Consider the following 56,769-nt stretch of genomic DNA (forward strand, 5'->3'; position numbering starts at 1 on the left):
GGAGTCAGCAAGCGGCTCGGCAAGCGACTCGGCGTAGGCCCCACACAAGAGGGCTCAGTAAGAGGGCTCAGCGGCCGACGTCGGCGAGTTTGGCTCTGAGCTGCAGTACGGACTTGGTGTGGATCTGGCTGACCCTGCTCTCCGTGACTCCGAGGACGTTGCCGATCTCGGCGAGCGTGAGGCCCTCGTAGTAGTAGAGGGTGACCACGGTCTTCTCGCGTTCGGGCAGGGTGTTGATGGCGCGGGCGAGCAGCCGCCGGAGTTCGCGGTCCTCGGCGATCTCGACGGGGTTCTCGGCGGCGGTGTCCTCAAGGGTGTCCATCAGGCTGAGCCGTTCGCCGCCCTCGCCGCCGACGTGCAGCAGCTCTTCGAGGGCCACCACGTTCGCCAGGGACAGCTGGCTGAACACGCCGTGCAGCTCCTCCAGGGCGATGCCCATCTCCTCGGCGACCTCCGCCTCGGTCGGCGTCCGGCGCAGTTGCGCTTCGAGGGTGGCGTAGGCGCGCTCGACGGCGCGGGCCTTCTGGCGTACTGAACGGGGGATCCAGTCCAGGGCGCGCAGTTCGTCGATCATGGCGCCGCGGATGCGCGTGATGGCGTAGGTCTCGAATTTGATGGAGCGTTCGGGGTCGAACTTCTCGATGGCGTCGATCAGTCCGAATACTCCGGAGGAGACGAAGTCGGCCTGTTCGACGTTGGGTGGCAGGCCGACGCTGACGCGGCCGGCGACGTACTTGACGAGCGGCGAGTAGTGCAGGATCAGCTGTTCCCGCAGCCGCCCGTCGCCGGATGCCTTGTAGGAGCGCCACAGCTCGTCGAGTGAGGTGGGTGGGGCGGGGCGCACGCTGCCGCGTGCGGCGGGTGGTACTGCCGCACGGTCAGACCCGGAGGTGTGCTGGGGCATTCGTCGCCTTGAGCCGTTCTGCCGAGACGCGGGTGGGTGGATGTGTGGGGGATGAATTGGGTGTGAGCGTAGCGTGACCGGAGTGTTGCGGTCCGCGAGGACGGCGAGTTCGGGCGTGCGCAGATACGTTCCGCTGCCCGCACCTCAGGGTTACCTCGTACGGCGTGTCGACGCGTGTGTGCGATGCCGGGCGTGCGCCGGTGGCGAGCCATGGGGGTGGACGCGGCGACGGGGCGGGCGGGATGCCGTGTGCCCGTTGCGCACTATCGCTGTCGCGCCGTGGGCCGGACATGGGTACCGAAGCATGGCAAACCTGGATTCTGCGGTCATTCCCCTCACCCTTTCACCCGTTCGCTCCAGGTCAAGTACCGCCTCGCCGGGAACCGTCGGTCGTCTCGGCGCGTCGCGCCAACTCCCAGCCTCCACCGCACCTTTGAACGAATCCGAGGGACTGCAGCTCGAAGAGTTTGTTGTGGGCGAGGTCGCGGGAGGTGCCGGCTTCCCGCGCGAGATGACCGGTGTCCGCGCTTCCGCGCGCGGGCAGTGCCTCCAGTACGCGGGTTGCGACCGGGTCGAGGAGGTCGCGGAGGTGGGTCGGCCCGTGCCGCTCGGGTGCGAGGTCGCCGATGCTGCCGACGAGTTCGATGACCTCGTCGGCGTCGGTGACCAGCGCGGCCTCGCCGCGCAGGAGTTGGTGCACTCCGGCGGACAGGCCGCTGGTGACGGGGCCGGGCATGCCCATCGTGAAGCGCCCGAGGGCGAGCGCCCGGCGGGCGGTGACGAGCGAGCCGCTGCGGAGTTCGGCCTCCACGACGACGGTGCCCCGGGTGAGGGCGGCGATCACGCGGTTGCGCTGGACGAAGCGGCTGCGGGTGGGATGGTCGCCGGGGGGTAACTCGGCGATGACCAGGCCCTGTTCGGTGATGCGGTCGATCAACTCGGTGTGGCCGCGCGGGTAGGCGTAGTCGACACCGCAGGCGAGTACGGCGATGGTGGCGCCGTTGGCGGCCAAAGCGCCGCGGTGTGCCGCGCCGTCGACGCCGTACGCGGCTCCGGAGGTGACGGCCCAGCCGCGCTCCGCGAGTCCGGCGCTGAGGGTGGTGGCGAGGTGGGCGCCGTATTCGGTGCAGGCCCGAGCGCCGACGACGGCGACGGAGCGCAGGGCCCAGAGCCGGAGGTGGGCCCTGCCGCGCACCCAGAGGCCGATGGGGCGGGCGTCGCCGAGGTCGTCGAGCTGGCTGGGCCACTCCTCGTCGCCGGGGCAGAGGAACCGGCCGCCGAGTGCGGCGACGGCGGCGAGGTCTTCGGCGGGGCGGGCGCGGGCGGCGCGCATTCTCAGGCCGTCGAGCTTGGTCCGGCCGGCGCCCGGGGGCGGGGCCGCGTCGTCGTCGGTGAGGGCGTGCAGCAGGGCGACCGGGCCCATGTCGTTCAGCCAGCGGCCGGCGGTTTCGTCGCCCGGTTCGAGGATCCGGGTGAGGGCGGCGCGGGCACTGCGGTGCGGTTCGTAGGGCGGATGGGGTGGTTCTCCTCCCATGAGGTGGGCCTGTGCATCTCCCATGAGGTGGGTGTGTACATCGTGGTTCCGGTCGGGTGGGGTGCGGGTGGTGTTGCTGCCTGTGCGAGGTGCGGTGTCAGGGGCGAGGCGGGGTGCGGCAAAGCCCCATTCGTCGAGTCCGGTCATGGGTCCGTCAGTCCTGGTTCCGGGGGCCTGGTGGGTGGGTGGTTGCGGTTTCGTGGGCGGTCCTGTCGGAGGTACCGCTGCCCACCGTGGTCAGGGCGCCGCGTCGTACGCCGGTGCGGAGTTCCAGGGCCCAGTTGACGTCTTCGCCGGTGGGGCGGTCGCGGCCGGCCAGGTCGGCGGCGGTCCAGGCGACGCGGAGGACGCGGTCGAGTCCGCGGGCGGTGAGGAGGCCGCATTCGAGGTCGCGTTCCGCCTGGGCGAGGGCGCCGGGGTCGGCCTGCCAGCGGGTGCGGAGCTCATGGCCGGGCACCTCGCTGTTGGTGTGCCAGGGGGTGCCGGCGAGGCGGGCCGCGGCGCGTTCCCGGGCGGCCCGTACGCGGTCGGCCACGGTCGCACTGGATTCGGCGCCCCGGCCCAGTGCGATGAGCTCGGAGCGGGCGACCGGTTCCACGGCGATGCGCAGGTCGACCCGGTCCATCAGGGGGCCGGAGAGGCGTGCGCGGTAGCGGCGGATGGAGGAGGGGCGGCATTCGCAGCCGCCGCTGAGGGTGCCGTGCCGTCCGCAGGGGCAGGGGTTGGCGGCGAGGGCCAGGAGGAAGCGGGCGGGCATGCGGATCATGCCGGCGGCCCGGGCGACGACGACATGGCCGGATTCCAGGGGTTGGCGCAGTGCGTCGAGGACGCTGGGGCTGCATTCGGCGGCCTCGTCCACGAAGAGGACTCCGTGGTGGGCGAGGGATACCGCGCCGGGGCGGGGCAGTCCGGTGCCGCCGCCGACGAGGGAGGCCATGGTCGCGGAGTGGTGCGGGGCGCAGTAGGGCGGGCGGTCGACCAGCGGCTGTCCTGGCGGCAGGGTGCCGGCGACGGAGTGGACGGCGGTGACCTCCAGCGACTCCTTGGGGGTGAGGGGTGGCAGCAGGCCCGGGAGGCGTTCGGCGAGCATGGTTTTGCCCGCGCCGGGCGGGCCCTTGAAGAAGATGTGGTGCCGTCCGGCGGCGGCCACCTCAAGGGCGCGGCGGGCGGTGTGCTGGCCTGCGACATCGGCGAGGTCGGGGACGTGGCCGCCGCGCGGCAGGCCGGCGCCGGTGCCGGGGACGACCAGGCCGGCCAGCAGCGGGTCGGGGCGGCCCTCCTGCGGGGCGTCTTCCTCTTCGGGTACCGGTTCGTCGGCGAGGACGGCGATGAGCTGGCGCAGGCTGCGGACGCCGAGGACGGAGATGCCGGGGACGAGGGAGGCCTCGGCGACGGTGCGTTCGGGGACGACGACCTGGCGGTATCCGGCGTCGGCGGCGGCCAGTACGGCCGGGAGCACGCCGCGCACCGGCCGGACCCGGCCGTCCAGGCCCAGTTCGCCGATCATCATGAGGTCGGTGAGTTCGCGGGGGTCGAGGCGCTCGGCGGCGCCCAGGACGGCGCAGGCGACGGCCAGGTCGAACCCGCTGCCGCCCTTGGGGACGGAGGCCGGGCTGAGGCCGACGGTGAGCTTCTTCTGTGGCCATTCGGCGCCGGAGTTCACCACGGCGGCGCGCACCCGGTCCCGGGATTCGATGAGGCTCTTGTCGGGGAGTCCGACGAGGGTGAAGGCGGCGACGCCGGGTTCGAGGTCGGCCTGGACCTCGACGACGACGCCTTCGACGCCGACCAGGGCGACCGAGCACGTACGGGCGAATCCCATTCAGGCCACCCCTCGCACATGCTCGACGGACGGGGCGCCGCGGGTGGGCAGGACGACTCCGACGACGTCGATCCGGACGCCGCCGGGCGGTGGGCCGCCGTGGCGTTCCAGCCAGCGTTCCGCCAGGGTGCGGAGCCGGGCGGTCTTCTCGGGGCGGACGGCGGCCATGGGGTGTTCGTATCGGCCGGCGAGGCGGGGTGCGGCAAAGCCCCATTCGTCGAGTCCGGTCATGGGTCCGTCAGTCCTGGTTCCGGGGGCCTGGTGGGTGGGTGGTTGCGGTTTCGTGGGCGGTCCTGTCGGAGGTACCGCTGCCCACCGTGGTCAGGGCGCCGCGTCGTACGCCGGTGCGGAGTTCCAGGGCCCAGTTGACGTCTTCGCCGGTGGGGCGGTCGCGGCCGGCCAGGTCGGCGGCGGTCCAGGCGACGCGGAGGACGCGGTCGAGTCCGCGGGCGGTGAGGAGGCCGCATTCGAGGTCGCGTTCCGCCTGGGCGAGGGCGCCGGGGTCGGCCTGCCAGCGGGTGCGGAGCTCATGGCCGGGCACCTCGCTGTTGGTGTGCCAGGGGGTGCCGGCGAGGCGGGCCGCGGCGCGTTCCCGGGCGGCCCGTACGCGGTCGGCCACGGTCGCACTGGATTCGGCGCCCCGGCCCAGTGCGATGAGCTCGGAGCGGGCGACCGGTTCCACGGCGATGCGCAGGTCGACCCGGTCCATCAGGGGGCCGGAGAGGCGTGCGCGGTAGCGGCGGATGGAGGAGGGGCGGCATTCGCAGCCGCCGCTGAGGGTGCCGTGCCGTCCGCAGGGGCAGGGGTTGGCGGCGAGGGCCAGGAGGAAGCGGGCGGGCATGCGGATCATGCCGGCGGCCCGGGCGACGACGACATGGCCGGATTCCAGGGGTTGGCGCAGTGCGTCGAGGACGCTGGGGCTGCATTCGGCGGCCTCGTCCACGAAGAGGACTCCGTGGTGGGCGAGGGATACCGCGCCGGGGCGGGGCAGTCCGGTGCCGCCGCCGACGAGGGAGGCCATGGTCGCGGAGTGGTGCGGGGCGCAGTAGGGCGGGCGGTCGACCAGCGGCTGTCCTGGCGGCAGGGTGCCGGCGACGGAGTGGACGGCGGTGACCTCCAGCGACTCCTTGGGGGTGAGGGGTGGCAGCAGGCCCGGGAGGCGTTCGGCGAGCATGGTTTTGCCCGCGCCGGGCGGGCCCTTGAAGAAGATGTGGTGCCGTCCGGCGGCGGCCACCTCAAGGGCGCGGCGGGCGGTGTGCTGGCCTGCGACATCGGCGAGGTCGGGGACGTGGCCGCCGCGCGGCAGGCCGGCGCCGGTGCCGGGGACGACCAGGCCGGCCAGCAGCGGGTCGGGGCGGCCCTCCTGCGGGGCGTCTTCCTCTTCGGGTACCGGTTCGTCGGCGAGGACGGCGATGAGCTGGCGCAGGCTGCGGACGCCGAGGACGGAGATGCCGGGGACGAGGGAGGCCTCGGCGACGGTGCGTTCGGGGACGACGACCTGGCGGTATCCGGCGTCGGCGGCGGCCAGTACGGCCGGGAGCACGCCGCGCACCGGCCGGACCCGGCCGTCCAGGCCCAGTTCGCCGATCATCATGAGGTCGGTGAGTTCGCGGGGGTCGAGGCGCTCGGCGGCGCCCAGGACGGCGCAGGCGACGGCCAGGTCGAACCCGCTGCCGCCCTTGGGGACGGAGGCCGGGCTGAGGCCGACGGTGAGCTTCTTCTGTGGCCATTCGGCGCCGGAGTTCACCACGGCGGCGCGCACCCGGTCCCGGGATTCGATGAGGCTCTTGTCGGGGAGTCCGACGAGGGTGAAGGCGGCGACGCCGGGTTCGAGGTCGGCCTGGACCTCGACGACGACGCCTTCGACGCCGACCAGGGCGACCGAGCACGTACGGGCGAATCCCATTCAGGCCACCCCTCGCACATGCTCGACGGACGGGGCGCCGCGGGTGGGCAGGACGACTCCGACGACGTCGATCCGGACGCCGCCGGGCGGTGGGCCGCCGTGGCGTTCCAGCCAGCGTTCCGCCAGGGTGCGGAGCCGGGCGGTCTTCTCGGGGCGGACGGCGGCCATGGGGTGTTCGTATCGGCCGGCGCGGCGGGTTTTGACCTCGCAGATCACCAGGGCGTCGCCGTCGGCGGCGACGAGGTCGATCTCGCCCTCCCGGCAGCGCCAGTTGCGGGCCAGGATGCGCATGCCGGCGCCGGTGAGATACCGGGCGGCCAGGTCTTCGCCGTAGCGGCCGAGGGCGCGGCGCCGGACGTCGGTACGTGAGGGTGCGGTCGTTGCCGGGGGACGCCGCCGCCTTCGAGTGGTCCCGGAGCGGGGCGGCGGTGCCGTCGCCTTGGGTTTCGCGGGTGCCGTCCTGGGTTTTGCGGCTGCCGTACTGGGCTTCGCGGGTGCCGGAAGTGTCCGCGGTGTCGCGGGGGTTGCGCGTGGCGCGCGGGGCGGGCGGGTCGCGGGCGGGGGCTGGGTGTCGGGTCCGGCAGCGGGCCGGGCGTGCGTGGCGTTCATCGGTACCACCTCCGGTACCGACTGTGACGCCCCCGCCGAGAACTATTGGATCTTGGTGGATAACCGGCTGGTTGTGGATAACTCGCTCACCCGGTCGGGTGAAGACACCCGCGCTCCCCCGCCCGCACTCCCCCGCCCCACGCGGCCGCTCCGCGAGCGCCGGGCGGCGCCCGCGGCAAGCGCGCCGATCAGCTGCCCGGAAGCTCCAGATCGCTCTTGTTGAGCTCTTCGATGTTCACGTCCTTGAATGTGAGGACGCGTACCTGCTTGACGAATCGAGCCGGCCGGTACATGTCCCAGACCCAGGCGTCCGCCATCGAGACTTCGAAGAAGACCTCGCCCTGGACGGAGTGCACCTGCATCTCGTAGTCATTGGTGAGGTAGAAGCGACGCTCGGTCTCGATCACATATTTGAACAGCCCGACGACGTCGCGGTACTCCCGGTAGAGCTTCAGCTCCATCTCGGTCTCGTACTTTTCGAGGTCCTCGGCGCTCATGGCAGATCCCCTTCAGCCGTGCGTCCCCCTATTGTGCGTCAGGCCCGCTCGGTCTCCAGGAGCACCGGCGCACTCGGGGGCCCTTCGTCGAGCAGTGCGCGCAGCAGCTCGGCGAGTCTGGTCGGGTACACCGTCTCATGCGAGGCGGACAGTTCCTCCGAAGTCCACCACTTCAGTCCCGAGACGCTGCGTCGTTCCAGGGCCGTCTGCCCTCCCGTGTGGGTGGCAGTCCGGTCCGTTCTCGCCAGGTAGTACCACTCGTCCTGTTCCCAGCGTCGACCGTCGAAGGGGAAGGCGCAGCGCCGCTTCCACAGGACGGGGCCGAGGACGACGTCGGTGATGCCGGTCTCCTCGGCGAGTTCCCGGCGGGCGGCCTCCTCGTGGGTCTCGTCGCCTTCCAGGCCGCCACCGGGGGTGAACCACCAGGTGTCGGTCGGGTCGTCCGGTTCGAAGCCGTGGAGGAGCAGGATCCGGTCGTCGGGGTCGAGGAGGATGACGCGGGAGACCTGGCGGACGGCGACGGCCGGCTCGTCCGCTGTCCTCAGCCCTTCGTCCGGGTTCAGCCGCTCAGGCACGTTTGCGCCCCGTGCGCCGGGCGATCGGGCCGTAGGCCGCGCCGCCGAGGATGAGGACCGCGCCGGCCACCACGACGAGCGTGATGGGCTGGATGGGGCCGGGCTGGGAGGTACCGCCGGGGAGGGCCGAGAAGGCGGCCGGGCGCGGCATCACGCCGACGCTGCCGAGCGGCCAGGCGCGGGCGTCGACCCGGGCGGCGACCGCGCCGCGCGGCACCGAGCCGTGGTCGCCGTCGGTGAGGTGGACGCGGGAGTCGAGGGAGTCGCTGCGGTGGTCGCCGAGCAGGAAGAGCTGGCCGGTGGGCACCTTGGCCTTGAAGCCGACGGGCGAGGCGGGCCCGCTGCCCTGCAGATACGGTTCCTCGATGGGGGTGCCGTTGACGGTCAGCCGGCCCTGCTTGGTGCAGCAGGCGACCCGGTCGCCGCCGATGCCGACGACGCGCTTGACCATCGGCAGGTCGCCCCACGCGGAGTCCTTGAAGACGACGATGTCGCCGCGGCGTATCTCGGAGCCGTTCACCTTCTCGGCGATGACCCGGGCCCCGGCCGCGATCGTCGGTGACATCGAATCGGTCGGCACCGTATAGGGGCGGTAGATCAGGGCCGCCCATACGAAGCCGCCGAGGAACAGCACACAGCCGGCGGCCACCGCGAGACCGGACAGCACACTGCCCGCCGTCCGGCTGCGGCCGTCGGTCCTGCGTTCCGTACTGCTGCTCATCCCAGCGCTCCCACCCCGCAGGCCCGGCCCGCGTCGAAGATCCGGGACGGCACCTTACCTGGGGTTACGCTCTGCGGTCAGCACCTGGGGCCGGGCCTGCGGTCCCGTTCCACGGACACCCCCGCCCCCACCCAGCCAACCACCCCGAAGGGCCCCGTCCCAGGAGAAGCCCCCACCAGCCGCCGCAAAACGTCGCACGAGAAGCCTGCGGAAGCCCCCGCGAGAACCCCCGAAACGCCGACTGCCCGGGCATCGCCCGGGCAGTCACCATCGGATGGCACCTAGGCACCGTCCAGCCACACCGTACGCTCTACTCCCGCTCGCCCTCCGGGCCACGCGCGGCGCCCGGCTCCACGGCCGCGGCCTGCTTCCGCCGCCGCCACAGCACCAGCGGTACCGCACCGGCCAGCCCGAGGGCCGCCGGAGCCGCCGCCATGGCCTTGTCGAGGCCGGGCTGGTCGAAGGTGTCCGGGACCGGCAGGGTCGCCCACCGGTTGACCGGCCAGGCGATGGTGAAGGCCCGGCCGACGACCTCGTCCTCCGAGACCGTGCCGTGCCCCTTGAGGTTCTGGTGGTAGCGGGAGTCGAGGGAGTCGTCGCGGTGGTCGCCCATCACCCAGATACGGCCCTTGGGCACGTGGATCGGGCCGAACGCGCGGTCACCGCACGGGGTGGCGCCGGGGAAGATGTACGAGCTTTCCTTCAGCGCCTTGCCGTTGACCTTGACCGGGCCGCTGCCGTGGCACTCGACGGTGTCGCCGCCGACCGCGATGACCCGCTTGATCAGGTCCTTCTCCTCGGCCGAGGGCATCAGGCCGATGAAGCTGAGGACCTTCTGCACGGGGTTGGGCTCGGGGGTCGGCGTTTCGTTCAGCCAGCCGCCCGGGTCGTGGAAGACCACGACCTCACCGCGCTGCGGTTTCGCGCCGAACCACGGGGTCAGCTTGTCGACCAGCACCCGGTCCCCGCGCTGCAGGGTGTCCTGCATCGAGTCGGACGGGATAGAGAACGCCTGGACCAGGAACGTCTTGATCAGCAGCGCGAGGAGCAGGGCGATCCCGATCAGAATCGGCAGCTCTTTCCAGAAGGCGCGCGGCTTCTTGCCCTTCTTCATGCTGCCGCCGGTCTCCTCACCCACTGAACCGTCCGTCGCACCGGAGCCGCCGGCCGGATCTGATGCGCCGGCACCGTCCGGTTTGTCCAGGGTCACCGGGCCCTGGGACCGCGTCCGTGCCGCGGCCGGTGACGGTGGCCGGGCCGGCTCTGACTCCGCTCGTGACTGTGCTGGTGACTGGGGCACGGAACTCGCCGCCGGCTGCGGGGTCTCACCGCGTCCTGCCGGCTCTTCGGGCTCTCCGGTTCCGGACCGCGCGCCGACCGCCAAGTCCCCCACGTCTGCTCCTCACTCCACGCACTCGCCCGCCCGTCAACCGGTGCAGGCCCACCACTCCCATAACGAGCGGGAGTTCCGCAGGGGTCGGGAGTACGGTCAAACTCTCGGGTGACAGCCTATGCGGCACACCCGCCGCGGACGCCTTGGCGCCCGGCGCGTCGCGCACCGTCCCGAACGTGTCGGGTTCTTCGAGGCGCCGCCAGTGACTGAAGGGCCAGGCGATCACCACTGCCCGGCCCACGACGTTGTCCTCCGAGACCGTGCCACGGTACGGCTCGTCCAGGTGGAAGCGCGAATCGGCGGAGTCCGAACGGTGGTCGCCCATCACGAAGATCCGCCCGGTGGGGACGTTGACGGTGAACTTGATCTGGGACGGCGGATTGCCCGGATGGATGTACGGCTCGGTGAGCGGGCTGCCGTTGACCGTGACCCGGCCCTGCTTGTCACAGCATTTGACGGTGTCGCCGCCGACCGCCACGACCCGCTTGATCAGGTCCTGCTCGTCGGCCGACGGCAGCAGCCCGATGAAGGTCATGGCGTCCTTGACCGGCTGGAAGGCGCCCCCGTCGTCCGTCGGCTGGTGCTGCTCGCCCTTGAGCCAGCCTCCGGGGTCCTTGAAGACCACGACGTCGCCGCGTTCCGGCTTGGAGCCGAACCAGGGGGTGAGCTTGTCGACCAGCACCCGGTCGCCGATCCTGATCGTCTGCTCCATGGAGCCGGACGGGATGACGAAGGCCTGGACGAGGAACGTCTTCAGTACGAGGGCGATGGCCAGCGCCACGCCCACCAGGATGGGGATCTCCTTCAGGTAGGAGCGCTGCCTGCGGCGTTTGATGCGCTTGGCCTGGCGGCGCCGTTCGGCCCGCCCGCCGGTCGCCGGCCGCCGCGGCGTGGCACCTCCGCGGGCTCCGCCCGCCGGGGCCTCCCCGGGCGCCGCGGCGTCGCCGTACGCGCCGTCGCCGTACGCGCCGCTGCCCCCGTCGTGCGCGCCGCCCCTCCCGCGCCCGGTCTCGTTGCCGCCCGAGCGCCCGTGCCGGGGGCGTCCGCGGCTACCCATGGGGGCCTGCCGGGGCCGGTATCCGGGCGAAGGAACCCGGTGTGTCGATCGTGCGCCAGCGGCTCACCGGCCAGGTGATCAGGTCCGCCCGGCCGATGACCTCGTCGACCGGGACCGTGCCGCCGCCCGGTTCGCCGAGGTGGTCGCGGGAATCGCTGGACCGTGCGCGGTGATCCCCCATGACCCAGAGCTTCCCTTCCGGCACCACGATGTCGAACTCCACCGAGGACGGCGCGTCCCCCGGGTGGAGGTAGCCCTCGTCGACGGGCTCACCGTTCACTTCGATCCGCCCCCGTTTGTCGCAGCAGGTCACATGGTCACCGCCGATGCCGATCACGCGCTTGACGTAGTCGGTGTCGGCGGGCCGGGCCAGGCCCAGCGCCGCTCCGGCGCCGCGCAGCAGACCCGTGACGGGATTCTCCCCCTGCTCCCTGTGAACGAACGAGCCGGTGCCGTCGAACACCACCACGTCGCCCCGCGCGGGCTCACTGCCGAAACGGTACGCCAGCTTGTTGACCAGCACCCGGTCCCCGATCTGGAGGGTGTTCTCCATGGACGAGCTGGGGATCAGGAACGGTTGCGCGACGAAGGCGCTCAGCAGCAGGACGAAGGCCAGACAGAGCGCGAGCAGGGTCACCGGCCGGTGGCGCAGCCCGGCGAGGCGGGCGGTGAAACGCGCGGAGCGCGACCCCTGCTCCGGCCCCGCGTCGGGGGTGGGAGAGGGGTCGCGCTCCGTGAGATGTGCGTCGGTGTCCATCGGGCCCTGAGCCTATCCGGCCGGATCCGGACACCCGGCGCGAGAGGGGCTTTGCGTTGCCGGGGCGCAAAAATTCGCGCTCCGGGGCGGCGCGGCTCAGCTCTCGCGCTTCTCCTTGATCTTGGCGGCCTTGCCGCGCAGCTCGCGGAGGTAGTACAGCTTGGCGCGACGGACGTCACCGCGGGTCACGACCTCGATCTTCTCGACGATCGGGGTGTGCACCGGGAAGGTGCGCTCGACGCCGACGGAGAAGCTGACCTTGCGGACCGTGAAGGTCTCGCGGACGCCCGAGCCCTGACGGCGGATGACGACGCCCTTGAACTGCTGCACACGGGAGCGGTTGCCCTCGATGACGCGGACGTGGACGTTGATCGTGTCACCGGGGCGGAAGGCCGGGATGTCGCTGCGCAGCGACGCGTTGTCGACGGAGTCGAGAAGGTGCATGACCCACTGCTTTCTTCGCTGATGCCACAGGTCATCAACGGAATATCGATAAAGGATGCTCGGATGCTGTTCCGTCGGGCGGGCGTCGTTCCCCCTGTGGCAGGGGCGCGCGCCGGACGCACACAACAGCGGCCTATTCTTCCACGGCCCCGCTCGTCCGCCCAAATCGGCCGTCCTCGCCGAGCGCCCAGCCCAGGGCGGCGAGGATCGCGCGGTCGTGTTTGTCGAACGCGGCGGGGTCGGCGCGCTCGATCAGATCGGGGCGGTTGCGGACGGTGCGGCGGAATGCCTGGTCCCGCCGCCACCGGGCGATCTTGCCGTGGTGGCCGCTGAGCAGCACCTCGGGGATCGTCCGGTCGCGCCACTCGGGGGGCTTGGTGTAGACGGGCCCCTCCAGGAGGTCGGCCATCGGGCCGGGGGCGAAGGAGTCGTCCTGGTGGGAGGCGGCGTTGCCGAGGACGCCGGGCAGCAGCCGGGCCACCGCCTCGACCATGACCAGGACCGGGGCCTCGCCGCCGGCCAGGACGTAGTCGCCGATGGACACCTCGCGGACGTCGACCCGGTCGCCGTATTCCTCGATGACGCGGCGGTCGATGCCTTCGTAGCGGGCGGGGGTGAAGACCAGCCAGGGCTTGGTGGAGAGCTCCACGGCGAGCTGCTGGGTGAACGGCACGCCGCTGGGGGTGGGGACGACGATGACCGGCTCGCCCTCGCCGGAGGCCAGGACGGCGTCCAGCGCCTCGCCCCAGGGTTCCGGCTTCATGACCATGCCGGGGCCGCCGCCGTAGGGGGTGTCGTCGACGGTGTGGTGCTTGTCGTGCGTCCACTGCCGCAGGTCGTGGAGGCGCACGTCGAGCTGGCCGCGGGCGCGCGCCTTGCCGACCAGGGAGACGTTCAGCGGTTCGAGGTATTCGGGGAAGATCGTGATGACGTCGAGCCGCATCAGCTGTCCTCGCGGCCCGAGGCGATCTCGGCCTGGCTGTCGTCGAGGAGGCCGGCCGGCGGTTCGATGACGGCGCGCTGCTCCTCCAGGTCGATCTCCGGGACGATCTCGGCGACGAACGGGATCAGGACCTCGCTGCCGTCGGGGCGTTCGACGACCAGCAGGTCCTGGTAGGGCAGGTGGGAGATCTCGGAGATCCGCCCGACGGTGGTGCCGTCGCGGGTGACCACGTCGAGATCGATCAGCTGGTGGTCGTAGAACTCCTCCGGGTCCTCGGGGACCTCGTCGGGGTCGACCTCGGCGATCAGGAGGGTGTTGCGCAGCGCCTCGGCGGCGGTGCGGTCGGTGACGCCTTCGAAGCGCAGCAGCAGCCGGCCGCTGTGCACCCGGCCGGTCGCGATGGTCAGCGGTCCCACGGAGGACGGGTCGGTGGCCAGGACGGCGCCGGGTGCGAGCCTGAGCTCCGGCTCGTCGGTGCGCACCTCGACCGTGACCTCACCCTTGATGCCGTGGGCACGGCCGATCCGCGCCACTACCAACTGCACGCTTGTTTCTCCCTTGACGACGACTACGGGCCGGGGCGGGCCGAAGCCCTCCCCGGCCCGAGCCGGTGTTCAACGTGTCAGCGGACCTGGTCCACGTCGACGAGGTCGACGCGGATGCCGCGGCCGCCGATGGCGCCGACGACGGTCCGCAGCGCGCGGGCGGTGCGGCCGTTGCGGCCGATCACCTTGCCGAGGTCGTCGGGGTGGACCCGGACCTCCAGCACCCGCCCGCGGCGCAGGGTGCGCGAGGCTACCTGCACGTCATCGGGGTTGTCGACGATGCCCTTGACGAGGTGCTCGAGGGCTTCCTCGAGCATGCTCAGGCCTCGGAGGACTCGGAGGTGGACTCGGCCGCAGCCTCGTCCGCCTTCTTGTCAGTCTTCTTCGCCTTCGGGGTGATGGCCTCACCCTTCGGCTCGTCACCGGAAGCCTTGGCGGCGGCCTCGAACAGGGCGCGCTTGTCGGCCTTCGGCTCGGCGACCAGCAGCGGCGCCGGGGCGGGCTCGCCCTTGAACTTCTGCCAGTCGCCGGTCTTCTTCAGGATGGCGAGAACCGGCTCGGTCGGCTGGGCGCCGACGCTCAGCCAGTACTGCGCGCGGTCGGAGTCGACCTCGATGCGCGAGGGGTTCTGCACCGGGTGGTACAGGCCGATCTCCTCGATGGCCCGGCCGTCACGGCGGGTACGGGAGTCGGCGACGACGATGCGGTAGTGAGGCGAACGGATCTTGCCCAGACGCTTCAGCTTGATCTTGACTGCCACGGGAGTGGGTTCTCCTGGATTTGACGTGGTTGGGCACGGCGAGCTGCCGCGTGGGGTTGCGGTACCCGAATGCCCGATGGACGCGTCAGCCGGAGGAGAGAGGGGTCCTGTGCGACTGTCGAGTACAGCTAGCCATTGTGCCACACGCGTTTGGGTCAGCCGACCGCGGCCACCTCGGGGATCCGGAAGGGTTTGCCGCAGCCGCCGCAGACGATCGGCGCCTGTGCGAGGACGGACGGAACGACCCGGACATTGCGCCCGCAGTCGCAGACCGCCTTGACGCGGACGCCGCCTCCGGAGGAGCCGTGCCGGGCGGCCGGGCCCCGGAAGCTGCGGGCGGTGTCGGTGGCGGTCGCGGCCGAATGCGCCTTGAGGGCTCTGCCGAGCCGTTCGATGGTCGGGCGGTAGCGCCGTCTGGCTTCGGGGTTGAGCGTGACCAGCGAGAAGCCGCTGCTGGGGTGCGGCTCGTCGGCGTGGTCCAGGCCCAGCTCCTCGGCGATCGCCAGGAAGCGGCGGTTGTGGTAGCGGCCTGCCCGGGAGGTGTCGCGGACGCCGCGGGCGGCGGCGATGCCGTGGACTGCCTCGTGGAGCAGCCGTTCGAAGGAGAGCTCGGCGCCGCAGGCGGACGAGGACTCTCCGATCAGGGACTCGGGCGCGGCCAGGTCCGGCAGCTCGGGGTGGTGCCGTTGAATGTCGGCCCACGCGAGCGCCAGCTCGGCGGCGAGAACAGGCGGTGTCGTGCTCACGTCGTAACAACGAGCCAGGGAGGCTCAGTGTTCCGATTCCGGGCCATCCCAAATAATTTGCACGTACCAGTCAGTTTCCGGCCATGCGCCGCGCTGGAGGGCGCCTACGCCGATCTGCGCAGAAGCCGCCCACCGGGCCACAAGGCGGGACGTATCCCCGCGTATGCACCGGAGTGTCCGGAGACGGCCTGGGGAAGGCGCCGCGCGCACCCGGGTACGCCGTACGGCGTAACGACGGCCGATCACCACGGAGAGCGCCGCGGCGATGCTACGGGGCCGACCTGTGCGTTCCCGCACCGGCCCGCACCCCACCGTAGGGCCGCGCGCGGGCGCTGGGCGAGGGCGCACGGAGGTGGGGAAGCGCCCCCGGCGGGAACGCTGGCGTGGCGGAACGGCGCCGGCCGGGGCACCCTGGAACGGCGCTTCAGGGAGCGGCCCCGGCGCATACGGGGGCGCGCGGGAGACAACCCCGGCGCACCCCCTGGACGCCCGGACGGATGCGCAGTTGTCTGGGTTGCGGGGGCGCACCACGCGTGTTGACGGGGGCGATCGGTACGGCACAGGTTCGGTTCTCGGCGAATAGGGGCGCTATCGATGTCACCCACGCTCGTTAGGCACCAGCTTCCGGACTCTGCATCCCTGCGCTGTGAGGGCCCGCCCCTACCGGCCGGATCGCGGGCGCGCGCCCGCGACTGGGCCGAGATCCAGGAAAGGATGCTGGTCCCGCTCTACGAAGCCGCGTACGACCGCCTGGGCGTCGGCCCGGGCACCCGGCTGCTCGGGCTCGGCTGTGGTTCCGGTCTGGCGCTGCTGCTGGCGGCGGGCCGCGGGGCGCAGGTCAGCGGGGTGGACGCGGACGAGTCCCGGCTGGAGCTGGCGCGCGAGCGGCTCACGCCGGACGGCATGCCGGAGCACACCCGGGTGGTCAGCGGCGGCCTGGAGGCGGCGGCGTCCGGGGGCACCGCGTTCAACGTGGTCACCGCGTTCCATCCGGTGGGGTGTGTGAGCACCGTCGAGGGGCTGGCGGCGTCGCTGACCGCGGCGGCCGGGCTGGCCGAGCGCGGCAGCGCGGTGGTGCTGGGCGGCTGGGGCCCGGTGGAGCGGTGCGCCACGGCCGGGGTGCTGCGGGTGGCGCAGCGGCTGGCCGAGGCCGGCGGTGACCGGGCGGCCGGGTCCGCGGGGTGGCAGCCCGGCGGCCGGGACGAGCTGGAGGAGCTGGCGGAGCGGGCCGGGCTGCGGCCGGACGGTTCGGGGCGGGTGGCCTGCCCGTTCGGGTACGCGGACCTGACGAGTGCGGTGCGCGGGCTGCTGTCGACGGGCGTGTTCGACGCGGCGCTGCGGGTGGCCGAGCAGCGTCAGGTGGAGAAGGAGCTCGCGGAGGCGCTGCATCCGCATCAGCGTCCGGACGGGACGGTGTGGATGCCGAATGTCTTCCGTTATCTGATCGCGCGGACGCGGTAGCCGGCGCCCGGGCCGCCGTCGATGCGCCGAGCCCCCGGCCACGAGGTGTGGCCGGGGGCTCGCGAGGCGTACGGCGGGGTGCCGCCGGAGGGCTCGGGTCAGCCCATGAACTTCTTGAATTCCTCGGGGAGTTCGAAGCTCTTCGGGTCCTGGTCGGCCTGCGGCAGACCGAGCGGGTTGCCGGCCTGGGCGGCCTCGCGGCGGGCGGCCGCGGCCTCCTCGTCGGCCTTGCGCTTCATCGGGTTGCCGCTCTTGCGCTTGCCCTTGGCCTGCTTGACCTGCTTCTTCTTCCGGGCGCCGCCTCCCATGCCAGGCATCCCCGGCATGCCCGGCATCCCGGGCATGCCGCCCTGAGCCATCTTCGACATCATCTTGCGGGCGTCGAAGAACCGCTCTACCAGGTTCTTGACCGTGCTGACGTCGACGCCGGAACCCCGGGCGATACGGGCGCGGCGGGAGCCGTTGATGATCGTCGGGTCCTGGCGCTCGGCCGGCGTCATGGACTTGATGACGGCCGCGGTGCGGTCGACCTCGCGCTCGTCGAGGTTGTTGATCTGGTCCTTCATCTGCCCCATGCCGGGCAGCATGCCGAGCAGCTTGCTGATGCTGCCCATCTTCCTGACCTGCTCCATCTGGGCCAGGAAGTCGTCGAGCGTGAACTCCTTGGGGCCCTTCGCCAGCTTGGCCGCCATCTTCTCGGCCTCTTGCTGGCTGAAGGTCTGCTCGGCCTTCTCGATCAGGCTGAGCATGTCGCCCATGCCGAGGATGCGGGACGCCATGCGGTCCGGGTGGAACGCGTCGAAGTCGTCCAGCTTCTCGCCGTTGGAGGCGAACATGATCTGCTTGCCGGTGACGTGCGCGATGGAGAGCGCGGCACCACCGCGGGCGTCGCCGTCCAGCTTGGAGAGCACCACGCCGTCGAAGCCGACGCCGTCGCGGAACGCCTCGGCGGTGTTGACCGCGTCCTGGCCGATCATCGCGTCGACGACGAAGAGGACCTCGTCCGGGCCGACCGCGTCGCGGATGTCAGCGGCCTGCTGCATCATCTCGGCGTCGATGCCGAGGCGGCCGGCGGTGTCGACGATCACGACGTCGTGCTGCTTGGTCCGCGCGTACTCGATCGAGTCCTTGGCGACCTGGACCGGGTCGCCGACGCCGTTGCCCGGCTCGGGGCCGTAGAAGGCGACGCCCGCGCGCTCGGAGACGACCTGGAGCTGGTTGACGGCGTTGGGGCGCTGGAGGTCGCAGGCGACCAGCAGCGGGGCGTGGCCCTGTCCCTTGAGCCAGCGGCCGAGCTTTCCGGCGAGGGTGGTCTTACCGGCACCCTGGAGACCGGCGAGCATGATCACGGTCGGCGGCTGCTTGGCGAAGCGGAGCCGGCGGGTCTCGCCGCCGAGGATGCCGATGAGCTCCTCGTTGACGATCTTGATGACCTGCTGGGCCGGGTTCAGCGCCTGGGAGACCTCGGAGCCGCTGGCGCGCTCCTTGACCTGCTTGATGAAGGCCCGGACGACGGGGAGGGCGACGTCCGCCTCGAGCAGCGCGATGCGGATCTCGCGCGCCGTGGCGTCGATGTCCGCCTCGCTCAGGCGGCCCTTGCCCCGGAGGTTTTTGAAAGTACTCGCCAAGCGGTCGGAAAGCGTATCGAACACGGCGGTCGTCGATCCTCGGGGTCGGGGGCGGGTGCGGTCGGTCGGCTTCTAGGGTATCGGGCCCGGCAAGTGAACAGTTCCTGCCCCGTTCACCGCCCCGTTCACGGGGCTCCGGCCCGCCCGCTCCCCCGCACCGGTCCCTGCGGCTACTGCAGCGCCGCCTCCACCGCCGCCGCGACCTCGTGGGCCGCCGCGTCGGTCAGGGGTGCGCCGTCGGTGCTGGTGACGTAGAAGGCGTCGACCGCGTCCGCGCCCAGGGTGCTGATGTGGGCGCTGCGGACCGCGACCCGGGCGGATTCCAGGGCCCGGCCGATGCGGTGCAGCAGGCCGTGCGCGTCGTGGGCGCGTACCTCGATGACGGTCGCGGTGCGGGAGCTGCCGGCGGCGACGGTGACCCGGGGTGGCGGGGCGGGTACGGCACGGGCCCGGCGGGCGTAGGCCCGTTCGCGCTCGGCGAGCCGGGCCGGGACGTCGAGGGAGCCGTCCAGGGCGCGGACCAGGTCGGCGCGGAGCCGGTCGGCCTCGGGCAGTGAGCCGTATTCGGCGGCCACCCGCCAGCTGAGCAGCAGCACCGGGCCGTCGCCGATCGGGTCCAGGAGCTGCAGGTCGGCGGCGCGCACGGCGAGCCGGTGCAGGGCCAGCACCCCGGCGGCGGCGGGCAGCACGCCCGGCTGGTCGGGGACGGCGATCAGCAGCTCGACGCCGACCGGTTCCGGGCCGCTTGCCGCGGGCGCGTCCTCGGCGGGGGGCTCGGCGCGGGTGCGCAGCGCGAGGACCGGGCCGCCGGTGCGTCCGGCCTCCATGGCCAGCCGTTCCTGTTCCGCGGTCGGCCCCTCGGCGCCGCGCGGTTCCGCCTCGGATTCCCCGGCGAGCCGTGCCGCGACCCGTTTCACCAGATCGGCCACGAGTCCGCCGCGCCAGGCACTCCAGGCGGCGGGCCCGGTGGCCAGCGCGTCGGCCTCGGTGAGGGCGTGCAGGAGCTCCAGGGTGCGGGTGGTGCCGACCGCGTCCGCGACCGCGCCGACGGTCTCCGGGTCGTCCAGATCGCGCCGGGTGGCGGTCTCGACGAGCAGCAGGTGGTGGCGGACGAGCGTGGCGATCACCGCGGTGTCGCGGGCGTCGAAGCCGAGCCGGGCGGCCATGTCGCGGGCGATGGTCTCGCCGACCACCGAGTGGTCACCGGGCCAGCCCTTGCCGATGTCGTGCAGCAGCGCGGCGACCAGCAGCAGGTCGGGGCGGTGCACCCGGCGGGTGAGCGCGGCGGCCCGTACGGCGGTCTCGACCAGGTGGCGGTCGACGGTCCAGGTGTGGACGGGGTTGCGCTGCGGGCGGCAGCGGACCCGCTCCCAGTCGGGCAGCAGCCGGGTGATGACGCCCTCGGCCTCCAGCGCCTCCCATACGGGCACCGTGGGCGCGCCCGCGCCGAGCAGCGTGACCAGCTGTTCCAGGGCCTCGGCGGGCCAGGGCTCGGGCAGCGGCCGGCCGGCGAGGGCGGTGGCGCAGCGGCGGATCGCGGCGGTGGCCAGCGGCAGTCCGGCCTGGGCTGCGGCGGCCGCGGCGCGCAGGACCAGCACCGGGTCGCGTTCGGGGCGGGCGGTGCGGGCCAGCACTGCTTCCCCGTCGAGTTCGACGACGCCCTCGGCGAGCGGTGAGCGCTCCCCCTTGCCGGCGGTGCGGCCGGTCAGCAGACCGCGCAGGACGGGCTTGACGGCGCGGGCGCGCAGGACCCGGCCGACCTCGCGCCAGGTGACGTCGGCGGCGTAGGAGACGGTGCGTCCGGCTTCGTAGGTCTGGCGGAGCAGGGCGTCCGCGTCGAGCACCCCGAGGGCGGCGGCGACCTGGTCCTGTTCCTGGAGGGAGAGCCGGTCGGTGGCGCGCCCGGTGGTGAGGTGGAGCGCGTCGCGGGTGTCGAGGAGGAGGGTGCGGGCGGCTTCCAGGCCGCCGCGGGGTGCGTCGGCCAGCCAGGAGGCGGCGACCGCCCGGAGCGCGGTGGCGTCGCGCAGCCCGCCCCGGGCCTCCTTGAGGTCCGGTTCGAGGAGGTACTGCAGTTCGCCCTGGCGCTCGGCGCGCTCCTGGCACAGGGCGTGCAGCTCCGGCAGCCGCTTGGGGGCGCTCTCGCGCCAGTCGGCGTACGCCGTGGAGCGCAGCCGGGCGCTCAGTTCCGCGTCGCCGGCCAGGTGGCGGGCGTCGAGCAGCCCCAGCTGCACCTTGAGGTCGTCGCGGGCGGCCCGGCGGGCCTCGGCGGGGGTGCGGACGGAGTGGTCGAGGGCCATGCCGAGGTCCCAGACGGGGTACCAGAGCCGGTCGGCGAGCGCGGCCAGGGCGCGCGGGTCGGCGCGTCCGTCGTGGAGCAGGAGCAGGTCGAGGTCGCTGCGGGGGGAGAGTTCGCCGCGGCCGTAGCCGCCGACCGCGACGAGTGCGGTGCCGGACAGGCCGGCGGCGGTGGCGTGCCGGGTCAGCAGGCCGGCCAGCCATTCGTCGGTGAGCCGGGCGAGGGCGGCGCGGCGGTCGGGTCCGGTGATCTTCTCGTCCTGGAGGAGCCGCACCCTGGCCGCGGGGTACCCGCCGCCGTCCGCGAGCCCGCCGTCCTGTCGGGACGCTGCGGCCGGTCGTGTCGTGGCCTCGTCGCTGTCGGTCAACTCAACGGCTCCTTGATCGTGTCGTCCCCCGCCTGCCCCGTGGCCCCCGCCGTACGCCGGGCCGCCGCCCTGCGTGTCCTCGGCACGCCCGCATGCCCGGGTCCGGGCCGCGGCCGGGCGGGCGGCCCTCCGCCGCCAACGGGCGGCGGACGGCCGGCCGTCCCGGGTGCGTCAGAGCGCGTCCGGCCCGCGCTCGCCGGTGCGGACGCGCACCGCGTCGTCGACCGGGATGCTCCAGACCTTGCCGTCGCCGATCTTTCCGGTGCGGGCCGCCTTGACGACGATGTCGACGAGTTCCTCGGCGTCCGCGTCCTCGACGAGCACCTCGATCCGGATCTTGGGCACCAGGTCGACGGTGTACTCGGCGCCGCGGTACACCTCCGTGTGCCCGCGCTGCCGGCCGTAGCCGCTGGCCTCGGTGACGGTCAGACCGTGCACCCCGAAGGCCTGCAGGGCGTTCTTCACCTCGTCCAGCCGGTGCGGCTTGATTACTGCCGTGATGAGCTTCACGCGTCCACCTTCTTCGTCAGGGCCTCGCCGAGTGCCGGTCCCTTGCGGGCCGCGGTGCCGCCGCCCGCGCCGGTGAAGTCGTACGCGGTCTCCGCGTGCGCGGCCTGGTCGATACCGGAGATCTCCTCGTCCTCGCTGACCCGGAAGCCCATCACCAGGTCGATGACCTTGGCAAGGAGGTAGCTGACCACGAGGGAGTAGAGGAGTACGCAGACCACTCCGACGGTCTGCTTGCCGAGCTGGTCGAAGCCGCCGCCGTAGAACAGGCCCTTGGCCTTGCTCTGCACCCCGCCGGTGGCGAACAGGCCGATCAGCAGGGAGCCGGTGACGCCGCCGACGAGGTGCACGCCGATCACGTCGAGGGAGTCGTCGTAGCCGAACTTGTACTTCAGGTTGACGGCCATCGCGCACAGCACACCGGCGATCACGCCGACCGCGATGGCGCCGAGCGGGCTGACGCAGCCGCAGGCCGGGGTGATGGCGACCAGTCCGGCGACCGCGCCGGAGGCCGCGCCGAGGGTGGTGAAGGAGCCGTGCCGGAGCTTTTCGTAGGCGAGCCAGCCGAGCATCGCGGCGGCGGTGGCGACCTGGGTGTTGACGAAGGCGACCGCTCCGACGCCGTCGTCGTTGCCGAGCCAGGAGCCGGCGTTGAAGCCGAACCAGCCGAACCACAGCAGGCCCGCGCCGAGCATCACCAGCGGCAGGCTGTGCGGCCGCATCGGGTCCTTCTTGAAGCCGATCCGCTTGCCGACGACGAGGATGACGCCGAGCGCCGCGGCACCGGCGTTGATGTGGACGGCCGTACCGCCGGCGAAGTCGATCACGCCAAGGTCGAAGAGCCAGCCGCCCTCGGCCCAGACCCAGTGGGCGACGGGGAAGTAGACGACGGTCACCCACAGGGTGATGAACAGCGCCCAGGCGGTGAACTTCACCCGGTCCGCGAGCGCACCGCTGATCAGCGCGGGCGTGATGATCGCGAACATCAGCTGGAAGACCGCGAAGACGTAGATCGGGATGGTGGTGGCCCCCCACAGCTGGGTCAGGCCGATGCCGCTGAGGCCGGCGAACGAGCCGTTCCAGCCGAGGAAGCCGCCGGCGTCGGTGCCGAAGGCGAGTCCGAAGCCGTACAGGACCCACAGGATCGTGACGATGCCCAGGCTGATGAAGCTCATCATCAGCATGTTCAGCACGCTCTTGACCCGGACCATGCCGCCGTAGAAGAAGGCGAGCCCGGGGGTCATGATCATCACCAGTGCGGAGCAGACCAGCATGAACCCGGTGTTGGCCGGGCTGAGCGTCACCTTGTCTGCCGCGATAGTCAGGATGCCTGGGGGCATCGGCGTCTCCTCGTCGTCGATGCGGCCCGTGCGGGCGTGTTTCTGGTGGGCCGACTTCGCGATGAGGTTGTCGCAGGGTGGTTTCGGCCAAACCTTGCCGGTGTTTCACCGCAGTGACGAACACCGCCGCGGTGTTACGCCCCGGTGAACTCCACGGTCGACCCTGCATTCACCCGTTCAGCCGTAAGAAACACGCCACGCACCCCCCGCCCTCCCCCGGAGTACGCCCCACCGCGGGCAACCGCCTCCGCGGGAGCGGCGCCGGCTCGGGCGCACAAACAAACCCGGCCGCGGTCCGCCGCCCGCGTGACCTGGCAGGGGGGAGCCGAGTCGGGGTGTACGGGGCGGCGGCCGCGGCCGGTGTCCTGGGGGCGGGGCCGGTCAGACGGCCTCCGCGGTTTCCGGGAGGGAGCGGGCGAGGTCGTCGCTGAGCCGGATGATCTCGGCGACCCCGCCGAATTCCCGGGCGGCGGTGTCCACGGTCTTCCGCAGCCGGGTGTTGACCCGCTCGGAGCGGACCTGCCGGGCGAACGGGATGGCCTTCTGCGCCATCTCCGCGCAGGCCACCGGCTCCTTCTGCAGCAGCCGTACGGTCGCCAGCCCGATGAGGTTGAGCGCGTAGGACCGCTGGTGCTCGGGGTCCTTGCCGAACAGCTCCACGGCCCGCTCCATGACGGGCTCGGCGAGCGAGGCGTACGTGGGGCTGCGGCCGGCGACGTAGGCCAGGTCGCGGTAGGAGTGGGCGTTCTCGGCGTTCAGCTCGGCCTCGGAGAAGAACCGGATCCAGTCCGGCTCGGGCTCGCCGGGCGTGACGTCGCAGAAGGTGTCCTCGGCCATCCGCACGGCCCGCTTGACCTTGCTGGGCTGGCCCATGCCGGCGTAGGCGCGGGCCTCCATCGCATACAACATGGCCTGGGTGCGCGGGGTGGCGGTCTCCCGGCTGCCGTACTGGGCGAGGTGGATGAGCTCCAGGGCGTCGTCGGGCCGGCCGAGGTGGATCATCTGGCGGCTCATGCTGGAGAGGATGTACGAGCCCAGCGGGCGGTCGCCGGCCTCCTTCGCGGCGTGCAGCGCCAGCACGAAGTACTTCTGCGCGGTCGGCTGCAGCCCGATGTCGTAGCTCATCCAGCCGGCCAGTTCGGCGAGCTCGGCGGCGACCTTGAAGAGCCGCTTGGTGACCGGCTCCGGATGCGTCTCCTGGAGGAGGTCGGTGACCTCGTGGAGCTGGCCGACGACGGCCTTGCGCCGCAGTCCGCCGCCGCACTGGGCGTCCCACTGGCGGAACATCGCGGTCGTCGCTTCCAGCAGGTCCAGTTCGGGCTTGGAGAGCCGGACCGGCCGCCTGGCGCGGTCGGGCTGCGGGTCGGCGCCGCCCGGGGACACCGGGACCGGCACCAGCCAGCGCTGCATCGGCTCGATGAGGCTGGGTCCGGCGGCGAGCATGAGCGAGGTGCCGAGGAAGCCGCGGCGGGCGAGCATCAGGTCGCTGCGGGAGAACTCGCTGATGAGGTTGACCGTTTGGGTCCCGGCCCAGGGGAGGTCCACGCCGGAGACGGACGGGGACTGGTGCGCGGAGCGCAGGCCCAGCTCCTCGATGCCGACGACGCAGCCGAAGCGCTCGGAGAACAGCTCGGACAGGATCCGGGGGATGGGCTCGCGCGGCTGCTCGCCGTCGAGCCACCGGCGCACCCGGGAGGTGTCGGTGCTGATGTGGTGTGCGCCCATCTGCCGTGCGCGGCGGTTGACCTGGCGGGCGAGCTCGCCCTTGGACCAACCGCTGCGCATGAACCACGAACCCAACTGCGCGTTGGGCTTCTTGACGGCGTCGGTGCCGCCCGTGCCGCCGTTGCCGCCCACTGGAAGCCCCCATCCCGATTGCTGCTTGGTGCCTGGTGCGTGCTCGCTGCGTCGCCTGCTGAACGGTGCCGCCGCGCGAACGACCCACAGGCGGTGGGCCGTTGCGACGCCTGTCCGGGGTACATCTACCCGATCACGGATTCCGGCCACACCTTTTGGCCTGTGCTCGACCGGTGCGTTGCCACCGGCATACCCGTGCGAACGATGCCCCTCCGGGGTTCAGGCACTGAAAGTAATCCTACGATCACGCCCCCCGCGAGGGCGATCGCGGAAACGCCACCATTCGCCACCCCTTCGGATGAACTCCGGGCGCTGCTCTCGCGATTGACTTGACACAGGTCGAACACGTCCGGGCGGAACGAAGCACGCAGCGGCTCCCGCGGCACTGCGCACCACCCGGCGCGCCACGACACACCACCGGCCCCGCGGGCCGTGGACGGAGCGTGCAGGGCGCCCGTCGTCAACCCACCGACTCGTAACCACTGCCAGGCACCACCCGTTGGAGGGGGTATGGGCTTCACGATCGGCGGTATCCGGGAGAGGCGTGCCGTCTCCCGGCGCCGCGCCCGCTCGACCGAGATCACGGCGGTGGCGGAGTACACCGGGCTGTGGGGCTGGGACGTCGTCCCCGGTGCCCGGGCGGCCCGCAGCGCCGGCGGCCGTCCGGACTGTTCGTGCGGCGCACCGGACTGCTCCGCGCCCGGTGCCCATCCGCTGGAGTTCGCCGGGGAGCTGGCGGCCGGGGCCACGCTGGAGAAGGCCGCCGCGGCCTGGGCGGAGACCCCGGGAGCCGCGGTCCTGCTGCCGGTGGGCCGCTCCTTCGACGTGCTCGACGTACCGGAGGCCGCGGGCCGGCACGCGCTGGCGCGGCTGGAGCGGATGGGGCTGCCGCTCGGCCCGGTCGCGCTGGCCCCGACCGGCCGGGCGCTGTTCTTCGTCGCCCCGGGTGCGGCCGCCGAGCTCCCCGATCTGCTGTACCGGACGGGCTGGGACGACGCCGCGCTCGACCTGCGGGCGCTCGGCCCCGGGGCCCATGTCACCGCGCCGCCGTCCGACCACGGCGGGCTGGGCCCGATGCGCTGGCTGCGCCCGCCGGCCCTGGAGACCGCGGGCCGGCCCCCGCAGGCCCGGCTGCTGCTGGGGACGCTGGCCTATGTGTGCCACCGCGCGCCGCTGTACGGCTGAGCCGCGACGGCCGGCGCGCAGCGGCGTCCGGTACGGGCCGGACATGCGAAGCGCCCCGGTGCGGCCGGCCGTGGAGCCGGGCCCGCGTACCGGGGCGCTGCGAGGTCCGCACGGACGGGCGCGCTAGTCGCCGATAAGCGCATCCACGAACGCCTTCGGCTCGAACGGCGCCAGGTCGTCCGCGCCCTCGCCCAGGCCGACCAGCTTGACCGGGACGCCCAGCTCGCGCTGGACGGCGACGATGATGCCGCCCTTGGCGGTGCCGTCGAGCTTGGTGAGGACCACGCCGGTGATGTCCACGACCTCGGCGAAGACCCGGGCCTGGACCAGGCCGTTCTGACCGGTGGTGGCGTCCAGGACGAGCAGCACCTCACCGACCGGGCCGTGCTTCTCGACGACCCGCTTGACCTTGCCGAGCTCGTCCATCAGGCCGGTCTTGGTGTGCAGCCGGCCGGCGGTGTCGATCAGGACGACGTCGGCGGCTTCGGCGATGCCTTCCTTGACCGCGTCGTAGGCGACCGAGGCCGGGTCGCCGGCCTCGGGGCCGCGGACCGTACGGGCGCCGACCCGCTCGCCCCAGGTCTGCAGCTGGTCGGCGGCGGCGGCGCGGAAGGTGTCGGCGGCACCGAGGACGACGGACTTGCCGTCGGCGACCAGGACGCGGGCGAGCTTGCCGGTGGTGGTGGTCTTGCCGGTGCCGTTGACGCCGACGACCATCACGACGCCGGGGATCTCGTCGCCGCCGTTGCCGATGCCGTTGGCGGTGTGGACGGTCCGGTCGAGGTCCGGGCCGATCAGCGCGAGCAGTTCCTCGCGGAGGAGTTCACGAAGGTCGTCGGGGGTGCGGGTGCCGAGGACCTTGACCCGCTCGCGCAGCCGCTCGACGAGCTCCTGGGTGGGGGCGACGCCGACGTCGGCGGTGAGGAGGATGTCCTCGACCTCCTCCCAGGTGTCCTCGTCGAGGTGCTCGCGGGAGAGCAGGTTCAGCAGGCCCTTGCCGAGGGTGTTCTGCGAGCGGGAGAGCCGGGCGCGCAGCCGGACCAGCCGGCCGGCGGTGGGCTCGGGGACCTCCACGGGGGGCGCGGCGGGCGCCTCGGGCTCGGCGGCCGGTGCCTCGGCCGCGGGGGCCTCGGCGGTGGGCAGCGTGACGTCCTCGATGGTGCGACGTTCTTCGTCGCTGGGGGCGTCGGCCTCCTCGCCGACGGCGGGTTCGGCGGGGGGCGCGGTGACGGAGGGCTGGGGGGTGGCCGGCGGGGGCGGCGGCAGCTGCTTCTTCTTGCGGCCGCTGACGACGAGCCCGCTGATCGCGCCGAGCACGACCACGGCGATGACTACAGCAAGGATGACGTATTCCATAACCCCTCCAGTATCAGCCACGCCCCGTCGGCGGGGGCCTCACGCGCCGCATCCCGGCTCCCGCCGAGACCGGCCCGGAGGCGGGTCGCCGGGGTCCGACTGGACCCTTCGACGAGTGTGGGTGACACTCGTCTTCGTTGAGGGATCCAACGGTGCAGAACGGCAGAAGTTGGATCAAAGTACGATGGTGGACGGCCGCGCAACGCGCGTAGAGTCCTGGCAACCACACACTCTGGCCAGGCACCACAGCCGCTGCCTGCACCTCCTCCCCCGGGGGTGCCCCCCAGATCCCCGCACGGAGATAGCTGCACCTATGGGCACCAGCACCACGTCCACGTCCCGTCCCGAAACCGAAGGCGCCGTCGAGACCCGCGGCATCGAGCCCGTCCCGGATCACGAGCGCCGCGGACGCGTCCGCGAACTCTTCCCGACCTGGGTCGCCGCCAACATCAGCGTGTTGTTGCTCACCATGGGGGCCTCGCTGGTGATCAACAACAGCCTGAACTTCTGGCAGGTGCTGATCGTCGCCGCGATCGCCTCCGCCGTCTCGTTCGGCATGGTCGGGCTGCTGTCGGTCTCCGGCAAGTGGGGCGGCGCCCCGGGCGCGATGCTCTCGCGGGCCGCCTTCGGCGTCCGGGGCAACTACTTCCCGGGCGCGATCCTGTGGGTCGCCCGCTTCGGCTGGGAGACGATCAACGCGGTCACCGGCGCGTACGCCATCCTGACCGTGCTGCACCTGGTGTTCGGCATCGAGGCCAACAACGTCCTGGTCGTCGTAACCCTGCTGGCCTTCGTCGCCTGTACGTTCCTGGTGAGCGGTATGGGCCGCAAGGCGCTGAACGTGTGCAACAAGTACTCGACGTACCTGTTCAGCGCGATCAGCGTGGTCGTGCTGGTCTACCTGGTCGCCACCGCGCCGTGGAGCTCGATCCTGCACAAGTCGCCGGGCTCCACCACCCTGATGATCGCGGGCATCGGCACCATCGCCGCCGGCGGCATCAGCTGGGTCCCCACCGGCCCGGACTTCGCGCGCTACCTCCCGCACTCCGCCTCCGGCAAGAAGATCGTCGGCACGACCATCTCCGGCGCGGCGCTGGTGCTGATCCCGATGGTGCTCCTGGGCGGCGTGATGGCGGTCTCCAACCCGGAGCTGGCCAGCCAGAACACCGACCCGATGTCCTTCCTCGGCCAGGTCCTGCCGCGGGCCATCGCGATCCCGTACCTGATCACCGCGCTGATCGGCATGATGCTGATCAACAGCCTGTCGATGTACTCGGCCGGTTTCACCGCGCAGACCATGGGCGTCAAGCTGCCGCGCGCCCTGGCGGTCAGCATCAACGCCGCCATCAGCCTGATCGGCGGGCTGTTCATGATGCTGGTGGCCAAGGACTTCATCGGGCAGTTCATCGCCTTCCTGACGCTGCTCGCGGTCTCCTTCTCCGCCTGGATCGGCGTCTACGGCGTCGACATGTTCCGCCGCCGCAAGCTCGCGGTGCGCTACGACTCCGCCGGCCTGATGGACACCGGCCGCACCAGCCGCTACTGGTACGCCGGCGGCTTCTGCTGGCAGGCCATGACCGCCTGGGCGGTCGCGCTGGCCGCGGGCCTGTGCTTCACCAAGGTCCAGTGGTTCACCGGCCCGCTGGCGACGACCTGGATCGGCCAGAACGGTCTGGGCTGGGCGGCCACGATCGCGATCGCCGCGGCGGTCTTCGCGGTCCTGCCGGCGGCGAAGGAGTCCGTCCCGGCGTCCGGTGCCGAGACGCCGGCCGAGGCCCGGCAGCCGGCCGAGGTGAGCTGAGCCGCCGGCCTCACGGCGGGCCGCGGGAACGCTCCCGCCCCCTGGCCACCTGACGCCACGTCAGCTAACGTCCCCTTCGCCAACCGTCCTTGGCGAAGGGGACGTTGCCATGTCCGCTGCCCAGTCCGACACCATGCCCGGCGCCACGTCCGACGCCCCCACGTCCGGCACCGCGCCCGGTGTCCGGTCCGCCCCGGCCGCACCGCCCGCCCGGCCCGTCACGGTCCTGCGCATCAACCTCGTCGACCCGGCGCCCACCGCCGCCTCGCTCGCCGCCCGCTACCGGGCCGCCGTCGAGATGGCCGCCTTCGCCGACGACCGCGGCATCACCATGGTCCAGACCGAGGAGCACCACGCCACCGGCAACGGCTGGATGCCCTCGCCGCTCACCTTCGCGGGCGCCGTCTTCGGAGCCACCCGCCGGATCGGTGTGACGGTCTCCGCGCTGATCACCCCGCTGCACGACCCGCTCCGGCTCGCCGAGGACCTCGCCTCGCTCGACCTGCTCAGCGGCGGCCGGCTGGTCACCGTCGCGGGCATCGGCTACCGGCCCGAGGAGTACGCGGCGCACGGCAAGGACTGGGCCGGCCGCGGCGCGCTCCAGGACGAGGTGCTCGGCACCCTGCTGTCCGCCTGGACCGGCGAACCGTTCAGCTACCGGGGGCGTACGGTCCGGGTCACCCCGCGCCCGTTCACCCGGCCGCACCCGCTGCTGCTGATCGGCGGCAGCTCACGGGCCGCGGCCCGACGCGCCGCCCGGCTGGGCCTCCCCTTCTTCCCCAGCGCCCGCCTGCCCGCGCTGGAGGCGTACTACCACGAGCAGCGCGCCCTCCACGGCACCGAGGGCTGGGTGCTGCAGCCCCCCGAGCGGACCTGCCTGCTGCACGTCTCCGAGGACCCGGACCGCACCTGGGCCGAGTACGGCGGCCATCTGCTGCACGAGGCGCGGACCTACGCCTCCTGGCAGTCCGCGGGCATCCGGTCCGCGGTGCGTTCGGCGGCGACGGACATAGAGGCGCTGCGCAAGGAGGGCGTCTACCGGGTCGTCACTCCGGACGAGTGCCTCGCGCTTGCCCAACGCGCGGGCACGGAGGGCTCGTTGATCCTGCATCCGCTGTGCGGCGGGATGCCGGTGGACGAGGGGTGGCGCTCGCTGCACCTCTTCGCGGAGCATGTGCTGACGCGGCTTGCGCCGTAGGCGCTTCTGCCCACGTACCCGTCTGCGGCGCCGCGGGTCATCTCGCCGTTGCGCTTTGCGGCGCCCCGCACGTACTTGGCCGTCCCGCCGCGGTTGTTTCTCGCCGTTGCGCCTGCGGCGGGCTGGGTGGGTGTCGGGTGCGGTGACGGACCTCCGGGGCCTTGTTCGTGGACTGCTGGCGCTTTACGTCCACGAACAAGGCCCCTCCGGCCCGTCCCCTCCCGTTGGGGGAGTGTGCGGGTGAGTGGGGGCGCGCGTTGTTGAGCGAGCACCTGGTGTCGTGCGGTATTGGGAATGCCTCGCCCAGCCGTCGGGTTGTGGCCCCGCAGGGGGCCCTCGCGACCCTTACGGGATCTGTTCGACCGTCCCCTACGGGTACCCAGGGCCCCTTGCATGCCCCAACGCCCGCCCCCACGCACCGCATTCCCTTCCCCAACGGGAGGGGACGGGCCGGAGGGGCCGGTTGTGTGGACGTAAAGCGTCAGCAGTCCACACAACCGGCCCCGCAGGCCCGTCACCGCACCCAACACCCACCCAGCCCGCCGCAGGCGCAACGGCGAGAAACACCCGCGGCGCCGCAGACAGCTACGTGGGAGGCACCGCAAAGCGCAACGGCGACCACCCACTGGGCGCGGGCGGCCGAACTTGCGGCCCGTTTCCCGGAGTTGGAGGTGGACGCCGGGGTGCTGTACATCGACCACGGCGACGTGGCGACGAGTGCGGGCGCGGCGGCCGGGGTCGATCTCTGTCTGCATCTGGTACGCAGCGACCACGGCGCGGCCCACGCGGCGCGGATCGCCCGGCACATGGTCATGCCGCCGCACCGGGAAGGGGGCCAGGCCCAGTACGCGGCCCCGCCCGCGCAGGACCGGATCGACCCGGCGCCGGCGATGGAGCGGTCGCCGGCCCCGCTGCTGGAGTGGGTTGCGGAGCGGCTGTCCGAGCCGGTGTCGGTGGAGGACATGGCGGAGCGGCTGCGGGTCTCCGCGCGGACCCTGGCCCGCCGGTTCGCCGAGCAGCTCGGCACCAGTCCCGGTCAGTGGCTGCTGGGCCGGCGGATCACCGCGGCCCGGGCTCTGCTGGAGGAGACCGATCTGCCCGTCGAGGCGATCGCGGTGCGGGTGGGCCTGTCCTCGGCGACCAATCTCAGGCGCCGGTTCCAGCAGGCGATGCACACCACACCGGCGGCGTACCGGCGGGCGTTCCGTACGACGGGCGGAGCGGCCGGGGGACGGAAAAGCTGATGCCCCGGACCGCCTGTCGGTCCGGGGCAACAGCTTGCACCGAGGAGTGGGCTGGCGGGGGGGTTAGCCCATCTCCTCCAACGCCTTGCCCTTCGTCTCCTTCACGAACTTGAGCACGAAGGGGATCGAGAGCAGGGCGAAGAACATGTAGATCACGTAGGTACCCGAGAGGTTCCAGTCGGACAGGCTCGGGAAGCTGGCCGTGATGGCCCAGTTGGCGATCCACTGCGCGGAGGCGGCGACGCCCAGCGCGGCGGCGCGGATCTTGTTCGGGAACATCTCGCCGAGGAAGACCCAGACCACCACGCCCCAGGAGAGGGCGAAGAAGAGCACGAAGACGTGGGCGGCGATCAGGGCCACGGTGCCTTCGGTGGTCGGCAGGGTGCCGGCCGCGGTCTTGGCGGAGAAGGCCCATGCCTCCAGGCCGAGCGAGACGGCCATACCGACCGAGCCGATCAGGGCCAGCGGGCGGCGGCCGATCCGGTCGACGAAGATCATCGCGATCACGGTGCCGATGATGTTGATGATCGACGTGGTGAAGCTGTAGAAGAACGAGCTCTGGGGGTTGATGCCGACGGACTGCCACAGCGTCGAGGAGTAGTAGAACGCCACGTTGATGCCGACCAGCTGCTGGAAGACCGAGAGGCCGATGCCGACCCAGACGATCGGCAGGAAGCCCACCTTGCCGAGCAGGTCCTTGAAGCTCGACTTGTGCTCGCGGCGCATCGCCTCCTGGATCTCGGCGAGCCGGGTGTCGAGGTTGACGGTGTGGCCCTCGACCTCGGCCAGCACCTCCTTGGCCCGGCTCGTCTTGCCGATGGAGATCAGGTAGCGCGGCGACTCGGGGATCGCGAAGGACAGCAGGCCGTAGAGGACGGCCGGGATGACCATCACGCCGAGCATCCACTGCCAGGCCTCCAGGCCGGCGATGGTGCCGCGCTGCTTGCCGTCGGCGAGGTTGAGGATGCCCCAGTTGACGAGCTGGGAGACGGCGATGCCGATGACGATGGCGGCCTGCTGGAAGGAGCCGAGGCGGCCGCGGTAGGCCGGCGGCGAGACCTCGGCGATGTAGGCCGGGCCGATGACCGAGGCCATACCGATCGCGAAGCCGCCGATGATCCGCCAGAGGGCGAGGTCCCACAGCGCGAACGGCAGGGCGGACCCCACGGCGCTGACCGTGAACAGCACCGAGGCGATCTGCATCACCCGGATGCGTCCTATCCGGTCGGCGATCCGGCCGGCGGTGGCGGCTCCGATGGCGCAGCCGATCAGGGCGACGGCGATCACCTGGGCCAGGACGGCCGACCCGACGTCGTAACGGCTGCGGATCGCCTCGACGGCGCCGTTGATCACGGAACTGTCGTAGCCGAAGAGGAAGCCGCCCATCGCGGCAGCCGCGGTGATGAAGATGACATGGCCGAGGTGTTCGGGGTGGGCCTTGCGGCCTTCCGGAACCGTCGGGTGCGCGGTGCTGGTCAACGTGAACTCCAGTGGCCCGGCTGCGCTGCCGGGCGTAGGGGGCTGGCCCTTCTAGTGGTGCATAGGTTGGGGGTACCCACCACTTGAAGGTAAAAGCAACGTTGCAGAGACTATGCCTTCAAGTTTCGAAGTCAATAGGCCGAGATGGATTTGTTTCCCCGCGGTTTACGGGACGGTTCATTCAACTTGTGAATTGATCAGGAACTGATGCCACGTCGGACACGCGCTGCGATCAGTGCAGTCGCTGACTGATGACCTTCGAGACGCCGTCCCCTTGCATGGATACCCCGTACAGGGCGTCCGCGACCTCCATCGTGCGCTTCTGATGCGTGATCACGATGAGCTGGGAGCTCTCCTGCAGCTCCTCCATGATCCGGATCAGCCGCTGGAGATTGGTGTCGTCCAGCGCCGCCTCGACCTCGTCCATGACGTAGAACGGGCTGGGCCGCGCCTTGAAGATCGACACCAGCAGGGCCACCGCGGTCAGCGACCGCTCGCCGCCCGACAGCAGCGACAGCCGCTTGACCTTCTTGCCCGGCGGCCGGGCCTCGACGTCCACGCCGGTCGCCAGCATGTCGTCCGGGTCGGTGAGCACCAGCCGCCCCTCGCCCCCGGGGAAGAGCCGCGCGAAGACGCCCTCGAACTCCCGCGCGGTGTCGTGGTACGCCTCGGTGAAGACCTGCTCCACCCGCTCGTCGACCTCCTTGACCACCCGCAACAGGTCGGCCCGGGTTTTCTTCAAGTCTTCAAGCTGCTCGCTGAGGAACTGGTGGCGTTCCTCCAGCGCCGCGAACTCCTCCAGGGCCAGCGGGTTCACCTTCCCGAGCTGCTGATACGCCCGCTCGGCGGCCCGCAGCCGCTTCTCCTGCTCGGCCCGCACGTAGGGCACCGGCTGGTTGCGGGGATGCTCCGGGTCGTCCGGCAGCGTCTCGCCCTCCGCCGGCGGCGACGGCGGCACCGGCTGGTCCGGGCCGTACTCGGACAGCAGCGCGGCCGGCTCCACCCCCAGCTCCTCCAGCGCCCGGCTCTCCAGCTGCTCGATCCGCAGCCGCTTCTCGGCACCGAGCACCTCGCCCCGGTGCACCGAGTCCGTCAGCTTGTCCAGCTCGGACGTAAGGTCCCGGGCCGCGTTCCGCTCCGCCACCAGCGCCTGTTCCCGCTCGGCCTTGGCCCGTTCCGCGGCGGCCCGCTCCTCCTCGGCCCGGACCACCGACACCTCGACGTGCGCCAGCAGCTGCCGCGCCCCGGACGCCACCGCCCCGGCCACCGCCGCCTCGTGCCGCAGCCGGGCGCGCCGCCGCTCGGCCCGCGCCCGCGCCTCCCGTTCCGCGCGCGCTCCCCGGTCCAGCGCGTCCGCCCGCCCGGCCAGCGCCTTGACCCGCTCCTCGTGCGTACGCGCCTGGAGCCGGGCCTCCATCTCCGTCTGCCGGGCGTTGGCCCCGTCCGCCGCCAGCCGGTCCCGTACGGAGGTGTCGGGCTCCTCGTCGCCGACGCCCGGCTCCTCCTGGGCCACCGCCAGCCGCTCGGCCAGCTCCTCGGCCTCCTCGGTGGCGCGGACCAGCGCCTCCTGCGCCCGGGCGGCCGCCGCGGCGGCCCGCTCGGCCTCGCCGGCGGCCGCCCGGGCCTGCCCGCCGAGCCGCCCCAGGTCCCCGGCGACCTTGGACTTCTCCCGGTCCGCGGCCCGCCGCCGCTCGGCCAGCTCCTCGACCAGCGCGGCGCACTCCGCCCGCCGCGCCTCCGCGGCCCGCTGCTCCTCGGCCAGCCGCTCGCAGCGCTCCGCCAGCGCCTCCAGCTCGGCGGCCGCCTCGTCGACGGAGGCCTGCACCTCCAGCAGGCTCGGCGCACCGGCCGAGCCGCCGTGCGCGAAGTGCGCCCCGAGCAGATCGCCCTCACCGGTCACGGCCAGCAGCTCCGGCCGCGCGGCCACCAGGTCCTCGGCGTCCTCCAGCGTCCCGACGACCACGACGTCCCGCAGCAGCCGGGCCACCGCGGCCGTCAACTCCGCCGGCCCCTGGACCAGTTGACCGGCCGGTACGGGCTCCGCGCGCGGCCCGGGCACCCGGTGCACGGCGGCCGCGGCGGCGTCCCCCGCCCCGCCCTGCGCCGGCACCGTCCCCGTTTCCGCTCCGCCGGTTCCCAGCACCATCGCCGCCCGCCCGGCGTCCTGCTTGCGCAGCAGCCGGATGGCGTCGGCGGCGGTGGCGGGGTCGCTGACCGCGACCGCGTCCGCCGCCGCACCGAGCGCGGCGGCCACCGGGACCTCGAAGCCGGGCGTGACGGTCAGCAGCTCGGCGGCCGGCCCGAGCACCCCGCTGAGCTGCTCGGACGCGGCGAGCAGGGCGCCGGTGCCGTCCTTGCGGCGCAGCCCGAGGGCGAGCGCGTCGTGCCGGGCGGCGGTCGCCGCGCGCTTGCGCTCGGCCGCGGTCAGCGCCTCCCGGGCGGCGGTCAGTGCGGCGTCCGCCTCGGCCAGCTCCCGGCGGGCCGCGTCGTGCCGGGCCGCGCTCTCCTCGTCGTCCGCGTCCAGCCCCTCGACCTCGGCCTTGAGCTGCTCGTACTCCTCCTGGGCCGCGGCCGCCCGCTGTCGGGCGTCGTCCCTGGCCTCGGCGAGCCGGCCGATCTCCGCCTGGGCCGAGGCGGCCCGGCCGCGGGCCGCGGTGACCTGGCCGCTGAGCCGGGCCAGGCCCTCGCGGCGGTCCGCGATGGCCCGGGCCAGGTCCCGCAGCCGCCGCTCCTCGTCCGCCAACTGCCGCTCCAGCGCGGCACGGTGTTCGACGGTGTCCTCCAGCGCCCGGGTCGCCGCCTCCAGGGCGGCCGCCAACTCCGCCTCCTGCTCGCGGATCCGGGCCGCCTCCCGCTCCATGTCGTCCGGGTCTCGCCCGGTCCGCTCCTCGGGCGGGGCCGCGGTGGCGCTCTTGACCCGCGCCTCGGCCAGCGAGATCGTGCCGCGCACCCGCTCGGCGAACTGCGACAGCTCGTACCAGGTCTGCTGGGCGCGCTGCACCCGCGGGGTGAGCGCGGCGACCTGCTCCTCCAGGGCCGCCTCCCGGCGCTGGGCGGTGCGCAGCCGCTCCTCGGCGGCCTGCTTGCGCTCCTTGAGCGCCGCCTCGTCGGCGATCTCCGCCTGCAGCGCGGCACGCTGCGTGACGAGGTCGTCGGCGAGCAGCCGCAGCCGGGCGTCCCGCAGGTCGGCCTGGATGACGGCGGCGCGCCGGGCGACCGCGGCCTGCCGGCCGAGCGGTTTGAGCTGCCGCCGCAGCTCGTCGGTCAGGTCCTGGACGCGGGCGAGATTGGCCTTCATCGCCTCCAGCTTCCGCAGCGCCTTTTCCTTGCGCTTACGGTGCTTGAGGACGCCGGCCGCCTCTTCGATGAAGGCCCGGCGGCCCATCGGATCGGCGTGCAGAACGGAATCGAGCTGGCCCTGTCCGACGATGACGTGCATCTCCCGGCCGATACCGGAATCGGAGAGCAATTCCTGGATATCGAGCAGCCGGCAGGTGTCCCCATTGATCTGGTACTCGCTTCCGCCATTGCGGAACATGATCCGGGTGAGGGTGACTTCGGCGTACTCGATCGGCAGTGCACCGTCGGAGTTGTCGATGGTGAGCGAGACCTCGGCCCGGCCGAGCGGCGGCCGCCCGGTCGTCCCGGCGAAGATGACGTCCTCCATCTTCCCGCCGCGCAGCGACTTCGCGCCCTGCTCACCCATGACCCAGGACAGCGCGTCCACGACATTGGACTTGCCGGAACCATTGGGGCCCACGACACAGGTGATTCCCGGTTCGAACCGGAGCGTCGTGGCGGAGGCGAAGGACTTGAAGCCTCGCAGGGTCAGACTCTTGAGGTGCACGCCGTTGGACTCTACCGGCCGCCCCTTGACGGACCACCCCAACATTCCGCCGCCGGCCCCCGCCCCCGGGACGTGCCCCGGCACCTGCAGATACCGCGCCGTTCATTTTCGGTTTCACCGCGGAAAGCGAAGGGCACATCATGCGGTAAGGGAGGGGCGGCCCGGCCGGATCGGCCGTATCGATCACAGGCCGCATTGATCGCGGACGGTATCCATCACGAGAAGTGCCGGACGGCGGACGAAGAGCCGGGAAACGACGAAGGGACGCCGAAGCGTCCCTTGCAGATCTTGATGAGAGCGGTGCCTCAAGCGGCTGGGAAGCAGCCCTACCGGCCCTCGTCGGGTCAGGTGAGCGCGGGCTCCGCCTGGGGTACGTCGATGTCGAGCATCGAGTCGTCGCGACGTGCGGCAGCGGACAGCATGTCGTTTTCGGCCTGCATCCGGATGAGCTCGGATTCAAGGTCTTGGACGCGCTGCTGAAGCCGTCGCATCTCGGAGAGGACTCGGGGGTCGGAGCCGCCGACGTAACCGAGAAGCGCCTTTGCCATGATGGATGGTCCTCCACAATGAGTGACCGACCGAAGCGGTGTGGGTCGTGAGGGATTCCGCACCCGCGGCTTGTCATTCTCTGGTGTACTCAATGCCAAACAGCTAAGGTGCGCGGGGATTCCAGAGTCTCACCAAACGGTTGGACGGTCAACACGATCACGCCCCGTATCCTCGGGCACCTGAGAGTGCGCGGCCGCGAGGGCGCTGCGCCGACTCCCCAGAAAGGTCCCGCGGGGGCGTGGAGATCATCCGTACAGCGGCAGCCTTGCACGGGTCGGCCGAGTTGGCAACCACCAGCGCTTATCTCCCGTAAGCAGCTGACGAAGACGCACCGCCAAGATCGCGGACAGCGGCCGTACGGCCGGTCCCGGTGGCCGGTATCAGCGGATCTCGAAGCCGTCGTAACCGCCGCGCGGCGTGGCCCATATCTCAGTGACTCCGTCTACTCGCCCGGGCGTGTCACCGGTCCGCAGCCAATCGAGCAACTGATCGCAACGGTCCTTCGTGCCCTCGGCGACGACCTGGACGCGGCCGTCGTCGAGATTGCTCGCGAATCCGCTGAGTTCACCGATTCGCAGGGCGTTCGCACGGGTGAACCAGCGGAACCCCACACCCTGCACCCGCCCCCGTACCCATGCGGTCACGCGCACCTCTTCTTCCATGTGTGCACGTTAACCGGCCAATTGCTCAACGGGCACTTCGGCCCCATGCGTCATGGCGTACAGTCCCCCGACAGCGAAACTCACCCTTACGGGTGAGCGTGTTGACGCTGAGGACGGAAGGAAGACACCGGATGGGCCGCCATCGACGTCTTGCGAATCCCCTGCCGGCAGCCCCCGGCCCGCGGTCTGTTGACGCCCCGACGGCAAGGGTGCCGGCCGCCGGACCGGACGGCCCGGCGCGGCGCCGCTCGCACCGTGCGGCCCGCGCACGCGGTGCGGCACCCGTGCGCACCGGCCTGCTCGGCGCCTCCGCGGCAGTGGCGATGGGTGCCGTGGCGGTCGCCTCCGGACTGATCCCGGGCGGCAGCCACTTCGACGGCGGTACGGGCGACGGACCCGGCGAGCGCGTACGGGCCGGCGCCCTGCCGGAGGCCACCGCGCCGCAGGGGACCCTCTCGGTGTCCCCCACCGATCGCGCCACCCTCCCGGCCAGCCGCGGCAGCGCCCGCGCCGCGGTCCCCGGCGCCACCGGCCCCACCACCCCGACGACCTCCCCCTCGCCGCACCGCCCCGCCAAATCCCCCACCCGGAAGGCCGGTTCACCCGGCTCCGCCGCACCAACCGGCCACCCGTCGGCCGCCGCGTCCGCGGCCGCGTCCGCGACACCGCGGCCCACCGCGTCCGCCTCCGACGGCACCGGCAGCGAGTCGTCGGCCGAGGCCCAGGTGCTGGCCCTGGTCAACCAGGAGCGGTCCCGGGCCGGCTGCTCCCCCGTGACCGCCGACCCGGAACTGGCCTCCCTCGCCCAGCGGTTCAGCGACGACATGGCCCGCCGCGGCTTCTTCGGCCACACCGACCCCGACGGCCACACCCCCTGGGACCGCGCCGAGGCCCAGGGCATCAGCGGCCTCGGCGGCGAGAACATCGCCCGCGGCCAGGCCACCGCCCAGGCCGTCATGGACACCTGGATGCACAGCCCCGGCCACCGCGCCAACATCCTCAACTGCGAGTACAAGACCCTCGGCGTCGGCGCCCACTTCGGGCCGGGCGGGCCGTGGTGGACGCAGGACTTCGGCTTCTGAGACGGCCGTGGGGCAGCGGGCGGCCCGGGGACGGGGCTCACTCGCCGGCATCGGGTGGGTACAGGCCCGCGAGGTGGTGCCCGGGTCGCAACGAGCCGGGCCCGTACCGTACGGCCAGCAGGGCCACGTCGTCGTCGTTGTCCGGTGGGCGCGCCCGTGCCAGCAACTGGTCGGTGAAGGATTCCAAGGGGCGGTGGGCCAGGGACGCGGCATGCCGGCGCAGGTGGTCCAGGCCCTCGCCCAGGGAGTGACCGGGGGACTCGATCAGGCCGTCCGTGTAGAGGAGCAGGGTCGCCCCGGGCGGAAACTCCACCAGCGCGTCGGGGCGGGCCTGCTCGGGCGCGACGCCCAGCAGGACCCCGTGGCCGTCGGTCAGATAGCGGGCCACGCCGTCGTGGGTGACCAGGAGCGGAGGGGGATGGCCCGCGTTGGTCCAGGACAGCTCGCACCGGCCGGCGTCGTTCTCACTCATGCGGGCGAAGACCAGCGTGGCCATGGAGACCTCCGCGATGTCCAGGGTCGCCCGGTCGAGCCATTCCACGACCTTGCTCGGCGGCTTCTGCTGGGACAGGGCGTACGCGCGGAGCATGTTGCGCAGCTGGGCCATGCCGGCCGCCGCGTCCAGGTCGTGGCCGACGACGTCGCCGACGGCGAGGGCGGTGGCGCCGTCCATCAAGGTGAACGCGTCATACCAGTCGCCACCGACCTGGGAGGCATCCGGGGCGGGCAGATAGCGGGCGGTCATGCTGAGGCCCGGCGTGTGCGGCAGCTTCGGCAGCAGATGGCGCTGCATGGTCTCGGCGACCTTGCGCTGGCGCTGGTAGAGGCGGGCGTTCTCCAGGGCGAGGCTGGCGCGGCGGGCGATGTCCTCCAGCAGGGCGGTGTCGGTCGCGGTGAACCGCTCGGGCTGGTCGGCACGGCCGAGGGTGAGGGCGCCCAGCACGTCGTGCAGGCTGCGGAGGGGGACCACGATCGCCGAGTGCATACCGGTCGCGTCGAACAGGCGCCGCTGCTCCACGGCAATGCCGGAGTCGGGCGGTCCCTGATAGGTCTCCGGGCCGGCGAGGGAGGACGCCACGCCGCGCAGGGCGCGGGAGAGGGGCATCGGGGACTCCTGCGGCACCGGCGGCATGGGCCCTTGGAGGTCCTCCCGGAACGTCACGGTGCCGCCCTCGGCATGGGCGACGGTGAAGCGCCACACTTCGTCCTGCTCGCTGATCAGGTCGATGACGGCCCAGTCGGCGAGGAGGGGCACCACGAGCTTGATCAGGCGGCGCAGCGCCTCGTGGATGTCCAGGGTGGAGGTGAGCAGGGTGGTCGTCTCGGCGAGCAGGGCGAGCCGTTCCCATTCGGAGAGCCGTCCGCCGGCCGGTGACCGCTGGGCGGGGCGTTCGGGACGTCCTGCGGAGTGGAAGAGGACGAGCGTGGCCGACGGGCGGACATCGGTGTCACAGGGAGTGGCCAGCCATTCCACCGGCAGGAGCGTGCCGTCGCCCCGCTCGAGCCACTCGTCGCCGCCCTGCTCCGTGCGCCCGTCGAGGACGCTCTTCCGCATCCGGCACCGGTCCCTCGGCACGGGTTCCCCTGAGCTGGTGCGGTGCAGCAGTTCGTGGGCGTCCTGGCCGATCAGGCTTGCGGCGGAACGGCCCAGCAGCGCTTCGCCGCGCGCGTTGACGGCGACGATGGAACCCTGGTCATCCACCAGATAAGCCCCCGCGCCGAGGGCGTCGAGGGCCCTGGCAACCGCTTCCTGAGGGCCACCCGGGTCCGTCATGGCCTGCCTCCCGTCACCGGCGAAGATGCCTCGGCCACCCCTGATCCATGCGTTTGATCCATGCGTTCCCACTGGACGACATTGCACGCCCTTCGCTGACGTCCACCTGGGGTATCCGCCCCTCCCCTTCTTCGGCCTCCGACCCGCGCCCGGCCCGCTCCTGACCTGCACCCGCGCTCCCGGAGGCGCGCTGGTGCGCCGTGCATGCGCCCTGAATATGCCCACCGACGCCCCGGTAACTTCGCCGTCCATGAAGGGACTGGGGAAGTACTGGGGGTGGGCGGTCTTCGCGGTGCTCATCGCGGCCTGGCTGACCTCTGCGTTCGGACCGGGGGTGCTGCTGACCCTCTCGGCGCTGAGCACGGTGTACTTCTTCTTCCGGATCCCGGCGTGGTGTGGCGCCTCGGGACGGGAGGGGACGTGCCGCAACAACAGCAGGGGAGTGCTGATGGGCTGCCATCTCCGCCAGCACAAGTGGCAGAAGTTCAAGCTGGTCGTCGTGCGGGATCGGTGGCGCCAGCTGGCGAGGGAGCTGTTCCCCAACGCGACGTCCGCCCTGGCGACGGTCGGCGGCATCGTCGCGGTGCTGTCGGGCGTCGCCTCCGTACTGCAGCCGTTCTGGGGGAAGGGCTGGTGACCACGCGGTCCGGGGAAGGGCCGGCAACGGGCCAGGGCCTGTGACCAAGGTGCTGGTCAGAGGCCCTGGCCGCGCGGGCGTCGAGGCTCCGCGCCCGTGCCGGTCGGGCGGAGAGTCCCGCTCGCGCCGGTCAGGCGGACAGCGCGGCGCGGCCCGCGAGGGTGACCCGGGCCTGCTCGGCAATACGGCGGCCGAGGTGTTCGGCGGTGGCGACATCGGCCTTGTGGACGCCCTCGGGGCCCTGGTCGTTGTTCGACTGGGCGGCGGCACCCAGGAAGAAGCCCAGCCGGTTCAGGTCGTTCTCGGACGCGGTGGAGGAGTTCCAGCCCGGGAGCAGGTTGAGGCCGACCCAGGTCATGCCGTGCTGGGCGGCGAGCACCGTGAAGAACTGCAGGGTGTGCAGCTTGTCGCCGCTCTTGGAGGCGGAGTTGGTGAAGCCCGCCGCGATCTTGTCCTGCCAGGCGCGGGTCGCCCAGCGCGCGGACGTCGCCTCGGCGAAGACGTGGAACGCGCCGGAGGCGGTCCCCATGTAGGTGGGCGAGCCGAAGACGATCGCGTCGGAGGCGTCGAGCTGCTCCCACTGGGCCTCGGTGATCTCGTCGACCTTGATCAGGTGCACGGTGGCACCCGCCTCGGCGGCGCCGGCCCGGACGGCCTCGGCGAGGACGGCGGTGTGGCCGAAACCGGAGTGGTAGGCGATCGAGACGACGGGCGCGGGCAGAGCAGGGGTGGTCACGGGGTCTCCTCGGAGGACAGGGCCCCGGGCGGTGGTCGCCGGGGCGTCTACACCGAGAAAAGCACTAACTTTTCGAAAGTGCAACCCCGAAGATAGCGCATGCCGATCAGGTAGCGCTCTCCAGCAGTGAGCGCTATCGCGGAGTATGGTGTGAGGATGGCGACGACCGAGACCGCGGACCAGACGAACGGGGCGGCCACCGGCGGCTGTCCGGACGACCTCGCCTACGACGTGTTCGCGCGCAACTGCCCCTCCCGCGACACGCTCAAGCACATCACCGACCGCTGGGGCAGCCTGACGCTGGGCGCGCTGCTCGACGGGACGTTCCGGTTCAACGAACTGCGGCGCCGGGTCGACGGGGTGAGCGAGAAAATGCTGTCGCAGACCCTGCACGCGCTGGAGCGGGACGGTCTGGTGCACCGCGAGGCGCAGCAGACCAACCCGCCGCGGGTGGACTACGCACTGACCCCGCTGGGACACCAGGTCGCCCGCCAACTCCGGGCGCTGATCGACCTGGTGGAGGACCGGATGCCGCAGATACTGCGGGCACAGGAGCGCTACGACGCCGAGCACGCCGCGCGCTGAGCCGCCAGCCTCAAAGCGTCCTTGGCGGAAGCGCCCGCCGCGGAACCGTTCAGCGGCGCGGCGGCCGCTGGCAGCGCGGACAGAAGTAGCTGGAGCGGTTCATCCACGGCCGGCGGCGGATCGCCGTACCGCAGCGGCGGCAGGGCTCGTCCTCGCGGCCGTAGGCGTCCAGCGAGCGCTCGAAGTAACCGGACTCGCCGTTGACGTTGACGTAGAGGCTGTCGAAGCTGGTGCCGCCGACGGCCAGCGCGGCGCGCATCACGTCCCGTACGTGCCCGAGGAGCTCGGCGGTGCGCGGGCGGGTGAAGGTGGCGGTCGGCCGGTCGTAGTGCAGCTTGCTGCGCCAGAGCGCCTCGTCGGCGTAGATGTTGCCGACGCCGCTGATCAGCGTCTGGTCGAGCAGCGCCCGCTTGACGGTGGTCCTGCGGCGGCGCAGCGCGTCGTGGAAGGCGGTGTCGTCGAAGGCCGGGTCGAGCGGGTCGCGGGCGATGTGCGCGATGACGTCGGGCAGTTGGTCGGGGTCGCCGGGCACGGTGTCGTGCAGCGACAGGCCGCCGAAGGTGCGCTGGTCGACGAAGCGGAGTTCGGTCCCCAGGTCGTCGGCGAACCGCAGCCGGATCCGCAGGTGCTTCTCGTCCGGCGCGTCGTGCGGCTGGACCAGCAGCTGGCCGCTCATGCCGAGGTGGGCGAGGACCGCCAGGCCGTGGGTCACGTCGGGGGTGACGAGCGGCGCGATGCCCTGGGCGGCGGTCTGCGCGGCGGGGGTACCGCCGGTCACCGGGATCCAGAGGTACTTGCCGCGGCGGCGCGCGGTCCCCAGGCGCAGCCCGGTGAGGCGGGCCGCGAAGTCCTCCGCCCCGGCCGTGTGCCGGCGGATCGCCCGCGGATGCCGCACCTCGACGTCGTCGATGGTGCGGCCGTCCACCCACCGCTCCAATCCGCGGCGGACGACCTCGACCTCGGGCAGCTCGGGCACGACGGACTCCTCGGAACGACGACGGGCGAGCGGGCGGCACGTCGACGGGCCAGCGTCGACGGGCGGGAAAGACTTCTGACCCCGTCCGGGGCGACGCGCGGTCGCCCCGGACGGGGTCAGAAGAGGTGCTTCAGTGTGCCGACGACGAGCCGTCGTCGGCGGTGGTGAGGGGAGCCGATCCGTCCGGGCTCGGCGACACGGCGTCGCCGGAGGCCGCCGCCTTGGCCGCTTCGTCCGCCGCGGCGCGGATGGCGCGCCACGCGGACTCCGCCGCCTGCTGCTCGGCTTCCTTCTTGCTGCGGCCGGTGCCGGTGCCGTACGAGACACCACCGACGCGGGCGGCAGCAGTAAAGGTCTTCTCGTGATCCGGGCCGGTCTCGGTGACCAGGTACTCCGGGACGCCGAGACCCTCGGTCGCGGTGAGTTCCTGGAGGCTGGTCTTCCAGTCCAGGCCCGCGCCCAGGCTGGAGGACTTCTCGATGAGCGGGTCGAAGAGCCGGTGCACCAGCTCCGCTGCCGCGTCGAGACCCTGGTCGAGGTAGACCGCGCCGATCACCGCTTCCAGCGTGTCGGCGAGGATGGAGGCCTTGTCCCGGCCGCCCGTGCCCTCTTCGCCCCGTCCGAGGCGGATGAAGGCACCGAGGTCGAGGCCGCGCCCCACCTCGGCGAGCGCACGCGAGTTGACCACCGCGGCCCGCAGTTTGGCCAGCTGGCCTTCGGGCAGGTCGGGGTGGATGCGGTACAGCGTGTCCGTGACCACCAGGCCGAGCACCGAGTCCCCGAGGAACTCCAGCCGCTCGTTGGTGGGCAGACCGCCGTTCTCGTATGCGAACGAGCGGTGCGTCAGCGCACGCACCAGAAGGGCGGACTCGAGCTGGTACCCGAGCCGCCCTTCCAGAAGCGTGTGGGACGAGGCTGTGTCCGCCGGAGCCGTTTCCTCCCCGCGCTTGCGGGATGCCGAATGGGCGTCTTCCGCCTTTTTGGGGCTAGACACAGTGCCTGTCACCAGCCGCTCAGACCTCGAGGACCTGGCGCTTGTTGTAGGTGCCGCAAGCGGGGCACGCGATGTGCTGCTGCTTCGGCTCGTGGCAGCGCTCGCACGCCACCAGGGTGGGGACCGCAGCCTTCCACTGCGACCGGCGGTGGCGCGTGTTGCTGCGCGACATCTTCCGCTTCGGAACAGCCACGGCTACTTCTCCTGAGGTTCATCCCCGCCGTCGCGGGGTGCGTTGTCCTTCTCGCCGTCCTTGCTGGTTTCGGCGAGTCCCTGCAGTGCCGCCCAACGGATGTCGACGGCGTCGTGATGGTGGTCCGGGTCGTCCGCGAGCCGTACTCCGCAATCGGAACACAGGCCCGGGCAGTCGTCCTGGCACACCGGCTGCATCGGCAGTGCGAGCACCACCGCATCGCGCAGCACGGGTTCGAGGTCGAACAGGTCGTCCTCGATGAAGAGGGTGTCCTCCTCGTCCTCGGCGTCGTCGTCGGCGTCCTTGTCACGGACCCTGGCGTCGGCGTCGGGGTAGGCGAACAACTCCTGGAAGTCGCTGTCGAGCTCTCGCTCCAGCGGCTCCAGACACCTTACGCACTCCCCCTTGACCCGTGCACGGGCGGTACCCGTGACGAGCACCCCGTCCATGACCGATTCGAGGCGGAGGTCGAGCTCGATCGGGGCACCCTCGGGCACACCGATGACCTCATTGCCGAGGTCCCGGGGGGCCTCGACGGAGCGGGAGACCCTCTTGAGCGCACCGGGACGCCGACCCAGCTCACGCGTGTCGAACACGAGAGGGGCGCGGTGGTCGAGGCGGGCGTTGATGGCTTCCTGCTTTCTACGGGGTTTCGTGCCGCCCATGCTTCGCTGGGAAATCCGGGCAGCAGTGATCGCGGAAATACGCGCGACCGAAGAGCCAGGATACTGGAAGCACCCCGATAGGCCCAATCCACACCCACTCTCCCCAGCCACCCACGGAACGCGGGCGGTCAGACACCTACGGGCCAGGCACCTGCTCGTACGGGGCAGGCGGTTACGGGCCGCGCGCAGGCCGGGGTCGGGGAGCCGTGTCGGCCGTACTACGGCCGCGTGCCGATCGCGCGGCGGCGCAGGGACCACGCGTCCGCGTCGGTGGCCGCGTCGACCATCGGGGCGCTACGCCTGGCCGGCCACCCGAGGTGGCATACGCCTCGCGGGCGGGCTGTACTCCCTGTCCCCTAGTGGGCGGTCGAACAGATCCCGTAGGGGTCACGAGAACCCCCTGCGGGGCCACAACCGGGTGGGGGCGAGGGTTGTTCCAGTGCGCGGGGGGCGCAGCGGGGCGCAAGCGGGGTTACTCGCGGCGCGGGGCCACAAGCGGCGGGCAGGGCGGGGGGCCATCCCGGCGGCCCGCGACGAGGGGCAGGCGGGGCTATTCCAGAACAGGTGCAACGGGGCGCAGGCGGGGCTCTTGCGGCGGCGGCACCAGGGCACGGGCGAGGCTATTTCCGGCGGCGTGCACCAAGGCGCGGGCGGGGCGTTCTGTTGGCGGGCTGCGGGGGTTGCGGTGAGGGGCTACCAACGAATCCCCGTGGTGGGCACAAGGTCGCCGACGCCGACCCCGGCCCCGTCGCGGCCCCCAACCCCCTCGGTGAGCCGGTCGAAAGCCGCCGTCACCGCCTCGGCGACCCGGTCGAAAGTCGCCGGCATCACCTCGGTGGCCCGGCTGGGGGCCTCCCGTACCGCCTCGGTGGCTCGGCCCGGGGCCTCCCGTATCGCCTCGCGGTCCGGTCGATCGGAGGCGCCCCCGTCACCCCGGTGGCCCCGCAGTCGGCGGCTCCGTAGAGGGGTGGCCTACGGGCGGCCCTCCTCGTATTGGCGGAGCTGGTCGAGGTTGATCATGCTGGTGTCGAAGAGGCTGGTTTCGTCCAGGGCGGCGGGCTGGGCGGGTGTGTGGGGGGCGTGCTGGGGCTGTTGGGGCACCTGGGGCTGGAGGTAGGCGTTCGGGTCGTAGCCGGGCTGCTGGGGCTGCTGCTGCCAGTCGTAGGCGTACGGGTCCTGGTGCTGGGTGTACGCCGCGGCCTGTTGGGGCTGCTGGGGCTGCTGGTAGCCGTAGACGTCCTGCTGGGGGTAGGCGGCCGGGTCGGTGTAGTAGCCCTGCTGCTGGGGCTGGAGCGGCTGCTGGTGCTCCTGGGGCTGCTCCTGCGGCATCGCGGGCGTCTGCGGTTCGCGGTCGGCGCCGATGCCGGCCAGCTCGGCGAGGTACTCCGCGTCGGCCTGCGGCTGGGCGTTCTGCGGATCGCCCTGGGCCGCCAGGTGCGCGGCGAGTTCGTCGATCGCCTGGGCGCCCTGGAGCTTGTCGCGGCCCCGGCCGACCGCCTCCAGCGTCTTGGTCAGCACGGCCTGGAAGGCGCCGAACTTGGCGTCCACGTAGGCGTCCGCGCGCTGCCTGAGGGTCTCGGGGTCGGCGCTGCGCTCGGGGGCCTCGGCGTCCTCGTAGCCCTGCTCGTCGAGTCCGGGGCCCCGGCCGAGCAGCTTCTCGCGGCCGCGGTCGACGGATCCGATGGTCTTGGTGAGGACGACCTCGAAGTTGGCGAGCTTGGAGTCGACGTAGTCGTCGGCCTCGGCGCGGATCTCGGCGGCCTCCCGGGTGGCCTCGGCGAGGATCCGGTCCGCCTCCTCCTGCGACTGCCGGGCGATCTCGGTGTCGGAGATCAGCGAACCGCGGTGGGCGTGCGCGGACTCGATGATCCGCTCCGCCTCGGCGCGCGCCTCCTCGACCATCTGCTCCCGGCCGCCGAGCAGCTCCTGGGCCTGGGCGAGCGACCCGGGGAGCGCGGCGCGCACCTCTTCCAGCATGGCGAGCAGCTCGGCGCGGTTGACCACGCACGAGGCCGACATGGGCATGGACCGCGCACCGGCGACGGTCGCGACGATGTCGTCGAGCTTCTTCTGCACGTCCACCTTGGACTCGCCACTCTCTGAGGGGTTGGAACGACGGAACGGGACGACTGTACGTCCACCGGCCCTCCGCCCGACACCAACTGACGGTACGTCAGGAAGGGGCCGCGGCCGGTGCGCCGGGGGCGGTGATCAGCTCTTCTTGCGCAGCCGCTCGGTGAGCGCGTCGAGCACGAACGGCGGGACCAGGTGGGAGACGTCGCCACCCCAGGCGGCGACCTCCTTGACGAGGCTGGAGGAGAGGAAGCTGTAGGTGGGGTTGGTGGGGACGAACAGGGTCTCCACACCGGAGAGGCCGTTGTTCATCTGGGCCATCTGCAGTTCGTAGTCGAAGTCGCTGACCGCGCGCAGGCCCTTGACGATCGCGGGGATGTCGCGCTGCTTGCAGAAGTCGACGAGCAGGCCGTGGAAGGACTCGACCTGGACGTTGCCGTACTCGGCGGTGGCCCGGCGGATCAGGTCCATCCGCTCGTCGACCGTGAACAGCCCCTGCTTGGACTGGTTGATCATCACGGCCACATGGACGACGTCGTACAGCTTGGAGGCACGGGCGATGATGTCCAGGTGCCCGTTGGTGATGGGGTCGAACGACCCCGGACAGACGGCGCGGCGCAACGCGGGTTCCTCGCTCTCCGATGCGGTCATGACACGCTTGCTGACGTCGGTTCGGCGGACGTCGGAGCGGCGCGACCGTACCAAAGCGTCCCCTCGCCGTAGCGACGGGCCTTGATCGCGGTGAAGCCGTCCGGCCACGGGAACGCGCCGCCTCTGGTGCTCCGTTCCACGGTGACGAGTGCGTCGTCGGACAGCCACCCCTGACCACGGAGTGTGAGCAGGATCTCGCACAGCTCGGCGTCGGTCACCGCGTACGGCGGGTCCAGGAAGACGACGTCGTACGGCTCGCCGGGAGGCGGGGCGGCGGCGGTCTGTTCGGCCTTGCCGGGCCGCACCTCGACGCCCGGGAGGCCGACCGCGCGGACGTTGTCGCGGATGGTGCGGACGGCGCGGGCGTCGGCCTCCACCAGCAGGACGTGCGCGGCGCCGCGGGAGAGCGCTTCCAGTCCGACCGCGCCGGAACCGCCGTACAGATCGAGCACCCGGGCGCCGGTCAGCGGGCCGTCCAGCGACTCCCAGGTGGAGAACATGCCCTCGCGCGCCCGGTCGGAGGTCGGGCGGGTGCCGTTGCCGGGTGGTACGGCCAGGCGGCGGCCGCCGGCCGTACCGGCGATCACGCGGGTCATGGGCCCGTCCTTACGTCGTGCGGGGTGGAGGGGGTCTGCGGAGCCGTGCGGGCTCCGTGCTCCACGATATTCCGTCGTCCGGCGGCGGGCGCCCGCCGGAGCCGTCCGGGCGGCCCCGCGGCCCGTGATCGTTCTCACGCGGCCGCGGGCGCCGCACGGACGGCACGGCCCGCCGGGCCGGCCCGCTCAGCCCTTGTCCAGGTACTGCTCCCGTTCCTCGTCCAGCAGGGCGGACAGGGCGATCCGCAGCTCCGGATAGCCGGTCAGCTCGGGGTCGTCGCCGACCAGCGCGGTGGCCTCCTCGCGGGCGGCGGCGATGATCTCCTCGTCGTCGATGACCGTGAGCATCCGCAGCGAGGAGCGGACGCCGGACTGCGCCTGGCCCAGGACGTCGCCCTCGCGCCGCTGTTCCAGGTCGATCCGGGAGAGCTCGAAGCCGTCGAGGGTGCCGGCCACCGCGGCGAGCCGGGCCCGCGCCGGGCTGGCCTCGGGCATCTCGCTGACCAGCAGGCACAGGCCGGGCGCCGAGCCGCGGCCGACCCGGCCGCGCAGCTGGTGCAGCTGGGAGACGCCGAACCGGTCCGCGTCCATGATCACCATGACGGTGGCGTTGGGGACGTTCACCCCGACCTCGATGACCGTCGTCGCGACCAGCACGTCCAGCTCGCCGGCCGCGAACGAGCGCATCACCTCGTCCTTGTCGTCCGGCGCCATCCTGCCGTGCAGCACCGCCACCCGCAGGCCGGCGAGCGGGCCCTTGGTGAGCTGGTCGGCGATGTCGAGCACCGCGAGCGGCGGGCGCTTCTCGGCGAGGTCCTCCGGTGAACCCGCCTCGGCCGCCGCGCCCTTGCCGCCGGCCGCGCCCTTCTTGCCCGGCTTGTTGCCCGGCTTGGGCGCGTCCTCCTCGTCGCCGATCCGCGGGCAGACCACGTACGCCTGGTGCCCGGCCTCGACCTCTTCGCGGACCCGCTCCCAGGTCCGCGCGAGGAAGTGCGGTTTGTCCTTCGCGGGCACCACATGGCTGGCGATCGGCGAGCGTCCGGCGGGGAGTTGGTCGAGGACGGAGGTCTCCAGATCACCGAAGACGGTCATCGCGACCGTCCGCGGGATCGGCGTCGCGGTCATCACCAGGAGGTGCGGCGGCTGCTTCCCCTTACCGCGCAGGGCGTCGCGCTGCTCGACGCCGAAGCGGTGCTGTTCGTCGACGACCACCAGCCCGAGGTCGTGGAACTGCACCTTGTCCTCGATCAGCGCATGCGTGCCGACGACGATGCCGGCCTCGCCGGTGACCAGGTCCAGCAGCGCCTGCCGGCGGGCCGCGGCGCCCATGGAGCCGGTCAACAGCACCACCTTCGTGCCCTGTTCGGCCCCGCCGAGCATCCCGCCCTCGGCCAGCTCCCCCATCATCTCCGTGATCGAGCGGTGGTGCTGCTGGGCGAGCACCTCGGTGGGCGCCAGCATCGCGGCCTGGCCACCGCTGTCGACGACTCCGAGCATGGCGCGCAGCGCGACCATGGTGTTGTGCGTGACGGTGAAGTGGTCGGTCACATAGGCGTGCGAGGGGTGCGCGACGCTGATGCACTGGACGGGCTTGCGGCCCACGTGCTCGATGGCGCGGATCGAGCGCCGGAGGCCCGGGGCGTCACCGGCCCCCTCCTCGGGCAGCGTGACGTGGACGTCGTACGCGCCCGCCCCGGTGTCGTGCAGTCGGGCCGCGCCGCCCAGGGAGCGCACCAGCCAGGCGAGGTCGCCGGCGAGCGGGCCGGGCGCGGCACGGAACACGTCCCCGGTGCCGGAAGCCTCTCCCCCGGCCTCCATCAGACCCCGCAGTACGGCCCGCCGGTCCTTGACGGGGGCGTTGCGGTAGGCGGCCGGCAGGCCGTCCGCGGGGAGGGACCGGCCCAGGCGGTACGGGTCGAGCGGCCGCTCCCCGCCGTCGTCGAGGTCGACGGGGGTGGCCGCGGCGATGGACCACCGGGGGCGGCCGTCGGCGTGCAGCAGGCCGGCCCGCAGCTCGCGGGTCGTCAGCACCTGCTCGCCGGTCTCGCGGGACCCGGCGATCCACAGGTGCTCGTCGTCGCACTCGACGGTGGAGCCGTCCGACAGCACCAGTCGCCACACCTCGCGCTCCCCCTGCGGGAAGACGCCGTCCACCACGGCGCGCTCGCCGCTGGGCACCACCACTTCGGTGCCGACGGTCATCTCCCCCATGGGCCGGAAGCCGCCCGGGGTGAGCACCAGGGCGTCCAGCGGCTGGGCCTTTCCGGAGCCGACCTCGCCCTGGAGGAGGCGGTGCATGGGGTGTTCGGTCGCCAGGTCGTCGAAGATCTCCCGGCTGACCTTCTGCTGGCCTTCGGTGAGCGTGAACGGGAGCTCGGCGTCGAACGCGTCGAGGATGCCGCCCTTGACCAACTGTCGTGGAACGGCCGGGAGTTGGGTATCGGTCAGGCGTCTGCGGGCCAGCGCGACCTGCATCACGAACGCCTCGTCCCACTTCAGCCGGTCCCGCGCGTCGGCGATGTCGGCCTTGCTGCCCGGCCGGTGGATCTTCAGCAGCGCCTCGGTGAGCGGTACCAGTGACCGGCCCTCGCGCAGCGCCTCGGGCAGCGGGTCGACGGCGTCCTGGGCGCTGGGCAGCACCGCGTCGACCGCCTTGGTGATCTTCCAGGACGCCATCTGCTGGCAGGCCGGGTAGATCGGGATGAGCCGGCCCGCGAAGGAGTCCACCGCCTCACCGTCGGTGTCGCCGTCCAGGAGCGCGTACTCGGGGTGGGCGAGCTGGAGTTTGCGGTTGAAGACCGAGACCTTGCCGGCGAACATCGCGCGGCGTCCGGGCAGCAGTTCCTTGTGCGGCTTGTGGATGCCCTTGCCGAAGAAGACCAGCTGGAGCCGGCCGCTGCCGTCCGTGAGGGTCACTTCGAGGCGCTGTCCCCGGCCGGCGTTGAACTTGTGCACCCGGGCGTCGGCGACCCGGGCGACGACCGTGACGTGTTCGTCCAGCGGGAGGTCGGCGAGGCGGGTCAGCTCACCGCGCTCGGCGTAGCGGCGCGGGTAGTGGTGCAGCAGGTCCCCGACCGTATGCAGGTCGAGATGCTCGGCCAGCACCTTCGCGGTGGTGCCGCCGAGGATTTTCTTCAGGGGTTCGTCGAGCGCAGCCACGCGTCTATTGCACACCACGCCTCTGACAATCGCGCCGGTCCGGGCCGCGGGGCGCCGTCACTCCACGCCGATGAGCAGCGGGGCGGTGCGCTGGCCGCCGTCGTAGACGACGGTGTCGACGGCGAGGTGGCGCTCGCGGACGTGCCGTTCCAGCCGCTCGGCGAGGGCGGCGGGCGCCCCCGCGCCGAGGACCAGGGTCACCATTTCCCCGCCCGCGGACAGCATCCGGTCCAGCACCGTCATGGCGGTGGCGGTGAGGTCCGGGCCGATCACCGCGACGTCGCCGTCGATCAGCCCGAGGACGTCCCCGGCCTGGCAGACGCCCGCCATGGTCCACGACTGCCGTTCGGCGAGGGCGAGCTCGGCGTAGCGGGTGGCGCCGGCGGCGGAGGTCATGGCGACCGCGTCCTCGTCGAAGCTGCGGTCCGGCTCGTGCACGGCCAGCGCGGCGATGCCCTGGACGGCGGCGCGGGTGGGGATCACCGCGACCCGGACGCCTTCGGTGCGGGCCTGTTCGGCGGCGGCCGCTGCGGTGTGCCGGAGTTCGGGGTCGTTGGGCAGCAGCATGACCTCGCGGGCGTGGGCCTGCCGGATCGCCTGCACCAGTTCCCCGCTGGCCGGCGGCTCCCCGGGCCGTACGGTGACGGCCGTCGCGCCGGCGTCGGCGCACAGGGCGGCGAGCCCGGCGCCCGGCACCACCGCGACCACGGCCCGCGGTGCCAGCGCCGGTTCCTTGGTGCGGCCGGCGCCGCCGAAGTGCGTGATGCGGATCCGGTAGGGGCGGCCGGCCTCGATGCCGGCCTCCACGGCGGCGCCCGCGTCGTCGACGTGGACGTGGACGTGCCACAGCCCGTCCCCGCCGACCACCACCAGGGAGTCGCCGAGGCCGTCGAGCCGGGTGCGCAGCCGCGCCACGGCCTCGTCCGCCGCCTCCAGCAGGTAGATCACCTCGAAGGCGGGCCCGCCGGGTTCCGCGCAGCCGTCGGCCGCCGTGTGTGCCGCGACGTCGCAGCCGGCGGCCTCGGGGAGCGGGGCGTCGGCCCGTACGGCGACCGGGGCGGCGGTGACCTCTCCGGACAGCGCGTCGGCGAGCGCGCCCAGCAGGGCCACGAGCCCGCAGCCGCCGGCGTCCACGACGCCCGCCCTGCCGAGGACCGCCAGCTGCCCGGGGGTCGCCTGCAGGGCCGTACGGGCCCCCTCGTGGGCGGCGCGGGCGACCGCGGCGGCGTCCTTGGCCTTGCCGGCCGCGCGTTCGGCGGCATCGGCGGCGGCGGTCGCCACGGTCAGGACGGTGCCCTCCACGGGGTGGGCGACGGCCTCGTACGTGGCGGCGGCGGCCCGGCGCAGGGCCCGGCGCAGCGCCTCGGCCGCACCGTCACCGGTCGCGGTGTCCGTGCCGTCCGTGCTGTCCGTGCTGTCCGTGCCGGCCGTGCCGCCGCCGGCCGCCAGGACGTCGGTCATTCCGCGCAGCAGCTGCGCCAGGATGGTGCCGGAGTTCCCGCGCGCTCCTATCAGGGCGCCGTGTGCCATCGCGCCGATCGCGTCGGCGAGGCCGGGGGCGGTGCCCGCCGAGGCATGGCCGTCGAAGGCGGCCTCGACCGCCCGGGCCGCGGATTCCAGCGTCAGATAGAGGTTGGTGCCGGTGTCGCCGTCGGCCACCGGGTAGACGTTGATCGCGTCGATCCGCTCGCGTTCCCGGCCGAGCGCCTCCAGCGCCAGCCCGCACCAGGAGCGGACCGCGGCGGCGTCGAGCGGGTACGGCACATCGTCCTCCTGGGTCACGGGCTGCACCGCACAGTAGCCGCGCACCGGTGGGGAGGCCGGGGCGGGGGCCGGAGGGTGCGTGGTAGTTTCGTTCTACGGGAGCGGTCGTTGTATGCTGCTCCGGTTGCCCGATGAGAATCGGGCCATTTCCTCTCCTGACGGTCGCCGGTCGGGCAATGCACTCGGCCCGTCGGGATTTCACCGTAAGTGCATCTGAAGTCTTTGGAGTGACCCGTGGCTGCCAACTGCGACGTCTGCGGCAAGGGGCCGGGCTTCGGCAAGAGTGTCTCGCACTCGCATCGCCGTACCAACCGTCGTTGGAACCCCAACATCCAGACGGTGCGTGCAGTGATCGGGCGCACGCCGAAGAAGCTGAACGCCTGCACCTCGTGCATCAAGGCCGGCAAGGTCTCGCGCTGACGCCTTAGTCGTAGCGCAGCCCGCCGGTTGCCTCGGAAGCCGGTCCACCCTCGGGTGGGCCGGCTTTTGCCATTCCCGCGTCGCCGCGGCGGGCAGTTCAGCGCCCGTCGCCGAGCCGCCAGCCGTGGTCGACCGGCCCGATGCCGCCCCCCAGCCGGAAGCCGGCCGCGATCGCGCCGGTGACGTAGTCCTTCGCCGCCGCGGCGGCCTGCGGCACGCTGTCGCCCTTGGCCAGCTGAGCGGCGAGCGCGCTGGCGAGGGTGCAGCCGGTGCCGTGGGTGTGCCGGTTGTCGTGGCGGGGGGCGCGCAGCCAGTGCTCCTCGGTGCCGTCGGTGAGCAGGTCGACGGCGCTGCCGGCGTCCCCGTCCGCGGCGGTGAGGTGGCCGCCCTTGATGAGCGCCCAGCGCGGCCCGAGGTCCAGGACGGCGGCGGCCGCCCGGCGCATGTCGGCCTCCTCCCGGACGCTCACGCCGGTGAGCTGGGCCACCTCGTCGAGGTTGGGGGTGGCGACGGTGGCCGTCGGCAGCAGCTTGGTGCGCACCGCGTCCAGGGCGCTCGCGGCGAGCAGTGCGTCACCGTGTTTGGAGACGCCCACGGGGTCGACGACGACCGGGACGTCCAGTCCGGCGAGCAGTTCGGCGACGGTCTCGACGAGTTCCGCCGAGGAGAGCATGCCGGTCTTGACCGCCTGGACACCGATGTCGTCGACGACGCTGCGGAACTGGGCGCGTACGGCCTCGGCGGGCAGGTCCCACGCGCCCTGCACGCCCAGGGAGTTCTGTGCGGTGACGGCGGTGAGCACGCTCATGCCGTGGGTGCCGAGCGCCAGCATCGTCTTCAGGTCGGCCTGGATGCCCGCGCCGCCGCCGGAGTCGGACCCGGCGACGGTCAGGACGCGTGGAGGTATGCGCATGCCGGCGAATCTACCCGCCGGCGGCCGACGGCCTACTCGGCGTCGGCGTTGTCCCCGAAGTGGTCCCAGCCGGCCTTCACCCAGGGGGCGCCGTCCACCGTGACCTGCGGCAGCGCGGAGGGGTTGAGGACCTCGCCGATGACCTTCCACCGGGCGGGCAGCTTCACGTCCGGCGGGAACGTGGCCACGATCGCGTGGTCCTCGCCGCCGTTGAGCACCCACTGCATCGGGTCCACGCCGACCGCGGTGCCGATGTCCGACATCTGCGTGGGGATGTCGATCGCGGCGGACCGCAGGTCGATCCGGACCTTGCTGGCCTCGGCGATGTGCCCGAGGTCGGCGACCAGCCCGTCGCTGACGTCGGTCATGGCGGTGGCGCCGAGCCCGGCGGCCGCGGGGCCGGCGTGGTACGGCGGTTCGGGACGGCGGTGCGCCTCCACGAAGGCGCGCGGCGAGCGGAAGCCGCGGGAGAGGACCGCGTGCCCGGCGGCGGACCAGCCGAGCCAGCCGGTCACCGCGACCACGTCGCCGGGCTGGGCGCCGGCCCGGGTGACCGGCTCCTGGTTGCGCAGGTCGCCGAGGGCGGTGATGGCGACGGTGATGGTGTCGCCGCGGACCACGTCACCGCCGACGACCGCGGCGCCGGCCACCTGGCACTCGTCGCGCAGCCCGTCCATCAGCTCGGTCGGCCAGGTCGCGGGGAGTTCCGCGGGCACGACCAGGCCCAGCAGGATCGCGGTGGGCACCGCGCCCATCGCCGCGATGTCGGCGAGGTTCTGGGCGGCGGCCTTGCGGCCGACGTCGTAGGCGGTGGACCAGTCGCGGCGGAAGTGCCGGCCCTCCAGGAGGATGTCGGTGCTGGCGACCACCCTCCGGTCCGGCGCGGTGACCACCGCGGCGTCGTCCCCCGGCCCGATCCGTACCGCCGGAGTGGACGTGAGCCGGGAGGTGAGCTCCCTGATCAGACCGAACTCCCCCAGCTCGCCCACGGTGCCCTTCATGCTGTTGCCCTTCTCATGTGTACGGGCCGTTGTACGGACGGTCCGTACGTGGCTGACGGTTGCGCCGCACCTGCCGTGTTCACCGCGCGGGTCTCCCCGCTCCGCACGGTGACGCGGTACCGTGGCGTCCCTTCTTCCCCCATGATCCTCGTAGCCGCCCTGGAGGTTCCGTGGTACAGGCCTACATCCTGATCCAGACCGAGGTCGGCAAGGCCTCGGCCGTCGCGGAGGTGATCGCGAAGATCCCCGGTGTGCTGCAGGCCGAGGACGTCACCGGTCCGTACGACGTGATCGTGCGCGCACAGGCCGACACCGTCGATGAGCTGGGCCGCATGGTGGTGGCGAAGGTCCAGCAAGTGGAGGGCATCACGCGCACCCTGACCTGCCCGGTCGTTCATCTCTAGCTCCCCCGTATGCTCGGCCGGGTGATCTCTTCGCGTCGCCGGTGCCGCCCGTTCCTGGCTCTTCCCCTGCTCACCGTGGCGTTCGCCGCGGTGAGCTGTTCGTCTTCCGAGGACGTGGCCGTCCCGTCCCCCCGGGGCGAGGCGGCGCGGCACTGC

49 protein-coding genes and 3 pseudogenes (1 of these 52 running past the window's edge) are annotated in these 56,769 nt (G+C 72.4%); 11 read left to right on the plus strand and 41 right to left on the minus strand.

What is annotated here, in order from left to right; all coding sequences use genetic code 11:
* Positions 1 to 67 precede the first annotated feature (67 nt).
* From whiG to ACZ7MX_RS30940, 18 genes and pseudogenes are all read right to left on the minus strand, one after another.
* A complete protein-coding gene (whiG, locus tag ACZ7MX_RS30855) occupies positions 68 to 904 on the minus strand; it encodes an RNA polymerase sigma factor WhiG (protein ID WP_030415789.1) in 837 nt (278 codons plus the stop codon).
* Positions 905 to 1,265: 361 nt separating this feature from the next.
* On the minus strand, positions 1,266 to 2,462 hold the full coding sequence (dprA, locus tag ACZ7MX_RS30860) for a DNA-processing protein DprA (RefSeq protein WP_472136821.1): 1,197 nt from the start codon (positions 2,460 to 2,462) through the stop codon (positions 1,266 to 1,268).
* Positions 2,463 to 2,592: 130 nt separating this feature from the next.
* The gene (locus tag ACZ7MX_RS30865; protein ID WP_472136823.1) at positions 2,593 to 4,260 is read right to left on the minus strand and encodes a YifB family Mg chelatase-like AAA ATPase; all 1,668 of its coding nucleotides are present in this window, start codon (positions 4,258 to 4,260) and stop codon (positions 2,593 to 2,595) included.
* Positions 4,261 to 4,455: pseudogene (locus tag ACZ7MX_RS30870) on the minus strand (YraN family protein); the annotation flags it as partial.
* A 43-nt stretch (positions 4,456 to 4,498) separates the two neighbouring features.
* Positions 4,499 to 6,166, minus strand: coding sequence for a YifB family Mg chelatase-like AAA ATPase (locus tag ACZ7MX_RS30875; protein ID WP_472136823.1), 1,668 nt, complete (start codon positions 6,164 to 6,166; stop codon positions 4,499 to 4,501).
* A pseudogene (locus ACZ7MX_RS30880) lies at positions 6,167 to 6,517 on the minus strand (YraN family protein); the annotation flags it as partial.
* Positions 6,518 to 6,963: 446 nt separating this feature from the next.
* On the minus strand, positions 6,964 to 7,272 hold the full coding sequence (locus ACZ7MX_RS30885; protein WP_005311352.1) for a DUF2469 domain-containing protein: 309 nt from the start codon (positions 7,270 to 7,272) through the stop codon (positions 6,964 to 6,966).
* 38 nt (positions 7,273 to 7,310) lie between these two features.
* Positions 7,311 to 7,847 carry an NUDIX hydrolase gene (locus ACZ7MX_RS30890; RefSeq protein ID WP_472136825.1) on the minus strand — a complete coding sequence of 179 codons (537 nt, stop codon included), beginning with the start codon at positions 7,845 to 7,847 and terminating at the stop codon, positions 7,311 to 7,313.
* On the minus strand, positions 7,840 to 8,568 hold the full coding sequence (gene lepB, locus ACZ7MX_RS30895; protein WP_472136827.1) for a signal peptidase I: 729 nt from the start codon (positions 8,566 to 8,568) through the stop codon (positions 7,840 to 7,842). Before lepB (ACZ7MX_RS30895) ends, ACZ7MX_RS30890 begins: the two co-directional genes overlap by 8 nt.
* Positions 8,569 to 8,878: 310 nt before the next feature.
* On the minus strand, positions 8,879 to 9,961 hold the full coding sequence (lepB, locus tag ACZ7MX_RS30900; RefSeq protein ID WP_472136829.1) for a signal peptidase I: 1,083 nt from the start codon (positions 9,959 to 9,961) through the stop codon (positions 8,879 to 8,881).
* Positions 9,894 to 11,018, minus strand: coding sequence for a signal peptidase I (gene lepB / locus ACZ7MX_RS30905; RefSeq protein WP_472136831.1), 1,125 nt, complete (start codon positions 11,016 to 11,018; stop codon positions 9,894 to 9,896). Before lepB (ACZ7MX_RS30905) ends, lepB (ACZ7MX_RS30900) begins: the two co-directional genes overlap by 68 nt.
* Positions 11,011 to 11,775 (minus strand): signal peptidase I, encoded by a 765-nt coding sequence (lepB, locus tag ACZ7MX_RS30910; protein WP_362147967.1) that lies wholly within the window; start codon positions 11,773 to 11,775, stop codon positions 11,011 to 11,013. Before lepB (ACZ7MX_RS30910) ends, lepB (ACZ7MX_RS30905) begins: the two co-directional genes overlap by 8 nt.
* 96 nt (positions 11,776 to 11,871) lie before the next feature.
* Positions 11,872 to 12,219, minus strand: coding sequence for a 50S ribosomal protein L19 (gene rplS / locus ACZ7MX_RS30915; protein WP_385863023.1), 348 nt, complete (start codon positions 12,217 to 12,219; stop codon positions 11,872 to 11,874).
* A 133-nt stretch (positions 12,220 to 12,352) separates the two neighbouring features.
* Positions 12,353 to 13,162: a tRNA (guanosine(37)-N1)-methyltransferase TrmD gene (gene trmD, locus ACZ7MX_RS30920; protein WP_472136834.1), complete on the minus strand. Its 810-nt coding sequence runs from the start codon at positions 13,160 to 13,162 to the stop codon at positions 12,353 to 12,355.
* Positions 13,162 to 13,707 carry a ribosome maturation factor RimM gene (rimM, locus tag ACZ7MX_RS30925; RefSeq protein ID WP_030415778.1) on the minus strand — a complete coding sequence of 182 codons (546 nt, stop codon included), beginning with the start codon at positions 13,705 to 13,707 and terminating at the stop codon, positions 13,162 to 13,164. Before rimM ends, trmD begins: the two co-directional genes overlap by 1 nt.
* 77 nt (positions 13,708 to 13,784) lie before the next feature.
* Entirely contained in the window at positions 13,785 to 14,024 is a 240-nt protein-coding gene (locus tag ACZ7MX_RS30930) for an RNA-binding protein (RefSeq protein ID WP_003980229.1), read from the minus strand.
* Between the two features lie 2 nt (positions 14,025 to 14,026).
* Complete coding sequence (gene rpsP / locus ACZ7MX_RS30935) at positions 14,027 to 14,467, minus strand: 30S ribosomal protein S16 (protein ID WP_261955447.1); 441 nt, start codon at positions 14,465 to 14,467, stop codon at positions 14,027 to 14,029.
* Positions 14,468 to 14,622: 155 nt separating this feature from the next.
* Entirely contained in the window at positions 14,623 to 15,213 is a 591-nt protein-coding gene (locus ACZ7MX_RS30940) for a hypothetical protein (RefSeq protein WP_030415776.1), read from the minus strand.
* Positions 15,214 to 15,807: 594 nt separating this feature from the next.
* On the opposite strand from ACZ7MX_RS30940, the gene ACZ7MX_RS30945 reads away from it, so the two are divergent.
* The gene (locus ACZ7MX_RS30945; RefSeq protein WP_472136835.1) at positions 15,808 to 16,674 is read left to right on the plus strand and encodes a methyltransferase domain-containing protein; all 867 of its coding nucleotides are present in this window, start codon (positions 15,808 to 15,810) and stop codon (positions 16,672 to 16,674) included.
* 98 nt (positions 16,675 to 16,772) lie between these two features.
* Here ACZ7MX_RS30945 and ffh read toward each other — a convergent pair whose 3' ends face one another.
* From ffh to nsdA, 5 genes are all read right to left on the minus strand, one after another.
* Positions 16,773 to 18,326: a signal recognition particle protein gene (ffh, locus tag ACZ7MX_RS30950; RefSeq protein ID WP_472136836.1), complete on the minus strand. Its 1,554-nt coding sequence runs from the start codon at positions 18,324 to 18,326 to the stop codon at positions 16,773 to 16,775.
* Positions 18,327 to 18,472: 146 nt separating this feature from the next.
* Complete coding sequence (locus ACZ7MX_RS30955) at positions 18,473 to 20,872, minus strand: [protein-PII] uridylyltransferase (RefSeq protein WP_472136944.1); 2,400 nt, start codon at positions 20,870 to 20,872, stop codon at positions 18,473 to 18,475.
* Positions 20,873 to 21,136: 264 nt separating this feature from the next.
* A complete protein-coding gene (locus ACZ7MX_RS30960) occupies positions 21,137 to 21,475 on the minus strand; it encodes a P-II family nitrogen regulator (protein WP_030802420.1) in 339 nt (112 codons plus the stop codon).
* The gene (locus ACZ7MX_RS30965) at positions 21,472 to 22,812 is read right to left on the minus strand and encodes an ammonium transporter (protein WP_472136837.1); all 1,341 of its coding nucleotides are present in this window, start codon (positions 22,810 to 22,812) and stop codon (positions 21,472 to 21,474) included. Before ACZ7MX_RS30965 ends, ACZ7MX_RS30960 begins: the two co-directional genes overlap by 4 nt.
* Before the next feature lie 381 nt (positions 22,813 to 23,193).
* Positions 23,194 to 24,669, minus strand: a complete 1,476-nt coding sequence (gene nsdA, locus ACZ7MX_RS30970) for a transcriptional repressor NsdA (protein WP_472136838.1) — start codon at positions 24,667 to 24,669, stop codon at positions 23,194 to 23,196.
* A 510-nt stretch (positions 24,670 to 25,179) separates the two neighbouring features.
* Here nsdA and ACZ7MX_RS30975 point away from each other — a divergent pair.
* Positions 25,180 to 25,854: a bifunctional DNA primase/polymerase gene (locus ACZ7MX_RS30975; protein WP_472136839.1), complete on the plus strand. Its 675-nt coding sequence runs from the start codon at positions 25,180 to 25,182 to the stop codon at positions 25,852 to 25,854.
* A 123-nt stretch (positions 25,855 to 25,977) separates the two neighbouring features.
* On the opposite strand, the gene ftsY is transcribed toward ACZ7MX_RS30975, so the two are convergent.
* Entirely contained in the window at positions 25,978 to 27,210 is a 1,233-nt protein-coding gene (gene ftsY, locus ACZ7MX_RS30980) for a signal recognition particle-docking protein FtsY (RefSeq protein WP_472136840.1), read from the minus strand.
* 313 nt (positions 27,211 to 27,523) lie between these two features.
* Between ftsY and ACZ7MX_RS30985 the strand changes: the two genes are divergently transcribed.
* The 3 genes and pseudogenes from ACZ7MX_RS30985 to ACZ7MX_RS30995 form a co-directional block, all read left to right on the plus strand.
* Entirely contained in the window at positions 27,524 to 29,011 is a 1,488-nt protein-coding gene (locus tag ACZ7MX_RS30985; protein ID WP_472136842.1) for a purine-cytosine permease family protein, read from the plus strand.
* 109 nt (positions 29,012 to 29,120) lie between these two features.
* Positions 29,121 to 30,209, plus strand: a complete 1,089-nt coding sequence (locus tag ACZ7MX_RS30990) for an LLM class flavin-dependent oxidoreductase (protein WP_472136843.1) — start codon at positions 29,121 to 29,123, stop codon at positions 30,207 to 30,209.
* A gap of 614 nt (positions 30,210 to 30,823) precedes the next feature.
* Positions 30,824 to 31,453: pseudogene (locus ACZ7MX_RS30995) on the plus strand (GlxA family transcriptional regulator); the annotation flags it as partial.
* A 63-nt stretch (positions 31,454 to 31,516) separates the two neighbouring features.
* Here the strand turns inward: ACZ7MX_RS30995 and ACZ7MX_RS31000 are convergent.
* From ACZ7MX_RS31000 to ACZ7MX_RS31015, 4 genes are all read right to left on the minus strand, one after another.
* The gene (locus ACZ7MX_RS31000; protein WP_472136844.1) at positions 31,517 to 32,932 is read right to left on the minus strand and encodes a sugar porter family MFS transporter; all 1,416 of its coding nucleotides are present in this window, start codon (positions 32,930 to 32,932) and stop codon (positions 31,517 to 31,519) included.
* A 232-nt stretch (positions 32,933 to 33,164) separates the two neighbouring features.
* Complete coding sequence (smc, locus tag ACZ7MX_RS31005; protein ID WP_472136846.1) at positions 33,165 to 36,779, minus strand: chromosome segregation protein SMC; 3,615 nt, start codon at positions 36,777 to 36,779, stop codon at positions 33,165 to 33,167.
* A gap of 344 nt (positions 36,780 to 37,123) precedes the next feature.
* A complete protein-coding gene (locus ACZ7MX_RS31010; RefSeq protein WP_006602857.1) occupies positions 37,124 to 37,327 on the minus strand; it encodes a hypothetical protein in 204 nt (67 codons plus the stop codon).
* Between the two features lie 381 nt (positions 37,328 to 37,708).
* Positions 37,709 to 37,990: an acylphosphatase gene (locus ACZ7MX_RS31015; protein WP_472136848.1), complete on the minus strand. Its 282-nt coding sequence runs from the start codon at positions 37,988 to 37,990 to the stop codon at positions 37,709 to 37,711.
* A 131-nt stretch (positions 37,991 to 38,121) separates the two neighbouring features.
* On the opposite strand from ACZ7MX_RS31015, the gene ACZ7MX_RS31020 reads away from it, so the two are divergent.
* Complete coding sequence (locus ACZ7MX_RS31020; protein ID WP_472136850.1) at positions 38,122 to 39,072, plus strand: CAP domain-containing protein; 951 nt, start codon at positions 38,122 to 38,124, stop codon at positions 39,070 to 39,072.
* A 37-nt stretch (positions 39,073 to 39,109) separates the two neighbouring features.
* On the opposite strand, the gene ACZ7MX_RS31025 is transcribed toward ACZ7MX_RS31020, so the two are convergent.
* Complete coding sequence (locus ACZ7MX_RS31025; protein ID WP_472136852.1) at positions 39,110 to 40,846, minus strand: PP2C family protein-serine/threonine phosphatase; 1,737 nt, start codon at positions 40,844 to 40,846, stop codon at positions 39,110 to 39,112.
* A 250-nt stretch (positions 40,847 to 41,096) separates the two neighbouring features.
* On the opposite strand from ACZ7MX_RS31025, the gene ACZ7MX_RS31030 reads away from it, so the two are divergent.
* Positions 41,097 to 41,483, plus strand: a complete 387-nt coding sequence (locus ACZ7MX_RS31030; RefSeq protein ID WP_472136854.1) for a hypothetical protein — start codon at positions 41,097 to 41,099, stop codon at positions 41,481 to 41,483.
* 130 nt (positions 41,484 to 41,613) lie between these two features.
* On the opposite strand, the gene ACZ7MX_RS31035 is transcribed toward ACZ7MX_RS31030, so the two are convergent.
* Positions 41,614 to 42,204, minus strand: a complete 591-nt coding sequence (locus ACZ7MX_RS31035) for a flavodoxin family protein (protein ID WP_199816414.1) — start codon at positions 42,202 to 42,204, stop codon at positions 41,614 to 41,616.
* A gap of 171 nt (positions 42,205 to 42,375) precedes the next feature.
* On the opposite strand from ACZ7MX_RS31035, the gene ACZ7MX_RS31040 reads away from it, so the two are divergent.
* Positions 42,376 to 42,804, plus strand: a complete 429-nt coding sequence (locus ACZ7MX_RS31040; RefSeq protein WP_472136856.1) for a winged helix-turn-helix transcriptional regulator — start codon at positions 42,376 to 42,378, stop codon at positions 42,802 to 42,804.
* A 49-nt stretch (positions 42,805 to 42,853) separates the two neighbouring features.
* Here ACZ7MX_RS31040 and mutM read toward each other — a convergent pair whose 3' ends face one another.
* From mutM to ACZ7MX_RS31085, 9 genes are all read right to left on the minus strand, one after another.
* Positions 42,854 to 43,780 carry a bifunctional DNA-formamidopyrimidine glycosylase/DNA-(apurinic or apyrimidinic site) lyase gene (gene mutM, locus ACZ7MX_RS31045; RefSeq protein WP_472136858.1) on the minus strand — a complete coding sequence of 309 codons (927 nt, stop codon included), beginning with the start codon at positions 43,778 to 43,780 and terminating at the stop codon, positions 42,854 to 42,856.
* Between the two features lie 130 nt (positions 43,781 to 43,910).
* A complete protein-coding gene (gene rnc / locus ACZ7MX_RS31050) occupies positions 43,911 to 44,786 on the minus strand; it encodes a ribonuclease III (protein WP_472136860.1) in 876 nt (291 codons plus the stop codon).
* A 7-nt stretch (positions 44,787 to 44,793) separates the two neighbouring features.
* On the minus strand, positions 44,794 to 44,967 hold the full coding sequence (gene rpmF, locus ACZ7MX_RS31055) for a 50S ribosomal protein L32 (RefSeq protein WP_028802425.1): 174 nt from the start codon (positions 44,965 to 44,967) through the stop codon (positions 44,794 to 44,796).
* A 2-nt stretch (positions 44,968 to 44,969) separates the two neighbouring features.
* Positions 44,970 to 45,632, minus strand: coding sequence for a YceD family protein (locus ACZ7MX_RS31060; protein WP_472136861.1), 663 nt, complete (start codon positions 45,630 to 45,632; stop codon positions 44,970 to 44,972).
* 972 nt (positions 45,633 to 46,604) lie between these two features.
* Entirely contained in the window at positions 46,605 to 47,714 is a 1,110-nt protein-coding gene (locus ACZ7MX_RS31065; RefSeq protein WP_472136863.1) for an ATP synthase F0 subunit B, read from the minus strand.
* A 129-nt stretch (positions 47,715 to 47,843) separates the two neighbouring features.
* The gene (coaD, locus tag ACZ7MX_RS31070) at positions 47,844 to 48,356 is read right to left on the minus strand and encodes a pantetheine-phosphate adenylyltransferase (protein WP_472136864.1); all 513 of its coding nucleotides are present in this window, start codon (positions 48,354 to 48,356) and stop codon (positions 47,844 to 47,846) included.
* A complete protein-coding gene (rsmD, locus tag ACZ7MX_RS31075; RefSeq protein WP_472136866.1) occupies positions 48,353 to 48,952 on the minus strand; it encodes a 16S rRNA (guanine(966)-N(2))-methyltransferase RsmD in 600 nt (199 codons plus the stop codon). Before rsmD ends, coaD begins: the two co-directional genes overlap by 4 nt.
* A 186-nt stretch (positions 48,953 to 49,138) precedes the next feature.
* Complete coding sequence (locus ACZ7MX_RS31080; protein WP_472136868.1) at positions 49,139 to 52,111, minus strand: helicase-related protein; 2,973 nt, start codon at positions 52,109 to 52,111, stop codon at positions 49,139 to 49,141.
* A gap of 57 nt (positions 52,112 to 52,168) precedes the next feature.
* A complete protein-coding gene (locus ACZ7MX_RS31085; RefSeq protein ID WP_472136946.1) occupies positions 52,169 to 53,875 on the minus strand; it encodes a DAK2 domain-containing protein in 1,707 nt (568 codons plus the stop codon).
* 234 nt (positions 53,876 to 54,109) lie between these two features.
* Between ACZ7MX_RS31085 and rpmB the strand changes: the two genes are divergently transcribed.
* A complete protein-coding gene (rpmB, locus tag ACZ7MX_RS31090) occupies positions 54,110 to 54,295 on the plus strand; it encodes a 50S ribosomal protein L28 (protein ID WP_006602870.1) in 186 nt (61 codons plus the stop codon).
* A gap of 97 nt (positions 54,296 to 54,392) precedes the next feature.
* On the opposite strand, the gene thiD is transcribed toward rpmB, so the two are convergent.
* Together thiD and ACZ7MX_RS31100 are read right to left on the minus strand one after the other, a co-directional pair.
* The gene (thiD, locus tag ACZ7MX_RS31095; protein WP_472136870.1) at positions 54,393 to 55,208 is read right to left on the minus strand and encodes a bifunctional hydroxymethylpyrimidine kinase/phosphomethylpyrimidine kinase; all 816 of its coding nucleotides are present in this window, start codon (positions 55,206 to 55,208) and stop codon (positions 54,393 to 54,395) included.
* A gap of 32 nt (positions 55,209 to 55,240) precedes the next feature.
* On the minus strand, positions 55,241 to 56,209 hold the full coding sequence (locus ACZ7MX_RS31100; RefSeq protein ID WP_030802375.1) for a thiamine-phosphate kinase: 969 nt from the start codon (positions 56,207 to 56,209) through the stop codon (positions 55,241 to 55,243).
* A gap of 170 nt (positions 56,210 to 56,379) precedes the next feature.
* On the opposite strand from ACZ7MX_RS31100, the gene ACZ7MX_RS31105 reads away from it, so the two are divergent.
* Positions 56,380 to 56,613: an Lrp/AsnC family transcriptional regulator gene (locus ACZ7MX_RS31105; RefSeq protein WP_046925812.1), complete on the plus strand. Its 234-nt coding sequence runs from the start codon at positions 56,380 to 56,382 to the stop codon at positions 56,611 to 56,613.
* 9 nt (positions 56,614 to 56,622) lie between these two features.
* Positions 56,623 to 56,769 carry the beginning of a DUF3515 domain-containing protein gene (locus ACZ7MX_RS31110; RefSeq protein WP_472136872.1) on the plus strand. It continues 354 nt past the right edge of the window, so the window shows 147 of its 501 coding nt (coding positions 1-147); it begins with the start codon at positions 56,623 to 56,625; its stop codon lies off the right edge, out of view.

This window comes from Streptomyces sp. NPDC107765, from assembly GCF_055657085.1.

What these genes read in the sequence shown, in the direction of transcription:
- whiG (WP_030415789.1), bottom strand. Translation starts at nt 904, where the DNA reads ATGCCCCAGCACACCTCCGGGTCTGACCGTGCGGCAGTACCACCCGCC.
- dprA (WP_472136821.1), bottom strand. Translation starts at nt 2,462, where the DNA reads ATGGGAGATGCACAGGCCCACCTCATGGGAGGAGAACCACCCCATCCG.
- ACZ7MX_RS30865 (WP_472136823.1), bottom strand. Translation starts at nt 4,260, where the DNA reads ATGGGATTCGCCCGTACGTGCTCGGTCGCCCTGGTCGGCGTCGAAGGC.
- ACZ7MX_RS30875 (WP_472136823.1), bottom strand. Translation starts at nt 6,166, where the DNA reads ATGGGATTCGCCCGTACGTGCTCGGTCGCCCTGGTCGGCGTCGAAGGC.
- ACZ7MX_RS30885 (WP_005311352.1), bottom strand. Translation starts at nt 7,272, where the DNA reads ATGAGCGCCGAGGACCTCGAAAAGTACGAGACCGAGATGGAGCTGAAG.
- lepB (WP_472136827.1), bottom strand. Translation starts at nt 8,568, where the DNA reads ATGAGCAGCAGTACGGAACGCAGGACCGACGGCCGCAGCCGGACGGCG.
- lepB (WP_472136831.1), bottom strand. Translation starts at nt 11,018, where the DNA reads ATGGGTAGCCGCGGACGCCCCCGGCACGGGCGCTCGGGCGGCAACGAG.
- lepB (WP_362147967.1), bottom strand. Translation starts at nt 11,775, where the DNA reads ATGGACACCGACGCACATCTCACGGAGCGCGACCCCTCTCCCACCCCC.
- rplS (WP_385863023.1), bottom strand. Translation starts at nt 12,219, where the DNA reads ATGCACCTTCTCGACTCCGTCGACAACGCGTCGCTGCGCAGCGACATC.
- trmD (WP_472136834.1), bottom strand. Translation starts at nt 13,162, where the DNA reads ATGCGGCTCGACGTCATCACGATCTTCCCCGAATACCTCGAACCGCTG.
- ACZ7MX_RS30930 (WP_003980229.1), bottom strand. Translation starts at nt 14,024, where the DNA reads ATGCTCGAGGAAGCCCTCGAGCACCTCGTCAAGGGCATCGTCGACAAC.
- ACZ7MX_RS30945 (WP_472136835.1), top strand. Translation starts at nt 15,808, where the DNA reads ATGTCACCCACGCTCGTTAGGCACCAGCTTCCGGACTCTGCATCCCTG.
- ACZ7MX_RS30965 (WP_472136837.1), bottom strand. Translation starts at nt 22,812, where the DNA reads ATGCCCCCAGGCATCCTGACTATCGCGGCAGACAAGGTGACGCTCAGC.
- ACZ7MX_RS30975 (WP_472136839.1), top strand. Translation starts at nt 25,180, where the DNA reads ATGGGCTTCACGATCGGCGGTATCCGGGAGAGGCGTGCCGTCTCCCGG.
- ftsY (WP_472136840.1), bottom strand. Translation starts at nt 27,210, where the DNA reads ATGGAATACGTCATCCTTGCTGTAGTCATCGCCGTGGTCGTGCTCGGC.
- ACZ7MX_RS30985 (WP_472136842.1), top strand. Translation starts at nt 27,524, where the DNA reads ATGGGCACCAGCACCACGTCCACGTCCCGTCCCGAAACCGAAGGCGCC.
- ACZ7MX_RS30990 (WP_472136843.1), top strand. Translation starts at nt 29,121, where the DNA reads ATGTCCGCTGCCCAGTCCGACACCATGCCCGGCGCCACGTCCGACGCC.
- ACZ7MX_RS31010 (WP_006602857.1), bottom strand. Translation starts at nt 37,327, where the DNA reads ATGGCAAAGGCGCTTCTCGGTTACGTCGGCGGCTCCGACCCCCGAGTC.
- ACZ7MX_RS31015 (WP_472136848.1), bottom strand. Translation starts at nt 37,990, where the DNA reads ATGGAAGAAGAGGTGCGCGTGACCGCATGGGTACGGGGGCGGGTGCAG.
- ACZ7MX_RS31020 (WP_472136850.1), top strand. Translation starts at nt 38,122, where the DNA reads ATGGGCCGCCATCGACGTCTTGCGAATCCCCTGCCGGCAGCCCCCGGC.
- ACZ7MX_RS31025 (WP_472136852.1), bottom strand. Translation starts at nt 40,846, where the DNA reads ATGACGGACCCGGGTGGCCCTCAGGAAGCGGTTGCCAGGGCCCTCGAC.
- ACZ7MX_RS31030 (WP_472136854.1), top strand. Translation starts at nt 41,097, where the DNA reads ATGAAGGGACTGGGGAAGTACTGGGGGTGGGCGGTCTTCGCGGTGCTC.
- ACZ7MX_RS31040 (WP_472136856.1), top strand. Translation starts at nt 42,376, where the DNA reads ATGGCGACGACCGAGACCGCGGACCAGACGAACGGGGCGGCCACCGGC.
- ACZ7MX_RS31060 (WP_472136861.1), bottom strand. Translation starts at nt 45,632, where the DNA reads ATGGGCGGCACGAAACCCCGTAGAAAGCAGGAAGCCATCAACGCCCGC.
- coaD (WP_472136864.1), bottom strand. Translation starts at nt 48,356, where the DNA reads ATGACCGCATCGGAGAGCGAGGAACCCGCGTTGCGCCGCGCCGTCTGT.
- rsmD (WP_472136866.1), bottom strand. Translation starts at nt 48,952, where the DNA reads ATGACCCGCGTGATCGCCGGTACGGCCGGCGGCCGCCGCCTGGCCGTA.
- thiD (WP_472136870.1), bottom strand. Translation starts at nt 55,208, where the DNA reads ATGCGCATACCTCCACGCGTCCTGACCGTCGCCGGGTCCGACTCCGGC.
- ACZ7MX_RS31100 (WP_030802375.1), bottom strand. Translation starts at nt 56,209, where the DNA reads ATGAAGGGCACCGTGGGCGAGCTGGGGGAGTTCGGTCTGATCAGGGAG.